We start from the raw sequence: 45,205 nt of genomic DNA, 5'->3' as shown, positions 1-45,205 counted from the left end.
GGGCGTTCGAAGGAAACCGCATCGCGGTCCGATTCCAGTACGAATGGCATGACGAATCCGGCCAGTGGTGGCGCAGTTACGGCAATGAGCAATGGGAGTTCACCCCGGAAGGCCTGATGTCGCGCCGCGAGGCCAGCATCAACGATGTCCGCATCGACGAATCCGACCGCCGCATCCCCGGCCCGCGCCCGGAAGGCGACGAATCCGTTCTGCCGCAGCAGTAAATCGTCGGTGCCGGGCACCCCGTTGCCGGACCGGGCGCCGCGTGTGCGGAGTGCCCGGTTGGTGTATGGGGTGCCCGGCCTTGCCTGATGATCGCGCCGGTGGGCCTCAGGCTGCGACGGTCTCCGGCTGGACGGGGGCATCGGCGACCTGACGCGGACGGTGGAGCAGCCCGAATGCGATCACTCCGAATACGATTCCGACTCCGGCCGCGACGCCGAATGCCGCATCCAAGCCATCCACGAAACGCGACAATGTCATCGGACGACTGTCATCGGCGACTTCGCGGAATACGGTGCCCAGCACCGCGACTCCGAGAGCGAGACCGAGCTGTCGTGCGGTATTCACCGCGCCTGCGGCGATCCCGCCCTGCTGCGGCGGCACCGCCGCCATCCCCACCGCGACCAGCGCGGGTGCGTTGACGCCGATGCCCGCACCGATCACTACGAATCCGGGAACCATTGCGGCCCAAGATGATTCGGCGTCAATGGTAGTGAGCAGTCCGGTACCGATACCGACCAGCACCAGACCGGCTCCGATCGTCCACTTCGGCGAAACATCGTGCAGCAGTTTGCCGAAGGCACCGGCGACCACGAACGCTGTCGCCGCCATCGGCAGCATGGCCAGTCCGGCGTGCATCGGTGACATATGCAACTGCTGCTGCAGCCAGAGCGAAATCAGGGGTGTGGCGGCGAAGGCGGCGAACGTCTGGCCGGATGCGGAGACAAGGGTGGCCCGGAAGTTGCGATTGCCGAGCAGTGCCAGCGGAAACATCGCTGCCGCGCTGCGGGATTCGACGAATACGAAGGCCAGCAGCGCGAGCGCGCCGAGCGCCAGGGCGAGCAGCGTAGGACCATCGGACCAGCCGTGTTCGCCGCCGCGGATGACACCGTAGGTGACCGCCGTCGCGGCGGTCGCGAAAGCGAGCATGCCGGGCACATCGATGGCCCGATCCGCCTGCCGTGGCGACGGCTGGAACACGACGGCGGTCAACACGATCGCCAGTACCGCGATCGGCAGGTTGACGAAGAAGATCCACCGCCACGACAGTGCCTCGGTGAGCACACCGCCGAGCACCACACCGATCCCGGCCGCCGCACCCGACACCGCACCCCAGACGCCGAAGGCGACACCCCGATCACGGCCGGTGTAGGTGGAGTGCAGCAGCGACAGGGTGGTCGCGAACATCGCGGCCCCGCCGATGCCTTGAAGTGCGCGCGCCGCAATGAGACTCGCCGAGGTATCGGCGATCCCGCAGATCAGCGATGCGATCGCGAAAATGACGAGTCCGGCGAGATAGGCGCGCTTCGCGCCGACCCGATCGGCCAGCGAACCGAGCACCAGCAGCAGCGCGGCCAGCGCGAGCGCGTATCCGTCCATCACCCACTGCAGTCCGGACAGACCGGTGCCGAGATCGGCGGCGATGTCGGGAAGCGCGACATTGACGATGGTGACGTCGATGAGCAGCATCAGCGTGCCCAGGCACGCGGCGAATAAGGGCAGCCATTTCCTCACGGGAGCCTCCGAGGCGATTCGAACGATATCGACACTCAGGGTGCGGCAGGCGTTGATATCCACATAGTCACGTGGCCATGTGCGTTAGATTCCTCCTATGCAGTCCGAAGACAGCACGGATTCCTCCGTACTCGATGTCCTCGAGAAGCAGATCCTGCACGCGCTGGTGACCGATGCGCGCATCCCGTTCGCCAAGCTCGGCGCCATCCTCGGGGTTTCGGAGCAGACGGTGGCGCGGCGCTACCGATCGCTGCGGCAGCGCGGCATCCTGCATGTGGCGGGGCAGGTCAACGTGGTGCCGCTCGGGCATGCGCGCTGGGTGATCCGGCTTCGGTCGACTCCGGACAAGGCGGTGCGGCTGGCCGAATCACTGGCGCGGTTTCCGGATCTGAGCTGGGTCACCTTGTCGGCCACCGGATCCGAGGTGACCTGCGTGAGCAGGCCGCGCTCGATCGAGCGGCGCGACAAGCTGTTGATGCAGATGTTGCCCCAGGCCAGTCAAGTGATCGGACTGACGGCCCATGAGGTGATCCACCGCTTCCCGCTCGACGAGGAGTGGCCGGATTTCCGGCACCTGTTCACGGCTGCGCAATTGCGCGACCTCGGCCCACGGCCGTCGTGGCGGGCCGATACGGGGCCGGAAGCGCCGGTGGAACTTTCGGCGCAGGATGAGGCGATGCTGGCGCTGCTCGGTCGCGACGGACGCGCGCCCTATGCCCAGATTGCCGCCGAAATCGGCTGGACCGCAACGAAAGTGGCGCGGCGCATGGCCGAACTCGTCGAATCGCGAGTGCTGTACTTCGATCTCGATTTCGCGGTCGAACGGATGGGATACGCCGTGCGGGCGGCGCTGTGGCTGCGCACGCGACCGGCGGATCTCGAGGCGGTGGGCACCGCGATGGCAACCCATCCGGAGATCGTCTTCATCGCCGCGACCACGGGGCCGACCAACCTGATGGCGTCGTTGATATGCCGCGATACCGCGCACCTCTATCGGTATCTCACGCAGCGGCTGGGTGCACTCGACGGGATCGCCGATGTGGAGGTGACCCCTGCGTTGCGGGTGTACAAGCAGGCGCAGACATTGCTGGACAGTGATCGGATCTCGCTGGTTCGGTGAGGTCGGGTGTTCGGCGTCCGGAAAGGGGCTGCGAGCGGCTGTAGCGCGGCGGTAGCCGTGTCCGGGAAGTTCGGGGCGCGTGTTGCCGGGCGCGTCGCTTGACTCGAACATCTGTTCGTCTAGGCTGGTCGCCAGAACTTGTCGGTGCCGCCCTCTAATGTGGGCGCCAACCAAGAACGAGACTTACCCGTCGAGAAGGGGATCAGGATATGGCACCACAGGCGTACGACCGTGATAAGGCGCTCGAGCTGGCGCTGGCTCAGGTCGAGAAGAGCTTCGGCAAGGGCGCGGTCATGCGTCTCGGCGAGGAGGCCCGCCAGCCCATCTCGGTGATCCCGACCGGATCCATCGCCCTGGACGTGGCGCTCGGCATCGGCGGTCTGCCGCGCGGCCGCATCATCGAGGTCTACGGTCCGGAGTCCTCGGGTAAGACGACCGTCGCACTGCACGCGGTGGCCAATGCCCAGGCCGCGGGCGGTGTCGCCGCCTTCATCGACGCCGAGCACGCGCTCGATCCCGACTACGCCCGCAAGCTGGGCGTCGACACCGACGCACTGCTCGTCTCCCAGCCCGACACCGGCGAGCAGGCGCTGGAAATCGCCGACATGCTGGTGCGTTCGGGCGCGATCGACATCATCGTCATCGACTCGGTGGCCGCGCTGGTGCCGCGCGCCGAAATCGAGGGCGAGATGGGTGACAGCCACGTCGGTCTGCAGGCGCGCCTGATGAGCCAGGCGCTGCGCAAGATGACCGGTGCGCTGAACAACTCCGGCACCACCGCGATCTTCATCAACCAGCTGCGCGAGAAGATCGGTGTGATGTTCGGTTCGCCCGAGACCACCACCGGTGGTAAGGCGCTGAAGTTCTACGCCTCGGTGCGCCTGGATGTGCGCCGCATCGAGACGCTCAAGGACGGCAGCGATGCGGTCGGCAACCGCACCCGCGTGAAGGTCGTGAAGAACAAGGTCTCGCCGCCGTTCAAGCAGGCCGAATTCGACATCCTCTACGGCCAGGGTATTTCCAAGGAGGGCTCGCTCATCGATATGGGTGTCGAGCAGGGCTTCATCCGCAAGTCCGGCTCCTGGTACACCTACGAGGGCGACCAGCTCGGCCAGGGCAAGGAGAACGCCCGCAAGTTCCTGCTGGAGAACACCGACGTCCGTGACGAGATCGAGAAGAAGATCAAGGAAAAGCTCGGCATCGGCGCCGACGTGACCGCAGAGGGCGCGGCCGCCGAGGTCCCCGCCGACTTCTGATCCGATGACCCCTCGGCGCCCACACCCCACCCGGCCCGCATCCGATACAACGCGGCCCGACCCTGTAACCGAGGTCCGCCACCGCCTGAACGAACTACTCTCCGCCTCAGGCCGCCCACCCATCCAGACCCCCGCCGGATCCGGTTCGGACGAGTCCGAACCGGGGCGGGTGCATTGGTCCGAGGGCGATGAGGGGGATTCGGAGGGATCGGGTTTTCGGGGGAGGGGGCAGGGGGATAAGCGGGTCCGGTTGGCCGAAGGTGGTTTGGCCGATTCGGACATCATGGGAACTCGGTCGAGCGCGCCCGATCCGCAGCGGGCGCGCTCGACTGGGTCCCGGCGCGGTCGCGGGCGCCGGAACGAGTTCCGGCGCAACGACTCCCACTCGGCTGACTTACAGAGTTCCGAAGGCCGATGGGCGGATCCGGTGGCGGCTGGATCCGAGGAGGGTGTGTCCTCGACGGGCACCGGTGCGAACCGGTCCCGTGCGGAGCACACTCCCCAAGGCGGGACGGTCGAGCAGGCGAAGGAGGCGTGTCTTCGCCTGCTCGCCGTCCGCGCCCGCAGCCGTGCCGAACTGGCGCAACGTCTCGCGGCCAAGGGCTTTACGCCCGAGATCACCGAACGTGCCCTCGACCGCTTCACCGAGGTCGGCCTGATCGACGACGCTGCCTTCGCCGAACAATGGGTCCAGTCCCGCCACACCTTCTCCGGCAAGGGCAAACAGGCTCTCGCCCAAGAACTCCGCCGCAAAGGCGTCTCCCAATCCGACGCCGCCTGCGCCCTCGACGCCATCACCGCCGACGACGAGGAACAACGCGCCACCGAACTGGTCCGCCGCAAACTACGCACCATGCCCGCAAACCTGGACCGTGACAAAACAATCCGCCGCCTCGTCTCTATGCTCGCCCGCCGCGGCTACAACCAATCCACCGCCTTCACCGTGGTGAAAGCCGAACTGGCACAGGCCCAGTTCGACGCACCGGACCTCGACTGAGCGTCTGCTGTGCCCGGCTGTCCGGCGGGTCGGCATGGTGCGGTATCGGCTACAGAAACCGCGCCGCGCGGCCTTTCTTTCCTCGCACCGCGCACGAATTCGCCGGGCGAAAACATGCGGCAGCAGCCTCAGTGAGGCCGGGCCGGGTTAGTTGCGGAGGGCGGGGGCGAGGACTTCTTCGCACCATTGGCGGAAGGTGGTCGGAGTCGTGGCTCGGGGAGTGCGGGGTTCGGCGTTGTCGAGGCCGTTCTCCTTTGCCTCCAGCATGTCGTACATGCCCTGGGCCATGGCCTCGGACATGCCGGATTCGAGCATGGTGGCTTTGTAGGCCGCGCTGGAGACTTGTTGGAACCTGATCGGGCGGCCGAGTACTTCGGACATGATTCGCGCCATGTCGTTGTTGGACAAGTCCTCTGGGCCGAGTACGGGAACGCTGTCGTATCCGTCCCACGAGTCGTCGAGCAGCAGTTCGGCGGCGACGGCGGCGATATCGCGGGTCGCGCAGGTGGGGCGTTTCAGGTCGGGAGACAGCGGTGCGAAGAACATGCCCTGGTTCTTGATCGCATCGACTTGGCGAAGCAGATTGTCCATGAACGAGGGCATAGTCAGCGCTCGGTAGTTCACGCCCGTGCTCGCTATCAGGTCGTCCATGGCCAGCGACGCTGTGACCAGTCCGGCGTTTCCGACCACCGCTGACCCGCGACCAATGGACGAGACGCCGACCACTCGCTCGACACCTTGACTCTTGAATGCCTCGCACGCGGGCCGTGTGAAACCCAGAACCGCGGCATCGAGGCTCGCTCCGCGATGAACCGGAGGCAGCAACCAGAACACGGCGTCGGCATCGGCGAACGCCTGGGTGACGACCTCAATATCGCTGTGCGATCCGGTCACGACTTCGACGTGCTCGCGGATGTGCACGGGCAGGCGTGCGGGATCACGCGCGATAACGCGGACCGGCGCGCCCCGATCGAGGAGATGCGGAAGAACCTGACGGCCGATGGTGCCGGTCGGGGCAGTAACAACGATCATGACAACCTCTGCTCGAGTGATTTGGCACTGGCAAGTCAAGTCGGCGCGGCACCGAACCTGAAGGACCGATCCGATAAGCGTTGATACCGTGGGGATATGAGTGATCTGGAGGTTCGCCAACTCCGATACTTCGTGGCCGTCGCGGAGGAACTGCATTTCGGACGCGCAGCCGACCGACTGGGGATGGCGCAACCACCCCTGTCGCGGGCGATCCGGGAACTGGAACGTCAACTGGGCGTTCAACTTTTCGAGCGCACCACCCGACACGTCGTGCTCACCCCGCCCGGCGAGACTTTGCTCCGCGACGCGCGGACCGCACTCGATGCCGTAGCGGCGGCTGCCGAGCGTGCCCGGCATGTCGGCAGGCCCGCACCGGGGATACGGCTCGCGCTCAAAGCCGACTACGACGCCGGACTACTGCCGAAGATCATCGAGACATACCGCCTCGAGGAAGCGGCTGTCCCGGTTGAGTTCGTGTTGGGTGGTCGGGGCGAGCAGGTCCCAGCATTGCGTCAGGGCCGTGCGGATGTCGCGCTCCTTGCGGCCCCGTTCGACGACCGCGGCCTGGACATCGAACCGCTGCTCACCGAACCCCGCCTGGTCGCACTGGCTGCTTCCGATCCGCTCGCCGCCCGGGCCACCCTGTGCCTGGCCGACCTGGCCGGTCGATTGCTCCCTGATGGAACGCACGCCGACCGCGACGGCCTCGTCCCGTTATCCGGAACTCCGCGTCCAGTGCGCGATCTTGCGCAGATCTTCAACCTGATCGAACTCGGCGACAGCATCTGGTTCCCGCCCGCCTCGGTCGCCCGCCGCCACCCCCGCCCCGGCATCGCCTATCGGCCCGTCACCGACCTGAAACCAGCCACCCTCGCGGTAGCGTGGCCGCAGAACTGCCATTCACCCTCGGTGGCCGCCTTCGTCCGCGCAGCCACTGCCGTGGCAGCAGCCACTTACCCACCCGAATCCGTCCCGCTCGCCGAACCTTTCACCTCCACGGTCCACCCCGAGACCGGAGAACTCCGCAGCAGCGTGCCGTCGTCCTGATCACTGCGGCCGAACACGGACGGGGTCGGAAACCAGGACCCCGGTGGGCTGCACGCCCGTACAGCGATAGTGCGGGCGCAAAGGCGATCGCGGAGGACACCGACGAAATCGACTGAGCCCGAAAATGGGTCTGAGCGTGCAATTTCCCACGAAATCCGGCAATTTCTACCGGATTCAGGCGAGAAGTGCACGCTCAGAGCCGCTGGCCTCACGGCTTCTGCGTGATATCCATTCCCGGAGTCGCATCGGCCAGAATCGAGTCGGCCGCCACGACGGCGGCACCCTTGGCCCGCTTGCGCGAGCGCAACCGCTGCTCCAGCTTATTGGCCACGATCGTCAACGTGCTGTTCAGCAGAATCATCACCACGGCGACGACCATCAGCGCGGGCACCGTATTGCGTTCGGCCGCACCGAGTTGCGAGCCCTGGCGCACGATCTCGAGGTAGGTGATCTGATAACCGAGCGCCGAATCCTTCAGCGCCACAACCATTTGCGAGATCAAGGCGGGCAGCATGGCGGTAATCGCCTGCGGCAGCAGGATCAACCGCATCAGCTGCCCCTTGCGCAGACCCAGCGCCACCGCGGCCTCGGTCTGCCCCTTCGGCAGCGATTTGATACCGGCGCGCACGATTTCGGCGATGACCGAACCGTTGTAGACCGTCAGCGCGATCACCACGGCCCACAGCGCGAGCTGATCGACCTTGAACACCTTGTAATCGGAGAAGATGTAGAACAGGAAGATCATCAGGATCAGCACCGGAATGGCCCGGGCGACCTCGACGATCGCCCCCGCCACCCAGCGCACCACCCGGTGCTCCGACAGACGCAGGATGCCGAAGACCATGCCGATCACCAGCGCGAACACAATCGACAGCAGCGCCGCGACCAGGGTGCCGCGCAGACCGGGCAGCAGATAGGTCTTCCAGACGTCCGCCTCGATGAACGGCTTCCACTTCTCCGCGGTGAACTGTCCCTTATCGGCGAAGCCGCGGTAGAACACCCAGCCCAGCGCGACTACCGCGACAACCGCGACGACCGAATAGATGGAGTTGCGAATGCGCGCGCGGGGCCCCGGCGCATCGAAAAGAACTGAAGCTCCCGAACTCATCGGGCCACCTCGAATCGCTTGGCCAGCCAGCCGAACAGCAGGCCGGTCGGCAGGGTCAGGATTACGAAGCCGAGTGCGAAGATGAAGCCGATGGTGATCAGTGCGGCCTCGTTCTCGTTCATCTTGGCCATCAGGGTCGCGGCCTCGGCGACGCCGATCGCCGAGGCGATCGTCGAGTTCTTGGTGAGTGCGATCAGCACGCTGCCGAGCGGGGCGATGACCGAGCGGAATGCCTGCGGCAGCACCACGATTCGCAGATTCTGCGTGAAGGTGAAGCCCAGTGAGCGGCCCGCCTCGGACTGGCCCATCGGCACGGTGTTGATGCCCGAGCGCAATGACTCGCACACGAATGCCGCTGTGTAGATGCTGAGTCCGAGTACGGCGTAACGGAAGTTGTTCTGCGCCAGCGAGTTCGGGCCCTCCGGTGCGAGCTTCCAGCCCATGGTGGAGTAGAGGCCCAGTGAGCAGAACACAATGATCAGCGTCAGCGGGGTATTGCGGAAGATGGTGACGTAGGCGGCGCCGAGAAAACGGGCGACCGGCACGGGGGACACGCGCATCGCGGCGACGAATGTGCCCAGGATCAGGGCGAGGACCGCCGACGACGCGGTCAGTTTGATGGTCACCCAGAAGGCGCCGAGGACGTCATACCTCGAGATCAGGTCGAACACGGTGCTCGCGTCCCTCCGATCGGATTGTGCGGCGGCCGGAGATCGTCCTTCCGCGCGCGATGTACAGGTTGCTCGTAGCCGGAAGATCGGGTGGCCCGTGCGGGCCACCCGATCACGAATCTCAGTACCGGTTCACCGTCGGCGGTGTCGGCGCCTGGTAGCCGGAGACGCCGACCGTGGAGTCGAACGCCTTCTTCCAGGACCCGTCGGCGATCATGGCCTCGATCGCGTCATTGACCTTGTCGCGCAGCTCTTTATCGCCCTTCTTCAGGCCGATGCCGTAGTTCTCCGTGGTGAACGGCTTGCCGACGACCTTGAACGTGCCCGCGCTCTGCGCGGCGTAACCGGCCAGGATGATGTCATCGGTGGTCACCGCGTCGTACGAACCGGCCTGCAGGCCCTCGAGGCACAGCGAGTAGGTGTCGTTGGTCTGCAGCTGCGTGGCGGGGTAGTTCTTCTCGATGTTCTGGGCCGGGGTGGAGCCCTTCACCGAGCAGACCTTCTTACCCTTCAGGTCATCGGGGCCGTTGATGCTCGAGTTGTCGGCCTTCACCAAAAGCGACTGGCCCGCAACGTAATACGGCCCGGCGAAGTCGACCTTCTGCTTACGCGCATCGTTGATCGAGTAGGTGGCGACGATGTAGTCGACCTGACCGTTCTCGATCAGCGTCTCGCGCTGACCGGACGGGGACTCCTTGAACGTGATGTTCTCCGGCTTCACCCCGAGCTTGCCCGCGACGTACTTGGCGACCTCGACGTCGAAGCCGCTGTAGGAGCCGTCCTTATTGCGCAGACCGAGGCCCGGCTGGTCGAATTTGATGCCGACGGTGAGCTTTCCGTCCTTGGCGTTGTCGAGTGCGGACTTGTCGCTTCCACCGCCACAGGCGGCGGTTGTTGCGGCCAGCGTCAGGGCGATCGCCCCGATGCCGAGTCGAAGCGAACGGTTGATCCTCATCGTGTTCCTTCTCCCTCTGGTGATTTCGGTGGCCGAGGTCTTTACGTTTGCGGTGATTGCCCGGTTCAGTGGCTCAGAATCTTGCCGAGGAAATCCTTGGCACGGTCGGACTTCGGCGCGGTGAAGAACACCTCGGGTGTGTCGTCCTCGACGATCGACCCGTCCGCCATGAACAGCACACGGTTGCCTGCCTTGCGCGCGAAGCCCATCTCATGGGTGACGACCAGCATCGTCATCCCCTCCTTGGCCAGCGACACCATGACGTCGAGCACCTCGTTGACCATCTCCGGGTCCAGCGCCGAAGTCGGCTCGTCGAACAACATCACCTTCGGGCTCATCGCCAGCGCGCGGGCGATCGCCACGCGCTGCTGCTGGCCGCCGGAGAGCTGCGCCGGATACTTATCGGCCTGATTGGCGATCCCGACGCGTTCGAGCAGTTCCATCGCGCGCTTGCGGGCGTCCTCCTTTTTCACCTTGCGAACCTTCAGCGGCGCGAGCATCACGTTCTCGACGATCGTCTTGTGCGCGAAGAGGTTGAACGATTGGAACACCATGCCGACATCGGCGCGCAGTGCGGCAAGCGCGCGGCCCTCGGCGGGCAGGGGCACGCCGTCGATGGCGATATCGCCGGAGTCGATCGGTTCCAGTCGGTTGATGGTGCGGCACAGCGTCGACTTCCCGGACCCCGAAGGGCCCAGAACGATAACAACCTGTCCCTTGGGGACCTCGAGGTTGATATCGCGCAGCACATGGAGGTCACCGAAGTGCTTTTCCACATTGCGCATCGAAATCATCGGCGCGCTCGTGGCGGTACTGCCCTCATCAGAACTAGCTGTCCCGGTTTTGGCCAACCCGATTGTGTCGGGTGCGGTGGCGTCGTCGGTCATGGTCCAAGACCTTAAGCGGAAAACGGCGATTTGCCCGGGTTTCGGCGACACACCGTTACGCCGCGCCGATACGACACAGCGCCGTAACCCTTCCGATGCGACCCGGCCAGGCCCCGGAGCCTGCGCCGATGCGCTGAAAACCCGCGTTGCGCACCCCCGTACCCTGGACGGGTGGATTCGATCGGACAGGCAGTGTTGTCTCCCGCCCCTGCGGCCTCGGACGGCGCACGCAGTTACGAGGTCCGCACCTTCGGTTGCCAGATGAACGTGCACGATTCCGAACGCTTGTCGGGCCTGCTCGAGGATGCGGGTTATGTGAAGGCCGCGCCGGGAGCGACGGCCGACCTCGTCGTCTTCAATACCTGCGCGGTGCGCGAGAACGCCGACAACAAGCTCTACGGAACCCTCGGCCACCTCGCCCCGATCAAGGCCGACCGGCCGGGCATGCAGATCGCCGTCGGCGGCTGCCTGGCGCAGAAGGACCGCGACACCGTCGTGCGCAAGGCGCCGTGGGTGGACGTGGTGTTCGGCACACACAACATCGGATCGCTGCCGGTGCTGCTGGAACGCGCGCGGCACAATGCCGAGGCGCAGGTGGAGATTCTGGAATCGCTGGAGGCGTTCCCTTCGAGCCTGCCCGCCAAGCGTGAATCCGCCTATGCCGGTTGGGTTTCGATCTCGGTCGGCTGCAATAACACCTGCACGTTCTGCATCGTGCCGTCGCTGCGCGGCAAGGAGGTCGACCGCCGTCCGGGCGATGTGCTCGCCGAGGTGCAGGCGCTGGTCGATCAGGGCGTCCTGGAAGTCACGCTGCTCGGGCAGAACGTGAACTCCTACGGTGCGTCCTTCGCCGATCCCGACGAGGCGCGCGATCGCGGTGCCTTCGCCAAACTGCTGCGCGCGGCCGGGCGCATCGATGGGCTCGAGCGGGTGCGCTTCACTTCGCCGCATCCGGCCGAATTCACCGATGACGTGATCGAGGCGATGGCCGAGACGCCGAATGTCTGCCCGCAGCTGCATATGCCGCTGCAGTCCGGATCGGATCGGGTGCTGAAGGCGATGCGCCGGTCCTACCGCAAGGCGCGCTACCTCGGCATCATCGAGAAGGTTCGGGCCGCGATGCCGCATGCCGCGATCACCACCGACATCATCGTCGGCTTTCCAGGCGAGACCGAGGAGGACTTCCAGGAGACCCTGGATGTGGTCCGGCAGGCGCGGTTCACCAGCGCCTACACCTTCCAGTACTCCAAGCGTCCTGGCACACCCGCCGCGGATATGCCCGACCAGCTGCCCAAGGCGGTGGTGCAGGAGCGCTACGAGCGGCTGATCGCGCTGCAGGAGCAGATCTCCCTCGACGCGAACAAGGCGCTCGTCGGCACCGAGGTCGAATTGCTCGTCGCTGAGGGCGCGGGCAAGAAGAACGCCGCGACCGCCCGTATGAGCGGCCGTGCCCGCGACGGTCGGCTCGTGCACTTCCGCCCCGAAGGCACTGCGGAAAAGATCCGTCCCGGCGACATCATCACCGTCGACATCACCGACGCGGCCCCGCACCACCTGATCGCCGACGCCAACATCAAAACCCACCGCCGCACCCGCGCAGGCGACGCCCACGAACGCGGAATCACCCCCAAAACCGACCCCATCGGCGTCGGTCTCGGCCTCCCCCGCATCGGCGCCCCCACCCCCGAACCCGTCGCCTCAGGCTGCTCGACCGGCTGCGGCGCATGAGCACCCGGTCGGGTGACGAGGAACTGACGCGTCGGGGAGCGGATCCCGCACCGGATGCATCCGAGTCGGATTCGCATGATGCGCAGGCTGATCGCGGGGAGCGTGCAGTTGAGAGTGCCGCGCTGAACGGTGAGCGTCGTGAGGTCGCGTCGAACTCACCCGAGGTGAATTCGCTCGGAGCCGGTCGGGCAGGTGCGGGCGATCCCACAGATGTCTCGAATGCGGGCGAATACGGCGTGGGCTCGCGGTCAGGTGAGGACTCGGGGCAGCGCGTAGGTGCTGCGGACTCGCGTGGACGCAAGGCTGACGTGGATTCGGGATCGGGCGGGGGTGGCGCGGTATCGCGTGCGGGTGACCCCCACGGTGTCTCGAATGCGGGCGAAAGCAGCGCGAATTCGGGTGTCGGGGAGGGACCGGGCGAGGACGCTTCGGACTCGCGTGGACGCAAGGGAGGCCTGGATTCAGGATCCGGCGAGGATGGCGCGAATTCGCGTGCGGGTGAGGATGACGTGGATTCGGGATCGGGCGTGGGCGGCACGGGTTCGCGGGGACGCGAGGGCGGCGCGGCGGATTCGGGACCCGGCCAGGGTGGCGCGGACGCGCGATCGGGTGCGGGGAATGTGAGTACTACCGGACGTAGTGGGGTGACTGCGGGGGATGGGGGCGGTGATGGCACAGTGGATGCGGGTAAGGCAGCGGAGCAGGGATCAGCCGAAGGAAACGAGGGCGCAGTGAACTCGGTCGAGAGCAGTAATGGCTTCGAGCAGTTCAAGGACGATCTCGATGCCGTCGAGCGACGCATCGCGGGCGAGATCGACCCCGGGGTGCGCGCGATGGTGGTCGCGGGCGCGGTCTTCCTGCTGCTGTTTTCGCTCGTGTTGTCGCATGCGGGTGGTGCCCGTGGGTTCGATGTTCTGCTCGGCACCGATGCCGCGCGCGCTGAGCACATCGGTCTGCCGTCGCGGATCTTCGTCTGGTTCGCCGTCCTCTTCGGCATCGGATTCTCACTGCTCGCGCTGATGACCCGCCGCTGGGTGCTCGCCTGGATCGCGGTCGCCGGGTCCGCGATCGGCAGCGTTTTCGGCGTCTTCTCGATCTGGCACCGCCAGACCCCCGGCCTCGGCAACTACCACGGCGCAGGCCCAGGCATCGGCCTCATCCTCGGCACCATCGCCATCATCGTGCTGACCTTCCACTGGATCCGCGTCGTCTGGAGCCGCACCGCCCTGCAACTCGCCGCAGAAGAACAGCGCCGCAACGCCGCAGCCGCCGCCGAGGAACGCGACCGCCGCCGCCTCACCGGCGACTCCTGACCCACCCGGCGCACCCCGGATGCCGGACCTACGCTGAGCCACGCCACTATCGCGCGACCGAGAAGGCCGAGTTCGTGCGAGCGCATGCTCAGACCCATCCAGCGACCGGGCGCTGCCGGTCGGTATCGCTACCCCGGCCGCACAGTCAGCGCGGCCGCACGGCCAGTGCGGAAATCGCCGACTACCAGATCCGTTGCCTGCTTGGATGGTTTCGTGGTTCAGCCTCGAGGTTGACGGAGTCCGCGCTTGCGGTGCTCGAGCCGTCGCGGCATGGATGGTGCCGCTGCGTCAGTGTCCTGCAGCGTTGCCTGTCGGCACGTCTATCCCGGCGCCGCAGATGGCGTGCCAGACGGTCCAGAGCGCGCCGTTGCCGCAGATGGCGCGGTCAGACGGCCCAGAGCGGGCCGTTGCCGATGACCAGATCCGTTGCCTGCTTGGATGGTTTCGAGGTGCCCAGCCTCGAGGCTGACGGGTCCGCGCTTGCGGTACTCGAGCCGTCGCGGCATGGACGGTGCCGCTGCGTCAGTCCTGCAGCGTTGCCTGTCAGCGTGGCTATCCTGGGCCGCGCAGTCGGCGCGGCCGCGCGGTCCGGAGCTCGAGTCCGCCCGCTGGGGACGATGCCACTGGATCGTTGCTGCTCCGGCGCCTGGCTTCCCGTGCACAAGTGTCGGTACGGCTATCGAGGCCCCGCGGTAAGCAGGCTCTCAGCGTGAGCACCCTTCCCGCCCCACTGTCGGTCCGGCCGTATCGGGGTTCCGGTAGTTATCGCGCGAAAAACAACACATATGGCTGGACCAGCAGCGATGGCGGATTGTCGGTACTGCTGCGACGCTTTGGCGAAAGCCGGTGTCCTCTTGAGCTCCCCGCAGAAACTCGCTCCGCTGTGGTGAGGGCTTGGAGTTCGGACTATGTCCGCGGCGTGGTCCCGCTGACGATGAGATGGATGGTGGAGCGACCGACGCTGTACTCCTCGGCTAGGTCGGCCAGGCTCGCGTCATCGTCGGGGTCGTGGTAACGGCGGTGGATCGTTTTGCGTGCTGCGAGAGGCAGTTTCGGCTGTTTTCCCTTGAGCCGGCCTTTGGCGCGGGCCTCGGCCATGCCTTCGCGGGTGCGCAGGTGGTTGAGGTTGGCCTCGAACTCGGCGACCATGGCCAAGGTTTGGAGGAACAGCTTGCCGAATGGGTCGTGCCAGTCGTAGATCGAACTGCCTAGACCGAACAGCACATCGCGTTTACGCAGGTCGGTGAGGATATCCCCGGCCTCGGCCATGTTGCGGGCGAACCGGTCGAACTTGGTCGTGGTCAAGACGACCTGGCGTTGGGTGACGGCCGCGGCGGCGGAGGTGACCGCGGCGAGCGCGTTGTCGAGGCCAGTGCGGTTGCGTCGGGTGGTCCCGGAAAAGCCGGTGTCGATGAAGATCCGTTCGCACGGGACACCGAGTGCGAGAAGTTGATCGGTTTGGATCTCGACGTCCTGTTCGTCGGTGGAGCAGCGGCAGTATCCGACGCGGAACGACTCACCCATGCCTTGGATTGTTCCGGATAGCGGGGGTTGAGCGGGAGGGTTCGTGGAACACCTCTACGGAACACCGGTGACCTGGGGCGGGATTCGCGCGCCGTGGTGTTCCGGTGGCGGATCGGCTTACGGAACACCCCGAGACGTTCACTGAGCACTGGGGTGGTTGTCGCTCATCGGGGTTTGTCGGTTCTTACCGGCTGATCTGGCGTGGAACCGCGACAGTGGCGAGTTTGTCGGGGTTGCGGATGGCGTAGATGTTGGTGATCTTGCCGTCGAGGATCTCGATCAGGAAGACGCCTTCCAGATGGTCGCCGTTGTAGGCGACCATCGCTGGCGTGTTGTTGAAGGTGACCGTCTCGATCCGCGTGTCCGAGGTGCGCCGCCTGGTGTGGAAGATGTTCGCCAGGGCGGCGGCCACCTTCTCGGCGCCCACGACCGGTCGGCGCGCCGCGGTGACCTTGCCGCCGCTGTCGGCGGTCCAGGTGGCGTCGGGAGCCAGCAGCGACAGCAGGCCCTGCACGTCGCCGGTGGTCGCGGCTGTCATGAACTGCTGGGTGATTTGCGTGATCTCGGCTGTGTCGACCGGTTCGAAACGTTTGCGGCGTGCGTCAACGTGCGAGCGGGCACGGTGGGCCACCTGACGCACTGTCATGATGGATTTGCCTACCGCTGCGGCGATTTCGTCGTAGTCGAAGCCGAATACCTCCCGCAGCACGAAGACCGCACGCTCGTCGGGACTCAGTGTTTCCAGCAGCACGAGCATCGCCATCGACACCGATTCGGCGAGCACCAGATCCGCCGCGGCGTCGGTGTCCTCGACGAGCAGCGGTTCGGGCAGCCACGGGCCGATGTAGTCCTCGCGACGGCGCGCGCTGGCCCGCACCGCGTTGAGCGCCTGGCGGGTCACCAGCCGCGCCAGATACGACCTGGTGTCGCGTACGCTTGCCAGGTCCACCTGGGCCCACCGCAGGTAGCTGTCCTGCAGCACGTCGTCGGATTCTGTTGCCGAGCCGAGGATTTCGTAGGCGATGGTGAACAGCAGCGGCCGCAACAGGGTGAATCGTTCGGCGTGCTCGTCGGTCGTCATGCGGACGTTACCGCCGGTGCGGCGGAGTCGGGCTGTGCGGGTCGCGGGCCGCCCTTGGGCCAGAACAGCGAGCCCGGCTTGCGGGCCTCGCGGCGAATCTTCCCGACCCCGACCTTGCAGGTCAATTCCTTGATCCTGGCGCCCGCGCGGCCGCCGATATAGAGGTTCACCGCGATGTCGTCCTTGCGGGCGAGCTGCCGGATGCCGACGTGACGGCCGAGGCTGATGCACGTCCCAGTGAGGGCCAGGTCGATCACGGCGGGTTCGGTGCCCGCGATGTGGCTCAGCACCGTGTTGGCGGCCTGCGCCCCGAGCGGCCCGGCGCCCTGCCCACTCATTCGCAGCGGTTGGCCCGAGGGTGCGGCGGCGTCGCCGGTGGCGACGATGCGGTCGTCGTCGATGCTGGTCAGCGTCTCGTCGGTGAGCAGCCTGCCGAGTGTGTCGGTGCGCAGCCCGCTCGCGGCGGCCAGCCCGGGTACGCTGAAACCCGCGGTCCAGATGGTGAGTGCGCTCGCACGCACCACACCGCCGGTCAACACGACCGCCTCCGGCCGGACCTCGCTCACCCGATCGGTTTCGAGCACGGCGACACCGTGCCGGGACAGCCACTTGGCAACGTATCGGCGACCCCGCGGGCTCAGTGACGGATTCAGGGTTCCGCCGCACACCAGCGTCACCGCGCGTTTCTGTTCGGCCAGTTCGGCGGCCGTCTCGAGGCCGGTCGGCCCGCCGCCGACCACCGTGATCGGAGCATCGAGGGGCAGCTCGTCCAGCCGGGCGCGCAGCCGTTGCGCGGACTCGAACTCGGCGATGGGGAAAGCGAACTCGGCCGCGCCGGGCACCGCCGGTAGTGCCGCGGTGCTGCCGACCGCGTAGATGAGGTGGTCGTAGTCCAGCACACGACCCGACGCCAGGCGCACTGTACGGGCGGCGGTGTCGATGCGCGTGGCGCTGTCGACCACCAGCCGGATGCCCTCGCCGAGCAGCGTGCTGTAGTCGATCGTCGCGTCGCCGGTTCCGGCGACGAACTGATGCAGCCGGACTCGGTCGACGAACTCCGAGCGGGGATTGACCAGCGTGATGTCGGTATCGGTGCGCATCCGCAGGTGGTTGGCCGCGAGTGTTCCGGCGTAACCGCCGCCGATGACAACGACCTTGTAGAGGGTGCCTTGTTGTGTCATGCCCTCAAGACACCACCGACCGCCGGAACATGACACCATCGTGTGTGATGTGTACCACTGCACCCGGGAGTGCGGGATCCCGCTCGATCGCACCTGTGCCCTCGATTCTCAGAACAGGGTGTCGCGGACTCGTAGCGGCCGGTAGCCGGTGGGCCCGAGCGCCGCGAGTTCGGCCTCTATGTCGACCTCGATCGCGCCGAAGAAGTTGATGTTGGCGCTCTGCGCCGGGCTGATGTGGCCCAGCACATCGGCGTCGATGCGGCGGCCCTGACGGCGCATCTGGTCCACAGCTAGACCGTAATACTCTGTGGTCCAGGCGATAACCGCGTTGGTGACCAGGGTCAGGCACCATGCTTGCTCGGTTTGGGCTTCCAGGTGACGGGCACGGAAAGCGCCTTCGTGGGCGTAGATGAGGCCGCGTTTGAGGGCGTGGATGGATTCGCCCTTGTTGAGTTGCCGGGAGATCTTGCGCCGGTAGTCCGGATCGGTGAGGTACCGGCAGGCGTAGATGGTGCGCCGCATCGCGCCGTATTCCTTGAGCGCCGCGGCGAGGGCGTTCTGCCGCCGAGGCCGACAGTTTGCCGACCAGCAGGGACGCGGTGGCGTGCCCGAACTTCAGCGACCCGGCCAACCTGAGCAGGTCGTCGTAGTGCTCGGCGATCAGGTCCAGGTTCAGCTTGCGGGTCAGCAGCGGGCCCGCGATCGGGAACCGCGCCTCGGCGTCGGCGCGAGGTACGGGCCGGTACAGGGTGATCTTGCCCAGGTCGCGGATGCGTGGGGACAGCTGCATCCCGAGCAGGTCGAACAGCGCGAAGTTCACCAGAGTGACCCCGTGGGTATCGGTGGCGTGCTCGGTGATGGGCAGATCCGTTGCGTTGCCCAGGATTTCGTCGAGCACGTAGTGGGCTTCGCGGCGCGTGGTGACGATTACCTTGGTGCCGTAGGTGGTGTGCTGATCGGTGACGTGGGTATAGGTCGACAGGCCCTCCTCAGCGAAGAAGTGATTCACCGCGCGGGCGGTGGTGGACTTGCCGCGAGTGGGGAACCGCTGCCCGTCCGACGAGGACAGGGTGCCGGTGCCGAACACCATGGTCAGTGGCAGTCGTTGGTGGTAGCCGATGATCGCCAGGTTCGCCGCGCGTAGCGTCTCCTCTCGCACATACCACTCCGCGGTCCAGTCCAGGATGTCGTAGGAGATCCCCGACGCGGCAGCCATATTGGTCAGTCCGAGGTTGGTCGAATAGGCCAGCAGGACCGCGATCAGATTGCGTTTCAGCTCCGGGCTTCGGGCCTGCTTGCCGCCCGCGTGGGTGAAGCAGTCCAGGTAGCCGGTGCGTTTGTCCAGCTCGATCAGCAGTGACACGATCGGCGCGAACGGCAGCATCTCGGTCAGCTCGACCTTCAACTCGATGGCCTCGGTCGGGATGTCCTCGGCGGTCAGCGGGGAGATCACCAGATCACCGGCCTCGTCCAGGCGCACTGGCCTGTCCCCGGCGGCCAGCAGCTGCTCCAGCTCGCCGACCGCCGTATGCCATTCGTCGGTGAGCGCGGCCAGCGCGGCAGCCCGGTCGGCTGGTTTGCCGACCAGGCGGCAGAATTCGGTGCGCTGGGGCTCCCACTGCGCGGGGGTGAGCAGGTAGGCGGCCGGATCGGCGTAGCGGCGCGACCCAGGCACGAACACATCCCCGGTGCGCAGCCCGTCCCGCAGCCCGAGCAGCACGCACAGCTCCCAATAGTGCCGGTAGGCCACGGTGTTGCCGCTCGTGCGCGCCTGTTCGAGATAGCCGCGCCACTTGACCGGGACGAATCCCGTCGGTGCGTCGTCGAACACCTTGCGGCGACCGGTCGCGTTCAGCTCGCGCAGCATGTTCACCGCGATCAGCAACTCCGTCGCCGAGGTACCGCCGGCGAACCGGACTGCCGACAACACCGCCGGAGTGAACTTCCGCAGATACGAATACGAGCTGTCGAGCGCGGCCAGATGCCCGTGATCACGCGGCAGCCGTGGTTGGGCTTGAGCGATCGCGGCCCGCAACCGCTCCAACCCGATACCTTCACCCCGGATCAATCCGCCCACATCCTCGTCGGGGATCTGCGGGTCGATCAGGATAGAAAGTAGGTCGTCCAGCAGCGCTTGGCGGTCTTCGCCGGTCTTGGCGCGGTCGGCCAACTGCTCACGCATCCGATTCTCAGCGGCACTGAACTTCCCCGACAATGCTTGATCGAACAGCGCCACCACCTCGTCGAGCACATCGGTGCCCGACTGCGCCAGCACCGTCAACAAAATCGGGTACCGGCGCTCCGGGTCGCGCCGTTCGAGGGCCTGCGGAGTCAGACGGCGGCCCAGCGTGGCCAGGAACCGGCGACGCTCCGCGGGAAGCACCGACAGATCGAGGGTGTCCGCACCCAAGCCCCGCACGAACCCCAGCTTCTCGACCTCGTTGCGCACCGCGGACGCGGATGCCTCCACCGGACCGGTCGACAACCACCGCAACCGTGCCATCCGAATCGAGGAATCGGTGACCAGCAGCGCGTCCAACTCCGCGCAGCGCTGCGGTGTGAACTCGCGCGCGAGCCGATCATAGGTCTCGCGTTGTGCCTGTTCACGCACGCGCACGACGCGGCGAACCACGGTGTCGGGGCTGGGCCGGATCACCCGCGCCGAGATCAGATACTCACACCCCAACCGGAACAACAGCGTCGGCGAATCATGTTCCATCGCCCGCGCCAACAGGAACTCGTCCAGCTCCTTCAACTCCATCGCACCCGCAGTCCGCCAGCTCAGATACTGAGCCACCAACCGCAGATGCTTGGTGCGGGTCTGCGCCCGACGACCGTACGAACGGATCTGCGACGCATCGACTTTCAACTGATCGGCCAACCGGGCCACCGCCACCGGCGGCGCGGCCGCCACCTTGTCCGGCACGAACCCCAACCACGGCAGCGTGCACAACGCCACCGCAAGGCCGAGCTGATCCTCCGGGCCACGCCCCCGCCCTGGTGCGACGAACGCGGTATCAGCGGGGGTCAGCGTGAAGAACCGGAACAGCTCCTCGCGGCTGATCTCCGGAAACTCCCGCAGACGCGCCAACTCCTCAGCCGCGAACACCTGCGTCGCCACGAAACCCGACCTCCACCACGCCGATCAACACCATCGACAGCCAAGCCGAGCACCTACCGCACCCGCCCGCAGCCCGAACCGATCACAACGCCATCGCCGCTGGTCCAGCCATATGTGTTGTTTTTCGCGCGAAAACTACCGGAACCCCGTATCGCATCGACAATCGCAGATCCGATGCCCGATCCGCTCCGGCGGGCTGGCGCTACCGAGGATCTCACTTGTCTCTGCGGTGAATCCGTTCCGCACAGAGATTTCGTGATCGGTGTCTCCGGAGACAGATCGAATTCCACGCGAGTCCGAGACCGAGCCGTGCGGAAGACACGCAGCACTGGCCTCGCGCGTGCCTGGATGGCACTCGTCTCGCCTCCGAGGGGCCGCATCGACGGCCGGGTGCCGATCGCACCGAGTTCGTCTACCGGTCGCGCGACCGTGCGATCGGCGCCACCGCATGGCGGTACAGGGTCAGCGGTTGCTGACTGCGCCCTCTGCGGCCTCGGCCCACTCGCGCCACTGTTTGGCTTGCTCGAGTGCCTTCTCCGCGTCGCGCTTGTTGCCTGCGGCGGTTGCCTTGGCGGCCTGTTCCTCGAATTGGGCGACACGTTCGCGGAATTGGGCGGCCCGGGCCATGGCCTCGGGATCGGTGCGGCGCCATTGGGCGTCGGCCGCGTCGCGGACGCGCTTTTCGATGGTGCGGAGTTTGCCCTCGAGTTCCTGTATGCGTTCGCGCGGGACCTTGCCGATCGTGTCCCATTTGTCCTGGAGTTCGCGCAGGGCGGCGCGGGCGGCGTCCAGACCGGTCGAGGGATCGATGTGTGCGTAGGCGTGCAGCAGTTCTTCCTTGGCGGCGGCGTTCTGCTCGAATTCGGCGTCGCGCTCGGAGACGGCGGCATTGCGCGCGGCGAAGAAGACGTCCTGGGCGCTCTTGAAACGCCGCCACAGTGCCTCGTCGGCCTCGCGCGGCGCACGGCCCGCGGCCTTCCATTCGGCGAGTAGATCGCGGAAAACACCGGCCGTGCCGACCCAGTCGGTGGAACCGGAAAGTTCCTCGGCGCGCACGCAGAGTTCTTCCTTGCGCGACTTCGCGGCCGCGCGTTCGCGGTCGAGTTCGGCGAAGTGCGCGCCACGGCGGCGGTTGAACGCCTCACGCGCCTTGGAGTAGCGCTTCCACAGTGCATCGTCGACCTTGCGGTCCACACCGCGGATGGACTTCCACTCGTCCAGGATTTCGCGCAGCCGATCGCCCGCGGCCTTCCACTGGGTGGATTCGGTGGCGATCTTCTCGGCCTCGGCGCACAGCGCTTCCTTGCGCTCGGTGTGCTCGTGCCTGGCCTTTTCCTTCTCCTCCTTGGCGTGCGCCGCCGCCTCTTCGGAGTGTTCGGCAATGGCCTGCAGTCGCTGGGCGAGCCCCTCGACATCGCCGATGACCGCCGCGGTGGGCAGCGATTCGGCGATGGTGACCGCGGCCGCCTTGGTCTTGCGGGCGTCCGCGCCAGCGGCCAGTCGCGCCTCGAGCAGCGCCACCTCGGTGGCCAGATCGTCGAACCTACGGCCGAAGTGCGCCAGGCCCTCGGCGGCGTCACCGGCCTGCCAGGATCCGACGACGCGCTCGCCCTCGGCGGTCTTCACCCACGCGGTGCCGTCGTCGTCGACGCGACCCCACGCACTCGGATCGCTGACGGTCGGCACGACGACCGGATGCGGATGCTGCTGTGCGGCCGGCCCCGGGGCCGGTTTGACCGCATGCGGCTTGGGATGGGCCGCCGACCCGCCCGGTTTGGGGGCCGGGGCTGGTTTCGGGGCGGCGGAAGGTTTAGGCACGGCGGCCTTCGGGGAATCCGAGGGGCGCGACGTGCTGCCGGGGGTCGCTTTCGCCGTTCCGTTGCTCTCGCTCATTGCTCCTCGTCCCTGCCGCGCGTCACGGCTGCCTGGTTACGCCCTAGCTCACTCCATTGAACCCGGTTTGAGCCCTGTAAACCATCGATCAATGCCCTCCGACTGATGATTCCCAGGGAAATCAACCCGTGATGACCTGGGTTGTAGCACCTCGAACACTATCAATCTCGGCCGAGTTTGCGGCAGAGACACTCGAACCCGGAGGTTGCGGACGCCGCAGCGGTGCTGTGGATCGCGGATTCGGCGAACGACTACGGTTACGGCGTGTTCTCCATTGCGGCCCTGGTCCCGTCGCCGCCGATCCTGGTGCCCGAGCTCTGCGGCGGTCTCGAGCACGCGGCCGGGTCGGATTCCGATGACGCGCCCGCGGTGTTGCGCGCGGCCGCCCTCGCCGCGGTCGACGCGTTGGCCGCGACGACTCGGCACTGGACCGTCGTGGGTGTGGGCGCGGCCGCGCAGGTCGTCGGACCGGACGCGGTCGGCACTTTTCGCGGTTTCGGTGCGGACGTGCACGTCGGGCTTTCGGCGGACGCGCTGTCGCGATCGCGGCGAACATCCGGCGCGGCGGATCCGCAGCAGCCGCTGCCCGCCCTGATCGCCGGGTGGTTGCGTGGTCAGGTCGCACCGGATGCGGTGGCCGCGACGACCCTCGTCGCCGTCGACACACCCGCCGACGAATGCGCCCGGATCGGTGCACAGTTGCGTACCGCCCTGGACGATTCGCCCGAGCAGGCGGGCGTTCTTATCGTCGCGGACGGTGCGGCGACCCTGACCCTCGAGGCGCCGGGCTACCTCGACGAGCGCGCCGCCGACGTGCAGCGCGAACTGGACCGTGCCCTGGCCGACGGCGATACCGCCGCACTGCTCGCCATGGATCCGGCGTTGTGCGCCGAACTCGTGCTATCCGGCCGCGCGGCCTATCAGGTGCTCGCCGGACTTTTCGCCGCCGATTCGGTCGCCCCATCCGTCGAAACCCTGTACAGCGGTGCCCCGTTCGGCGTCGGCTATCAGGTGAGCGTCTGGCGCACATCGGGAGGTGATCGGTGACGACGCCGATCGCCGTCGTCGGGCCCACCGCCACCGGCAAATCCGACCTCGGCCTCGACCTCGCCGAACGACTCGGCGGCGAAATCGTGAACATCGACGCGATGCAGCTCTATCGCGGCATGGATGTCGGCACCGCGAAACTCCTGCCCACCGAACGCCGGGACATCCCGCATCACCAACTCGATGTCCTCGAGGTCACCGAAACCGCGACCGTCGCCGCCTATCAGGCCGCGGCCAGCGTCGACGTGCGCGAGATCATGGCGCGCGGCCGTACGCCGATCATCGTCGGCGGCTCGATGATGTATGTCCAAGCGCTGCTGGATGATTGGGAATTTCCGGCCACCGATCCGACGGTGCGCGCACGCTGGGAAACACTGCTGGCCGAGCGCGGTGTCGTCGCGGTGCACGAGGCGTTGAAAGCGGCCGATCCGGCGGCCGCGGCGACCATCCTGCCCACCGACGGCCGCCGCATGGTGCGTGCGCTCGAGGTCGTCGAACTCACCGGGCGCCCCTTCGCGGCCTCGGCGCCGGTCATCGGAAAACCGCGTTGGGACACCGTGATCATCGGAGTGGACCGCGACACCGCCGAACTCGACGAGCGCATCGAGCGGCGCACCGCGCTGATGTTCGAAGCCGGTCTCGTCGACGAGGTCCGCGGACTGATCGATAAAGGTCTGCGGGACGGCGTCACGGCGCGCCGGGCGATCGGCTACGCACAAGTCCTGTCGTACCTGGACAACGAATACGACCTGATCCACGCGCAGGAACGCACCCTGATCGGTACCCGGCGCTATGTCCGGCGGCAGCGCTCGTGGTTCCGCCGCGATCCCAGGGTGCGGTGGGTGGACGGCGCCGATCCCGATCTGGTCGCGGTCGCGTTGTCCCTGCTCGAGAAAGAACGGACCCCGCAGTGACACGTCGTGTGAGTACCCGAAATGCCTCGGTCCAGGTGTGGCAGGCGTATCTGAACAACCGGACCAAGCGCCACCGCGACGGCCGCTTCCTGGTGCAGGGCGTGCGCCCGATCACGCAAGCGATCGCCAACGACTGGCCGCTGGAGACGATGCTCTACCGCCTCGGCGCGCCGGATCTGTCGAGCTGGGCACGCGAACTATTGGAGACCAGCGGCGTGCCGCAGGTCGGCCTGGTTCCGGAGTTGATGGCCGAACTCGGCGAAAAGTCCACCGGCATACCGGAATTGGTGGCCGTCGCGATATCGAGGCAGCCCGAGCTCGACACCTTCGAGCCCGGCGAACCCGGTGACGCCGCGCCACCTGTCGTGGTGGTTTTCGATCGCCCCAATTCGCCGGGCAATCTCGGCACGCTGATCCGCTCGGCCGACGCATTCGGTGCCAGCGGCATCATCGTGACCGGGCACGGCGCCGACCAATACGATCCGCAGGCGGTCCGCGCATCCACCGGTTCGCTGTTCGCCATGCCGATCCTGCGCGTCGCCGGGCCCGCGCAGGTGCTCGAATTCCGTGACCGGCAGATCCAGCGCGGCATCCCGACCCGCATTATCGGCACCGATGAGCACGGTGCGGACGCGGTTTTCGACTACGACTTCACCGAGGCGACGATCCTTGTCGTGGGCAATGAGACCAGCGGCATGAGCGCGGCCTGGCAGCAGGCCTGTGACGATATGGTCTATATCCCGATGGGCGGCACGGCTAGCTCGCTCGGTGCTCCCTCGGCCGCCGCGGTCGCGCTGTACGAAATTTCGCGGCAGCGCCGTACGTTGGTTCGAGGACGATAAGCAGGGAGAATGCGCGACGTGTCGAATATCGAGTTCACCAAGGGCCACGGCACCGAGAACGATTTCGTGGTGCTGCCCGATCCGGAGGTCCGGCTGGACCTGACGCCGGACCGGGTCGCCGCGCTGTGCGACCGTCGCCGCGGACTCGGCGCGGACGGTGTGCTGCGGGTGGCGCGCGCGGGCACGCTGCGCGACGCCGGTGTGCTCGCCGAGATTCCCGAGGGCATCGCCGATACCGACTGGTTCATGGACTACCGCAATGCCGACGGCTCGATCGCCGAGATGTGCGGCAACGGGGTGCGGGTTTTCGCGCACTACCTGGCGGCGAAGGGACTGGAATCGCGTACGGAGTATGTCGTGGGAAGTCGCGCGGGGGCGCGTCCGGTCAACGTGCATTCCGGTGGGCCTGCCGATGGTGAGGTGACCGTCGGGATGGGGGTCGTACGCGAGCTCGGTTCCTCGAACGCGACCATCGGTGGTTGGGCGCTGCCCGGCATCGGCATCGACGTCGGCAATCCGCACCTGGCCTGCGTCGATGCGAGCCTGTCCGTGGACGCGCTTGCCAAACTCGATCTCACCGTCGCACCCGGCTTCGACCCGGACCTGTTCCCGCAGGGCGTGAATGTCGAGATCCTGACCGCATTGGTCGACGGCGCGGTCGATATGCGCGTGTACGAACGCGGTGTCGGCGAAACCCGTTCCTGCGGAACCGGAACCGTCGCCGCCGCGGCGGCCGCTCTGGCCGCCGACGGTTTCCGCATCGCCACCGACACCGGCGAGGTGCGCGTGCGGGTGCTCGGTGGTGCGGTCACCGTCCGCCTCGCCGAGGGCGCGGCCTGGTTGCGCGGACCGTCTGTGCTGGTGGCGACAGGTCGGATTGCCGAAGACTGGTGGTCGTCGCATTCGCCGAGCTGAGCTCGCTGATACCCCTCGCCTGCGCAAAGGCGGGGACCGACCTCGGGCGTGTCCAGGGATAACCGAATGCGCATCGGTCAGCACTCGTGGCAGCATGGATGTTGTATGACGAAATCGAAGACTTTTGAATTCACTCCGGCCGCCGACGACAACGACCACGTCGAGGCCGTCGAGGACACGACGGAAGACACCGGCGATGTAGTCGCCGAGCACGCCGCGCGGATGCGGCGGTCCGGGTGGACCGCAGACCCGACGGCCGACCCGACCGTCGGCGAGATGCAGCTCGACGAGCGCTCCTCGCTGCGGCGTGTCGCGGGTCTGTCGACCGAGCTCACCGATATCACCGAGGTCGAATACCGGCAGCTGCGACTGGAGCGGGTCGTGCTGGTCGGGGTCTGGACCACGGGCACCGCCACGCAGGCCGAGGCGAGCATGGCCGAGTTGGCCGCACTCGCCGAAACCGCGGGTTCGGAGGTGCTCGAAGGACTGATCCAGCGTCGCGACAAGCCGGATCCGGCCACCTATATCGGTTCCGGCAAGGCCGACGAACTGCGCGCCGTGGTGCTCGAAACCGGCGCGGATACCGTGATCTGCGACGGTGAACTGACCCCGGCGCAGCTGACCGCGCTGGAGAAGGTCGTCAAGGTCAAGGTGATCGACCGGACCGCACTGATCCTGGACATCTTCGCCCAGCACGCCACCTCCAGCGAAGGTAAGGCGCAGGTATCGCTGGCCCAGATGGAATACATGCTGCCGCGACTGCGCGGTTGGGGTGAGTCCATGTCCCGGCAGGCCGGTGGTCGCGCGGGCGGCAACGGCGGTGGTGTGGGTCTGCGTGGTCCCGGTGAGACCAAGATCGAAACCGACCGTCGCCGCATTCGCGAGCGAATGGCCAAGTTGCGCCGCGAGATTCGCGAAATGAAGACCGCACGCGATACCAAGCGGGCCCGTCGCACCTCGAGTGGCATCCCGTCGGTCGCCATCGTCGGCTACACCAATGCGGGCAAATCCAGCCTGATGAACGCGCTGACGGGCGCGGGCCTGCTGGTCCAGGACGCACTGTTCGCGACCCTGGATCCGACCACCCGTCGTGCCGAACTGGATGACGGTCGCGAGGTCGTCTTCACCGATACCGTCGGATTCGTGCGGCATCTGCCGACCCAGTTGGTCGAGGCGTTCCGGTCCACCCTGGAGGAGGTCACCGGCGCGGATCTGCTGCTGCACGTCGTCGACGGTTCCGACCCGTTGCCCGCCGAGCAGATCAAGGCGGTTCGCGAGGTGATCACCGATGTGATCAAGCAGTCGGGGTCACCGGCGCCGCCGGAGCTGTTGGTGGTCAACAAGATCGATGCGGTCGACCCGGTCGAACTCACTCGGCTGCGCGCGATGCTGCCCGACGCGTCCTACGTCTCGGCGCACAAGGGGACCGGCATCACCGAGCTGCGTGAGCGCCTCGCCGAGGTGCTCGGCGGCCTCGACGTCGAAATCAGTGTGCTGCTGCCCTACACCCGGGGCGATCTGCTCGCCCGTATCCACGCGGACGGTCGCATCACCACCTCCGTGCACGAGGAGGGCGGCACCCGGGTGCGCGCCCGGGTCCCGCACGCACTGGCGGCGGCGCTGTCGCAATACGCGCACGCGGGTGGATCGTCCGAGACGAACGGCACGGCGTCGTCCGAAGCAAATGGTTCCGCGCACTGAGTCGCTGAATGAGGGCGGAGTCGGCCGGGTTCGCTTGCGAACCGGCCGGTCGGTAGCGAATGCTCGGCACATCCGGTGCGACACAGGCGAATTCGTTGCGCTATCGTCATCGAATCGACATCAGGAGGGTTAAATGTCGCATGACCACTCCGGTGCGGCCGATTCGGGTGATCGGCGCTCCGGTGATTCGTCGCTCGCCGCCCCGGTGCTGAGTGACGGTGCGCCACTGTCGGTTTCGCTCACCGATACCGACATGCGGGTGCTCGACACGCTGCTCGCGCCGCTGCGCGCGTGGACGAGTCCGCGGTTCTACGGCCTGGAGAACATTCCTGCCGAGGGGCCGGTGCTGCTGGTCGGCAACCATAATCTGATGGGCGGCATCGATGCGCCGCTATTGCTGCCCGAGGTGCTACGCAGGCGCGGTCGACTGATCCGCGGGTTGGCCGAGAATGTGCTCATCAGTGTGCCCGGCATCCGTCAGCTGCTGCACCACTTCGGCACGGTGCGCGGCAACCGTCGCAACTGCCTGGCGTTGCTGGCCCGCGGCGAGGCCGTCATCGTGTTTCCGGGCGGTGGTCGCGAAGCGGTGCGCCGTAAGAACGAGAAGTATGTCCTCAAGTGGGAGGGCCGCTCCGGCTTCGCGCATATGGCGATCGAGGCGGGCGCGCCGATCGTGCCGGTGGCGATGATCGGTGTCGACGATGCCTACGACATCGTTTTCGACGGTGACCATCCGGTCATGCGACCGCTGCGCTGGGCCGTAGAGGCGCTCGGCTTGAACCGGGACCTGACCCCGCCGCTGATCCGCGGCGTCGGACCGACCGGCATCCCACGTCCCGAGCGGTTCTACTTCTCCGCCGGTGCGCCGATCGACCCGGCGCCGTGGCGTGACGCGCCGGATAAGCATGCCGCCGCGGTGGAACTGCGTGATGTGGTGCGCAAGGAGCTGGAGGAGGAACTGAAGTTCCTGTTCAGCGAGCGCGATCGTGATCCAGGTCGCACCCTGTTCGGGCGACTGCGCAGTCTGTTCTGAGTCTGCTCTCAGTTATTTGTCAGTAACTCTCCATATTTTGGCCGAATGGCTGGAACGAGAGTACGTATGGCGGCGGTAGCGGGTGTAGCGGCAGTTCTGGTGGGATTTCCAGCTGCATCGGGTGGCTTTTTCGCGTCCGCGGCCACAGGGGCCGATCCGGTCGTCGCATCCGGCAAAATGCTCACCTCGTCGCGCTCGTCCGATGGATCGTATGTCGCTGACGTCGCGGTCGAGGACAACCGCAATCTGACGCTGCAGGTGTACTCGGCCGCCATGGGCAAGAACATCGAGATCCAGGTGCAGCGCCCCGCGGACACGTCCGTACCCCGACCAACCCTGTATCTGCTCAATGGCGCGGGCGGCGGCGAGGATTCGGCGACCTGGCAGGCGCGGACCGATGCCGCGCAGTTCTTCGACGACAAGGATGTGAATGTCGTCACACCGGTCGGCGGCCATTGGAGCTACTACACCGACTGGCGCACCCCCGATCCAGAGCTCGGCGTGAACATGTGGAAGACCTTCCTCACCGAGGAACTGCCCCCGCTCATCGATAGCGGGCTCGGCGCCAACGGCATCAATGCCATTGCGGGCCTATCGATGTCGGGTACTTCGGTACTGCAACTCCCCATCGCCGCACCGGGCCTCTACAAGTCCGTGGCCGCCTACAGCGGTTGCGCGCAGATTTCCGACCCGGTCGGCTACAACTTCGTCAACTCCGTGGTCGCCGTCGGCGGTGGTGATTCGGCGAATATGTATGGGCCGCAAGGTGATCCGATGTGGGCCGCCAATGATCCATACGTGCACGCCGACCAACTGCGCGGCCTGAACCTGTTCATCTCCGACGGCTCCGGCATCCCCGGCCAATGGGACACCCTCAACGGCGAGCATGCCCTGTCCGGCATGGGCGGTCTCGCGAACCAGGTCGCCCTCGGCGGCGCACTCGAAGCCGCCACCAACTACTGCTCACACAACCTGCAGTCCCGCCTGAACCAACTCGGCATCCCCGCCACCTACGACTTCCAGTCCACCGGCACCCACTCCTGGGGCTACTGGGAAGACGCCCTGAAGGCCTCCTGGCCCGTCCTCGCCCAGGGGCTCGGCCTGCCCGCCTGACTGGACGAACGGTCGCCGTGCGACGGTGCGGGCAACCTCGAGCGAATCCCCATGAGCGCATTCTCGCCGCAGCGGGCAGCTGGGGTGGCAGGTGAGGGTGGGATTTCAGGGTGGGAAGTGAACGGGGGTTCTTGTTGCGGGTAACGTATGGGGGAACGACGGGTCGGTGTGGACCGGCCGTGGGGTCACTAGGAGGTTGGCGTGGAGCGCACACTGTTCGAACCCGAACACGAGCTGTTCCGGGAGTCGTTCCGCAAGTTTCTCGATCAGCACGTCGCGCCGAATCACGCGAAGTGGGAAGAGCAGGGCATTGTCGACCGTGAGGTCTGGCTCCAGGCCGGTAAACAGGGATTCCTCGGCATGGCCATGCCGGAGGAGTACGGCGGCGGCGGGGTCAAGGATTTCCGCTACAACGCGATCGTCGCCGAGGAGTCGGTGCGCGGCCAGTACTCCGGCCTCGGCTTCGCCCTGCACAACGATGTGATCGCGCCTTATCTGCTCGAACTCGCCAACGATGAGCAGAAGCAGCGCTGGCTGCCCGGCTTCTGTTCCGGCGAGATCATCACCGCCATCGCGATGACCGAACCGGGCACCGGCTCCGACCTCCAGGGCATCAAGACCCGCGCGGTGCGCGACGGCGACGACTGGATCCTCAACGGCGCCAAAACCTTTATCACCAACGGCATCAACTCCGATATCGTCATCGTGGTCGCCCAGACCGATCCGGACAAGGGCGCGATGGGCTTCAGCCTGCTCGTCGTGGAACGCGGCACACCCGGTTTCGAACGCGGCCGCAACCTCGACAAGCTCGGTCTCAAGGCGCAGGACACCGCGGAGCTGAGCTTCACCGATGTCCGCGTTCCGGGTAAGAACCTGCTCGGCACCGAGGGCATGGGGTTCATCCACCTGATGAACAATCTGCCGCAGGAACGCCTGTCGATCGCTGTCATGGCGGCCGCGGCCATGGAAGCCTGCCTGGAGATGACGATCCAGTACGTGCGCGACCGCAAGGCCTTCGGTAAGCCGATCGGCGCCCTGCAGAACACCCGCTTCGTGCTGGCCGAACTGGCCACCAAGACCACCGCCGTCCGCGTCCTGGTCGACCGCTTCATCGAGGACCTCAACGCGGGCAAGCTGTCGGTCGAGGACGCCGCCATGGCCAAGTGGTGGAGCACCGAGGAGCAGCTCTACCTCATCGACCGCTGCCTGCAGCTGCACGGCGGGTACGGCTACATGAAGGAATACCCGATCGCCAAGGCCTACATGGACGCTCGCGTCCAGACCATCTACGGCGGCACTACCGAAATCATGAAGGAAATCATCGGTCGGTCCCTGAAACTGAGCTGATACCAACCGATTTCGCGTTCCAGCCGCAGGCTCCGGTCTGCGGCTGGGTGATCGAGCCTGTTGCGCCACCGGCCGAAGTTGTCTAGTCCTGTTATCGGGCCACCGCGGTTCGAAGGGCGAGGGAGAAGGTAGGTTGGGCACAGTGACGGAGCAGGCCCTCGGGCACGAGCACACATTCGGTACGAGCGCATTCGCGACCACATCCGATGGCCGTCGACTGCACTACATGGTGCGCGGAACCGGTGCTCCGACCGTGGTTTTCGAATCGGGTATGGGCTTTTCGCGGTCGATCTGGGGGTTGGTGCAGCCGGTGGTGGCCGAGCGCGTACGCGCCGTTGTCTACGACCGCGCCGGGAGCGGTCGCAGCGATGACGATCCGAACCCACGCACCCTCACCCGGATGGCCGACGACCTCGCCGTGGTGCTGGCGGAACTGGGGGAGGGTCCCTTCATTCTCGTCGGACACAGCTGGGGCGGCCCCATCGTCCGGGTCGCCGCGACCGCGGATCCGACCCGCATCCAGGGAATCGTGCTGGTCGATCAGAGCGACGAGAACTGCGAACTGTATTTCCTCCCCTCGGCGGAGAAGCGGTACGCGATGACCAGGGTCCTGCTGCCCAAACTCGCCCGCTCCGGCCTCTACCGCCTGCTCGGCAGCCGGATCGGCAGTAAACAGCCCGCCGATATCGCCGCCGATCACCGCGCCGAGGATTTCACCCCGCGCGCCGCGCGCACCATGCTCGCCGAACAGGACCAATTCAGCGCAGGCCTGCGAAACCTCCGCGACCAACCGCACGAACTCGGCGCGGTGCATGTCAGCGTCATCACCGGCACGAAACTTCCGAGAACCGACAAGACCACCCGAATCGCCCTGACCGCCGCCCACCGCCGCACCGCCGCCGCCCTCCGCAACGGCCGGCTGGTCGAGGCCGAGCGCTCGGGTCACCTCATCATGTTCACCGAACCCGACCTGATCGTCGACGAAATCCTCCGCATCGCGGACCGCGCCTAGGACCGGGTCCCAAGGGCAGCAACGGAATATGGGGCAGGGTCGGTAGTAGTCAATACAAGGTCCCTACGGCCCTTCCGGCTTCGCGCGCGAAAACCCTATGGTCAGAGCGTGGTAGGAGGGTGGGCCGGGGGGCTCGATCCCGCGGAAATTCGAACTCGCGAAGAATTCGCCGCTGCGCTGTCGGCCTTGCGCGTCGCGGCGGAGCTGACTGTCCGTCAGACCGTGGAACTTTCGGGATGTCCGCAGGGCACACTCAGCGGATGGTTTGCGGGACAACATGTTCCGACCGACGGCAATGAGAAGATGTTTCGCGCGGTGCTCGCCGTCTGCGGTATCGGCACGCGGGCGGAGCAGGAGCCCTGGCTGACCGCGGTCCGTCGGGTGCGCGGTACCACCGGGCGTCGCCGCCGCGATGACGAGAGTCCGTATCGAGGGCTGGAGCCGTTCCGATTCGATGATGCCGGTTGGTTTTTCGGACGCGCCGAACTCACCGCGGAATTGGTGGGCAAGGTCGATGTCCTGCTGCGCGCGCGGGGACGACCGCGCATTCTGTTCGTCATCGGAGCGTCGGGATCCGGCAAATCCTCCTTGTTGTCGGCGGGTCTGCTGCCCGCGCTGCAGGAGGAGGGACTCACCGCCGGTGTCGCGCTGCCGGGCACACATCCGCTGGACGCACTGCGCGAACTCGAAGAGACCGAGGTCGTCGTACTCGATCAGTTCGAGGAGACCTGGACCCAGTGCGAGGACGAGGTGCAGCGGGCGGCATTCCTGGAGGCGATCGCCGACCACCAGAGCACCCGAACGGTTTTCGTGCTCGGCCTGCGCGCGGACTTCTACCGGCACGCCGCGGAGGAATCGGTACTGCACGATGCGCTGGCCGCGAATACGGTGCTGGTCCGGCCGCTGAGCAGTGACGGCGTGCGCGAGGTCATCGTCGAACCGGCGCGCAAAGCGGGCTGGACCGTGGACGAGGACCTGGTGCAATTGCTGCTGCTCGAACTCGCACCGCACGGCTCCCGCGCAGCACACGATGCGGGTGCCCTGCCGCTGCTTTCGCACGCCCTGCTGCAGACCTGGCAGCGTGGTACCCGGCGGCGGATGACCGTCTTCGACTACAACGCGGTTGGGCGGATCGGGGGAGCGATCCAGCGCAGCGCCGACGCCGTCTATTCCGATCTCACCACCGCGCAACGTCAGATCGCGCGCCGCACCTTCCTGCGGTTGGTGACCATCGACGAAGAGAGCGTGACCCGGCGGCGGGTGCATCGTTCGGAACTGTTCTTCGACGACGACACCGCCGCCGACGTCAATGCCGTGATCGATCGCTTCTGCGCCCAGCGCCTGCTCACCTGTGAGGAGGAGACCGTCGAGATCACCCACGAGGCGATCATCGGCGCGTGGAACCGATTGTCGGACTGGGTGGACAGTGATCGCGGCGGCCTCATCGTGCACCGCAGACTCACCCACGCCGCCCAGGTCTGGCACGACAGTGGTTGCGATCCGGGCGAATTGCTCGGCCCGGCAAGGCTGCCGCTGGTGCAGGAATGGGCGAGCACCGGCGGTCACCACCGCGACCTGAATCAGCGCGAACGCGACTATCTCGCCGCCAGCTCAGCGAAACAGCAAGCCGCGATCCTCGCCCAGCGCCGCCGCACCCGCATCCTGCAGCGGCTGGTCGCGGCATTGGCGATGGCTTCGGTGGTTGCCCTCGTGCTTGCGCTGGCGGCCTACACCCAGCAGCAGAGTGCCGCGCAGGCGCGCGATGACGCGATGTCCCGGCAGATCGCACTGCAGGCAGTTCGATTGCGGGACAAGGACCCCGCGCTGTCGGCGCAACTGGCCTTGGCCGCCTATCGGGTCGAGCCGACATTGGAAGCGCGTTCGGCGCTATTGGATTCGAGCGCCGTGCACACGCCGGTGCGGTTCGTCGGGGAACACGCGGGGCGCACGGTCGTCGCCACGGATTCTCGTGGCACGCTGCTGGCCCTCGGTGCCGTGGATGCGACGGTCGGCCTCTACCAGGTGAGTGGGGGCACTACCCCGGCGAGCGAGGTCGGTCGGATCCCGGCACCCGCGGGACCGCCTGGGCCGCAGCCGATGGTGTTGGAGATCGGTCCGGGTGACGATGTCCTCGTCCGGATCACCGCCGGTCGGATCGAGCTGTGGAATGTCGTGGATCCGCGTGCACCGCATCTGCTTTCGACCGTGCACAGTCCCGGGGTCACCCACACCGGTGTGGCATTCAGCCCGGACCGACGCCAACTCGTCGCTGGCACCACCGATACCGGGCTGGCCAGATGGGATATCGCCGATCCCGCCCACCCGGTCGCCTTGCCCATGCTCGTCCTGCCCGCCGGTTCCCCGGTTGTGGCGTTCAGCCTGGACGGCACAATGCTGGCCGCGGCGGGACCCGAAGCGTCGGTGCGAATCTGGCGTCTGAGCGGAACCAACGCAGAGCAGGTCTTCGACCACGCTCGAGACGGTTCCACCGCGCAGGCGTTGGCGTTGCGGTTCAGCCCCGACAGCAAAACCCTTGTCGCGGGCGGCCGATCGCGCGAAGTGCTGCGCTGGCGCCTCGACGATCCGGGCGCACCGACCGAGTTGCCGAGACTGCGCGGATTCGACAGCTACATCAACGATCTGATCTTCAGCCCCGACGGATCCCGACTCGCCGCGGGCAGTTCCGATCACAGCACCCGCATCTGGAACACCACCACCGAATCGACCGAGCCCGAGCTGATCCTGCCGAATCTCGCGATCGTTGTCTCGGTGCGCTACGCGCTCGGTGGACGCATGATCATCACCGGTGACGAGACCGGCGTGGCACACCTGTGGCCACTGCCCGGCCCGGTGTTGCGCGGTGCGCAAAGCACCATCTATCAGACACCGATCGAGCGCACCGGCACCCGATTCCTCACCGGAACCGGCGCGGGCGACAGTCGTCCTCGCATCTGGGATATCACCGACCCGGCCACTCCGATCGACTACCCGGCGCTCGGGGTGGCCGATGACGAAAAGACCTGTGGTGCCGTCGCGTTCTCTGCCGACGGCACCCGCGCCGCCATCGGCACCCGCACCGGCCATATCTATCTCTGGGAGGTCCATGATCCCCGTCAGCCGCATCGGCTCGGGCAACCGATCGAAGCCGTCGAGGGCATCGTGGCCGCGATCGCCTTCAGCCCCGACGGATCCGTACTCGCGGTCGTCGGACAGGACAATCCGATCGCCACGATATGGAACCTCACGGACCCGAACACACCACAGCCCATCGCCGCCCTCGATCTGAAAGAGGCGTTGCCGAATCTGGTCGCCATCGACTCGACCGGCACCCTGCTCGCCATAGCCACCACCGATGACGTCGTGCGAGTATGGGACATCCGCGAGCGCGGCCGACCGCCTCGAGAACTGCCGTCGCTCAAAGGTTTCGACAACGACGTGGCCTCGGTGGCCTTCAGCCCGCAAGGCCGGACGATCGTCGCGGGCAGCACCGATCACACCGCCCGACTCTACGACCTGTCCGATCCCGAAGATCCGCGCGACCTCGGCACGCTCGACGGACCACCCGACCCGATCATCACGGTGAACTTCAGCCCCGACGGCCGCTACGTCGTCGGTGGCGGTGAGGGCAGCGATATCTGGATCTGGGATGTCATGGATCCGGATCGGCCACGCCGCGTCGCCGTGCTGACCGCATACACCGGCCGGGTCAACGACGCGGGCTACGCACTGGGCGGCCAACTGCTCATCGGCGCCGGTCCCGATAAAGTCGTGCGGCTGTGGGCGACCGATCCGGACCGCGTCGCCGATGCGCTGTGCGATAGCGGCAGCACCGGACTGAGCGCGGCCGAATGGCAGCGCTACCTGCCCGGCGTGCCGTCCCGACCGCTCTGTTCGACACGCTGACCCGCCGCGCAGCGCCTGTATGGACCTTGTATGGACTGTTCCGCATGGCGTTATCGCAGGTCGGACGATTGCGGAGCACTACTTCCGACTCAGGGACAACTATCATGTCGATACCTCTGCCAACCGTGAAACCGGACCCGGCACCGGGATTCCAACGTGCGCTCGGTGTTTTCCACCGTGCTGCTCGGCAGGTGCCCGCCTACGCGGACTTCCTCGCCGCGCACGGCGTCTACCCCGCCGATATCCACACCCTTGCCGATTTCGCCAATGTCCCCGCCATGACGAAAGAGAACTATCTGCACCGATATCCGCTCGACGCGCTGGTCTGGCGCGGCGATATCACCAGAGCCGGAACGTGGTCCACGAGTTCCGGTTCCACCGGACACCCGACCTATTGGCCGCGCGATATCGCCTCCCTCGACGAGAGTACCGAACTTTACGCGCGGATCTTCCAGCAGTGCTTCGGATCCCAGCGCCGTTCGACGCTGCTGGTGATCGGCTTTGCCATGGGCAACTGGATCGGCGGCACCTACACCTACACCGGTGCGCTGATGCTGCGCCGCCGCGGCCATCGACTCTCGGTCATCGCCCCTGGCATCGACGCCGAAACGATCCTGGACAATATCGCGACGCTCGGCCCGCGCTATGACCAAGTGGTGCTCGCGGGCTATCCGCCGTTCATCAAGGATGTGCTGGACCGCGCGTCCGAAGCGGTGCTGAGTCAGGATCTGCGAATCCTGTTGGCGGGGGAGGCGATCAGTGAGAACTGGCGTGACTGGGTGCTGCGGCGGATCGGCAAATCCGGTGACCCCACCGCAACCTGTCTGATGTACGGCACCGCTGATGCGGGCATCATGGGACACGAGACCGCGACCACCATCGCCGTGCGCCGACTGGCCGCGCGACAGCGCGTCGTCGGCACGGCACTGTTCGGTGCGGACGAAATCCAGCCCACCCTGGTCGAATACGATGCCGACTACCGCTTTGCCGAACTCGATGCCGAGCAGCGCTTCCTGTTCACCGTCGATACCGCGATCCCGTTGGTGCGCTACCGCATAAACGATCGGGGTGCGCTGTTCTCGGCCCCCGAGCTCGCGGATCTGGTCGGCGACAACAATATTCCGATTACCGCCTCGACCGCTTCGTGCGGATTCCTGGCGCTGCACCGGCGCACCGATATCGCCGCGTCCTTCTACGCGCTGAAGATCTACCCGGACAGCGTGCGAATGGCCTTGGAACATCCGGACATAGCCCCGACGGTGACCGGAAAGTTCGTACTCGCCACCAGCACCGGCAGGCAGTTCGAGCAGACCCTCACCCTGCGGGTCGAATTGCGCGCGGGCACGCACCCGATCGAGGGGTTCGCGGTGCGGCTGCGGCGGGCGGTCGTGGACGCGCTGGAACATACCAACACCGAATACCGCCGCCTGCACCGGACGCTGGGCGCGGCCGCCGAGCCCGAGATCAGCCTGCGGCCCTTCGCATCGGCCGGATTCGAAGCCGATATCAAACATCGCTGGACGGAGCGTGCGGCATGATCGAGATACTGCACCCTGAAAACGATTCCGCGCGGATCGCGGAATTGCTCGCACCCGGCTCCGGATTCCGCTACGTCGATGCGTGGGACGGCTGCCTACCCGAACTGGCCGCCCTCGACCATCCCCGGCTCGTTGCCGCCACACCGCAGGCACGAGCGGATATGGCGAATCACATCGCGTCGCTGCGCCGTAGCGGACCGGCCGCTCGCTTTATCGTCTTTCCTTGGCGTCGAACCGTGGTGAAACTGCCCGATGCCGAACACTTCTGGCGACTGCGCACGGCCCGCAACCGATTCCTGATCGCAACCCACGAGCAGCGAACCTGGTCGGAGGCTTTGATCGGCATCGCCGGGCTGAGCGTCGGCGCGGCGGCGCTCTCGGTCTGCTCGCTGACCGGCGCGCGACGCTTCCGCCTCGCCGAACGCGACACCCTCGGCACGACGAATCTCAACCGCTTGGCCGCCTCGGTCTGCGATCTGGGGGAGTCGAAACTGACACTCGCGCAACGCCGCACGCTGGAGGTCGACCCCTACACCCGGATCGATGCCTTCCCGCACGGCTATGTGCCCGAGTTCGCGGATGACTTCCTCGGCGGGCATGGCACCGAGCAGTTGGCGGTGCTGCTCGAGGAAATGGACGATCTGCCGATGAAATTCGATATTCGACGACGCGCGAAGGCAGCCGGAATTCCGGTCGTCATGGTCACCGACAACGGCGACAATGTGCTTCTCGATATCGAACGTTACGACCTCGACCCGGCCTATCCGATCCTGCACGGGCGTGTCGAATTCGCGGCGCACTGGTCGCTCGCCGAACTCGGCGATCCGGACCAACGGTCGCGGCTGGTCGGTGCCATAGTCGGCGGCGGACTCACCTCGCGGCTGCGCTATTCGCTCACCCAGGTGGGCCATACGCTGCCGAGCTGGCCGCAGCTCGGCACCGCGGCGACCATGGCCGGCGCCGTCGGCGCACTGGCCGCGCGTTTGATCGCGTGCGGTGACAGGCTGCGCTCCGGGCGCTATCGGGTGGATCTCGACGAACTGCTGCTCGGTGTGTCAGCCGTGAGTACGTCGTCGTGACCGTTGCGGCGGCACCAGCTGAGCAGGTAATGCGCGTGCACGCCGCACCACCGGTAGATCGCATTGGCGGTCAGCGGTAAGTCGGGATCGTGCTCGCCGCGTTCGAGCACGATCGGCCCGATATAGACGCTGGCCACCTTATTGGCGGTATTGAGACCGACCCGGGCGGCCTTGGCCAGTGAAACGGCATCGGTGGCGCGACCCGCGGCAATGGCTCCGGCCAGCCGCGCGGCCGTCTCACCGCGCTGCCCCTGGAACAGCCGATACAGCGGGGGCGGCGTGGCCGGCGGCGGCTCGAGATGTGGCCGCCGTCCGGTCGCCGCCGGGGGAATCGCCTCCAACAATGCCGGGACGCCAGAGGATTTCGAATAGAAGCCAGCCAATTCCGAAGACCTGAGCAGTGCTTCGTCCAGATGGTCGCGCTCCATGCTGTGCCCCTGCGCCGCCATCAGCACCGCGGCCTGGCGTTGCGCCGAACCCAGCATATCCAGCACGTCCAAGCCGTCGAAGCCGTATTCCAGCGCCGGATCGTTCCAGATCAGATCGGTGATCACCACATCGAAGCGGACCTGGTGCACGACCTCGCGCCGCACGGCCTGCCGGTCCAGCGCCACCGCGACGGTCGAACCAGCGAATGCTTGTTTCAGTACCGGCTCGATGACCCGACCCAGCGGCGAGGCCACCAGTATTCGCAGGTGCCCCATATCCCGTTCGAGCAACATATTGCCCGCACCCAGGCTCATCGGGTGATTCTTACACCCGTCGTGATCGGGTGCAGGCGAATTGCGGTACAGCACAGTGAATTTCCAGGAACTGATCCCGGTGAAATGTTTGGCTACCGGTGTGCAATGCCCAGAGTGTGCCCATGCGAACCCGAAGACTACGCGTCCTGCGGGAACTGTGGGGCGCCCTCGCGCCGAGTGGATCCTGTGGAGGGGAGGACACAGCCGACCGGTCCCGGTTCGCTGCGTCGTGACGAGGCCACCCGGTATCATTGCGCGGCCGTCCATTTGGACAGTGTGCTCGCCACCGAGGTGGTCGAGAAGGTGTTGGAAGAACCGCTGCGATCGGTCGCTCGTTCACCCGGGGTGGATCTGGTCGCGGTGGCCGAACACGCGGTGGCCGCCCGGACTCGCCATCCGATCCGTGATCTGGCGCTGTGCACTGTGCACTGTGCACTGTGCTACGTGCGAAGGCGCCGGAAGCTGGCGCGTCAGCAGAACGAGATCAGCCAGGTCTTCACCTTCGATCACGGTGCGCTGCTGAGTATTCGGGAGGCGGCTAGTGAAAGGACAGCCCGAACCGGCATCTGCTCGTCGGAGTCTTGTATGCCGTCGCCAGGGCGGTGGTCGGCATCGGCTCGGTGGCCGGGTGGTGACGGCCCTGGAGGCCGCCGCCACCTCGATCCTCGGCGGCTGAGCGACGACGGTGTCCGGCGGTTCTCATGGCGACATGCTGGTCGTTCGGGACGGCGCGATCGTCTCCGCATCCATTCGCGTGGCCTGACGCAGCAGGGCGGCGATGGTCGCGGCGGTCCAGCCGAGTTCCGCGCCGGGGCGGGTGGCGATGTACCCGGCGATCTCTTCGACTGTCCAGGCGTGGGATTCGGTCAGGCCAGCGGCGAGGTGGCGGATGTATGCGGCCGACGGTGGGTTGCCGGGCAGGTCGGTGTAGCGCCAAGGCGCGGTGATGGTGAGGACCGGATTCCCTTCGAAAGTGCCGGTGCAGACCAGGGTTTCGTAGCGACCGGGACCGAGTGTCACGCGGCCGTGGGTGATCGCTTCGCGCAGGTCCAGGTCGGTTCCGGGGGTTCGGTACATCTCCTGGGCGGCGATATCGCAGAACTGGTCGATGGTGACCAGATGGGCGCGGGCGGCGGTTTCACCGGACGCGTCGGGATCGTAGAAGGCTCGGCCGCCGGTCCAGGTCAGGGATTCGGTGGCGAAATATTGCAGGCCGGGCAGCGTCAGCGGTACCGATCGCAGCGGTTCGGCCCCGTGGCGGCAGCCGGGCAGCGTGATCGCGCCGCCGTCGGGTGTCCCGCCGACGAGGTAGCAGCGGAGGCGGCTCAGATGCATATTCGAGCCGTACGACGCGTACCACACGGTCTCGGTCATGGCGCTGATTCGGGCATCGCACCCGCCTTCGGGTCGGAAATCGCCTATGACACGAGCATGCCACGGGTGGCGGTATCAGCGCATTGCGACCGTGAGCACGTCCGGTACCAGCGAGTGCGGCAGTGGGCGACGCACCGGCCGCTGTTCGACAACGGTGAATCCGGCCGCCTGGACCAGCGAACGCATCTCCTCCGGCGGCGGAAAGTAGGCGAGCCCCCGCACCGCAGGCGGCTGTAGCGCCATTGCCCACCGGCTACGCGGATTATTGATCACGATCGCGAGCAACCCGCCGGGCGCCAGCACCCGATGGAACTCCGCGAGTGCCGCCGCATGATCGAAGAAATGGAAGGCGTGCGTGGACACCACCGCCTCCACCGCACCGTCGGGCAGGCCGAGATCCTCGGCTCGGCGATTGCGCCAGTTCACCCGATCCGATCGTGACCGCGCCCGCCTCAACATCCCCACCGACGCATCGCAGCCGTACACCACATCCGGGTGCAGTTCGCGTTCGATGCGGGCGGCGAGAATGCCGGTGCCGCAGCCGATATCGGCGATCCGCCGCGCCCCGCCGATCCGCAATTGCGCGATGATCTCGTCCTGTGGTGGGCGATAGGCCACCCGTTGCAGCATCGGGAAGTTGTAGAGCTGCGCGGCTCGGTTCCAGCCGTGGGTCACCAGCCCGTTGAGTGCGCGTGTTGGCGATTCCGATATCGCAGACATCGCTGTCCCTTCGAAGACGTCACCACAGCCTAAGTTGTCTGGGACGGAATCGGAACTCTGGTCCGTGCTGTGCTGGCGGCGTGGCTGACTCGTGGGGATATAGATTTCCGCAAAGAGTGATGTGTCAGTCCGCTGAGCGTTGCTGTCTCAGGAGGTTATTTGACGGTGATCTGGAAGTTCAGTGTGCCATCGGTGCTGGTGGTATTGAGCGCCTGCGTGATGAGACCGCCGATATCCAAGGGCTGCACGGCATTTGCCGCCAGCGCGGCCACGGGCCGCACGAGCGGGATCATGGCCGCCAGATCCGGTCCGATCTGGTCGAGCCGCACGGAAAGTTGCCGCAGCAACGGCACGAGCCCGACCGTCTCGTTGGTATCGGTCAGGTAGTCGGCGGGCACATCGCCCTTGCGGATCACCCGCGCGATCGAGGCCGCCACTTCACCCACTCGCGGTCCGAACGCGGCCCACGGTCCGGAGGCATCGTGCAACGCGGGCCCGGACCACGACATATCGGTGGCCTCGGTCTGGAAGGCGAGCAGCATGTCGCGGATGACATCCGAACGGGCGAGCAGCATGGCCGCGAGCAGATCCGTGGACCGGGACAGCTGCGGGACGACCGCCTCGGTCCCCGCCAGTCCATGGCTGAAGGTTTCGATAATGGCGCCCATTGCCTGCGGATCGAGCTGGTTCAGGATGCGGGTCGCCGTTTGGGCAACTTCCGGGATGGAGATCGGCATGACGATCTTGTCCGCGGCCACCGTCTGCCCGTCGCGCAGATACGGGCCCGCACCGCCGCCGCGCGGGCGGAAGTCCAGATAGGACTCGCCGAGTCCGGACAGACTCTCGATCCGCGCAATGCTCGAGGTCGGGATGTGGTACTTGTCATCGACGCGGAAGCGCACGGAAACCTTTGTACCGGTATGCGATACCGAGGTGACCTGGCCGACCTCGATGCCGGACAGCAGCACCTTGGACCGAGGCAGCAGACCGCCGGAGTCGGTGAGCACCATGGTGGCCTCGGTGTACTCCTCGAGCCAGCCGACCTTTATCACACCGAAACTCGAGTAGCTGCTGCCGATCACCAGGATCGCCGCGATGGCGGCCAGCGAGACGGCCGAACTCGGTTTGACGGCAGGGGATTTCATCGCACCATGCCGATCATGCGCAGGCTCGCGATAATGCGATCGACCTGGTCATCGGTGGATACGGCCGAGTCCTCGACGCCGATTCGGGTCAGATCAACTCTCGGGCCTCGCTGCACGAATGGGATGACTTTGTCGCGCAACAGCGCAACCAGCCGGTTGAGGTTGGACGGCGCGGACAGGTCGAGCGGGTCGGCCGCCAACAGCATGGGCACGAACGCCTTGGCGGCGGCATCTCCGGCCTGCAGCAACGGGCCGAGCCAGGCGATGGCGTGGCCGATGACGCCGAGCGCGCCGACGACACCCAGGGTGTACACCAGCGAATTCGCGAAGGCCGGAATATCGCGCGCGCCGCGCTCGGAGAGCAACGCATCCAACTCCTCCCGGTTTTCCAGCACCGCCCCGACGTCGTGCTGTATCGCGTCGAGCAGGCGGCCGACCGAGTCCAGATTGTCGGCCACATCCTGGGCGTCGTGGCCGAGGGTGTCGAAGATCCGTGCGGTCTCGGTCGGCTGGGCGGGCAGGACGGCATTGGCGCGATCGACGATCTCCTGCATGCTGTGCAGCGCACCGCCGCCGATGAAGGTCGACATGGCCGCCATCAGATCCTCGATCTGCAGCGCGGGTCTGGTCTGTTGCAGCGGAATGGTACCGCCCGGTGCGATGGTGGTGGCGAAATCGGTTGGGGGAGTGGTAAGTCCGATGTAGATATCGACGATGGCGTCGATCCGGCCGCTGTCCCGGGCGGATGGATCGACCACCGTGACGCTGCGCAGGCTGCCGATCCGGGCGCCATTGGCCACCACCTTGGCCTGCTTCGGCAGATTCAGCGCATTCGCGAATTCGATCCGCACCTGATAGGTCGGACCCGTCACCGACGCACCCGGCACCGGCACCGATGACGGATCGAAACCGCAACCGCCGAGCAGCATCACCGCCGCCGCGCACCCGGATCCGACCCGTCGCAGCAGAACCGACTTTCTCATCGCGCACCTACCGGAGCGAACACGAGCGCGGCCAGATCGACGTCATCGAGCCCGTTCGCCACGCTGCGGCACCGCCCAGGCGGCACCGCATTCACCGCGGCACAGATCTGTTCGGCATTCTGCTGTGGCAGTGCGACTTTCGGCGGGGCATAGGTGAGCTTCACCCGCCCGGTCCGCGGGTCGATCGCCCGCTGGATCGCTCCGACGCCGGGATCATATCCACGATCTGTTGCAGCTTCCCGACATTGGCGCTCAACAAGCGCAGGTACGGCGCGAGATCGTCGAGTCCGCGCAGCATCTCGCGGCCGTACTTGCGTGAGATGTCATTGAACATCGGCAGGTCGACGAGCAGCGAATCGACCAATTGCACCACCTTCTGCCAGATCTCGTTGACGAAGGCGATGCCCGCCCCGGCATTCACCAGCGCGGTTTTGATATCCGCCCAGTTGGTCGAGATGCTGGCCGACAGCTGCCCGAGCGCGTCGATGAGCGCCCCGATATGTCCGATGGCGGCATCGGGGGCGCGTAGCGCGGTGCCGAGATCCTTGATCAGGGCATTGATGGCGGGAAGCTTTTCCTGGAATGCGGTGAACACATCGGACAGCTCACGCAGCAGCGTCACCAGATGTGGTGAGCGGCCGCCGATCTGGGCGGAGATCGATTCCAGATTGCCGACAAGGTGGCGAGTACGGCCTGCCGGTCCGATACATACGAGCTGAGCCGCCCGATCACATCGAGCGCGGGCCCGATCCCGGCACCATTGCCCTCGTTCACCGCGAGCACGCTCTCGGTGAACTGGTTCAGCGCGCCGGGGGAGAATTCCTGCAGCACCGGCTGTAAACCATTGAAGAGCTGGGTGATTTCGAACGATGGGATGGTGTGATCGGTCCCGATGGTGCTACCGTCGGCCAGATTCGGCGTCGGATGCTCGGGCTGGCGGAGATGGATATAGCGTTGTCCGGTCAGCGACTGGTAGTGAATGGCGAACACGCTGGCGTCGTAGACAGGCCGATCCCGCTGCACCGTCAATTCGACAGCGGCACGGCCATTTTCGAGAGAAATGTCCTGCACCTTGCCGACCGCGACACCGTACATGCGCACGTCGTCACCGGTCTTCAGGCCATTGGCGTCGGTGAATTCCGTAC

37 protein-coding genes and 1 pseudogene are annotated in these 45,205 nt (G+C 66.4%); 19 read left to right on the top strand and 19 right to left on the bottom strand.

Annotated elements, in window-relative coordinates; genetic code table 11:
- Positions 1-224: DUF1348 family protein (locus NP3_RS05705; protein ID WP_157124135.1), on the top strand; the 224-nt coding region annotated here is incomplete at its 5' end.
- A gap of 106 nt (positions 225-330) precedes the next feature.
- On the opposite strand, the gene NP3_RS05700 is transcribed toward NP3_RS05705, so the two are convergent.
- Positions 331-1,737 carry an MFS transporter gene (locus NP3_RS05700; RefSeq protein ID WP_245720829.1) on the bottom strand — a complete coding sequence of 469 codons (1,407 nt, stop codon included), beginning with the start codon at positions 1,735-1,737 and terminating at the stop codon, positions 331-333.
- A gap of 97 nt (positions 1,738-1,834) precedes the next feature.
- Here NP3_RS05700 and NP3_RS05695 point away from each other — a divergent pair, with 97 nt between their 5' ends.
- From NP3_RS05695 to recX, 3 genes are all read left to right on the top strand, one after another.
- Entirely contained in the window at positions 1,835-2,857 is a 1,023-nt protein-coding gene (locus tag NP3_RS05695) for an Lrp/AsnC family transcriptional regulator (protein ID WP_063038477.1), read from the top strand.
- Positions 2,858-3,066: 209 nt separating this feature from the next.
- A complete protein-coding gene (gene recA / locus NP3_RS05690; protein WP_063038472.1) occupies positions 3,067-4,113 on the top strand; it encodes a recombinase RecA in 1,047 nt (348 codons plus the stop codon).
- Positions 4,114-4,564: 451 nt separating this feature from the next.
- Positions 4,565-5,110 (top strand): recombination regulator RecX, encoded by a 546-nt coding sequence (recX, locus tag NP3_RS05685; RefSeq protein ID WP_063038497.1) that lies wholly within the window; start codon positions 4,565-4,567, stop codon positions 5,108-5,110.
- A gap of 147 nt (positions 5,111-5,257) precedes the next feature.
- On the opposite strand, the gene NP3_RS05680 is transcribed toward recX, so the two are convergent.
- Positions 5,258-6,142 carry an NAD(P)H-binding protein gene (locus NP3_RS05680; protein ID WP_063038470.1) on the bottom strand — a complete coding sequence of 295 codons (885 nt, stop codon included), beginning with the start codon at positions 6,140-6,142 and terminating at the stop codon, positions 5,258-5,260.
- A gap of 96 nt (positions 6,143-6,238) precedes the next feature.
- Here NP3_RS05680 and NP3_RS05675 point away from each other — a divergent pair, with 96 nt between their 5' ends.
- On the top strand, positions 6,239-7,189 hold the full coding sequence (locus NP3_RS05675) for a LysR family transcriptional regulator (RefSeq protein WP_063038468.1): 951 nt from the start codon (positions 6,239-6,241) through the stop codon (positions 7,187-7,189).
- A gap of 208 nt (positions 7,190-7,397) precedes the next feature.
- On the opposite strand, the gene NP3_RS05670 is transcribed toward NP3_RS05675, so the two are convergent.
- The 4 genes from NP3_RS05670 to NP3_RS05655 all read right to left on the bottom strand — a co-directional run bounded on the left by NP3_RS05670 (position 7,398) and on the right by NP3_RS05655 (position 10,717).
- Positions 7,398-8,297: an amino acid ABC transporter permease gene (locus NP3_RS05670; RefSeq protein ID WP_063038466.1), complete on the bottom strand. Its 900-nt coding sequence runs from the start codon at positions 8,295-8,297 to the stop codon at positions 7,398-7,400.
- Positions 8,294-8,968 carry an amino acid ABC transporter permease gene (locus tag NP3_RS05665; RefSeq protein WP_062985899.1) on the bottom strand — a complete coding sequence of 225 codons (675 nt, stop codon included), beginning with the start codon at positions 8,966-8,968 and terminating at the stop codon, positions 8,294-8,296. The genes NP3_RS05670 and NP3_RS05665 overlap by 4 nt, the downstream gene beginning before the upstream one ends.
- Positions 8,969-9,089: 121 nt before the next feature.
- Positions 9,090-9,923, bottom strand: coding sequence for a glutamate ABC transporter substrate-binding protein (locus tag NP3_RS05660; RefSeq protein WP_063038464.1), 834 nt, complete (start codon positions 9,921-9,923; stop codon positions 9,090-9,092).
- Between the two features lie 65 nt (positions 9,924-9,988).
- Complete coding sequence (locus NP3_RS05655; protein ID WP_063038495.1) at positions 9,989-10,717, bottom strand: amino acid ABC transporter ATP-binding protein; 729 nt, start codon at positions 10,715-10,717, stop codon at positions 9,989-9,991.
- 264 nt (positions 10,718-10,981) lie between these two features.
- On the opposite strand from NP3_RS05655, the gene miaB reads away from it, so the two are divergent.
- Both miaB and NP3_RS05645 read left to right on the top strand, forming a co-directional pair.
- Positions 10,982-12,538 carry a tRNA (N6-isopentenyl adenosine(37)-C2)-methylthiotransferase MiaB gene (gene miaB / locus NP3_RS05650; RefSeq protein WP_174566172.1) on the top strand — a complete coding sequence of 519 codons (1,557 nt, stop codon included), beginning with the start codon at positions 10,982-10,984 and terminating at the stop codon, positions 12,536-12,538.
- A gap of 731 nt (positions 12,539-13,269) precedes the next feature.
- Positions 13,270-13,851, top strand: coding sequence for an Rv2732c family membrane protein (locus NP3_RS05645; RefSeq protein ID WP_063038491.1), 582 nt, complete (start codon positions 13,270-13,272; stop codon positions 13,849-13,851).
- Between the two features lie 906 nt (positions 13,852-14,757).
- On the opposite strand, the gene NP3_RS05640 is transcribed toward NP3_RS05645, so the two are convergent.
- From NP3_RS05640 to NP3_RS05620, 5 genes and pseudogenes are all read right to left on the bottom strand, one after another.
- A complete protein-coding gene (locus NP3_RS05640) occupies positions 14,758-15,375 on the bottom strand; it encodes a recombinase family protein (protein WP_063038462.1) in 618 nt (205 codons plus the stop codon).
- A gap of 184 nt (positions 15,376-15,559) precedes the next feature.
- Entirely contained in the window at positions 15,560-16,456 is an 897-nt protein-coding gene (locus NP3_RS05635) for an RNA polymerase sigma-70 factor (protein ID WP_063038460.1), read from the bottom strand.
- Positions 16,453-17,637: an NAD(P)/FAD-dependent oxidoreductase gene (locus NP3_RS05630; RefSeq protein WP_063038458.1), complete on the bottom strand. Its 1,185-nt coding sequence runs from the start codon at positions 17,635-17,637 to the stop codon at positions 16,453-16,455. The genes NP3_RS05635 and NP3_RS05630 overlap by 4 nt, the downstream gene beginning before the upstream one ends.
- 108 nt (positions 17,638-17,745) lie before the next feature.
- A pseudogene (locus NP3_RS05625) lies at positions 17,746-20,758 on the bottom strand (Tn3 family transposase).
- Between the two features lie 462 nt (positions 20,759-21,220).
- Positions 21,221-22,651: a DUF349 domain-containing protein gene (locus NP3_RS05620; RefSeq protein ID WP_063038456.1), complete on the bottom strand. Its 1,431-nt coding sequence runs from the start codon at positions 22,649-22,651 to the stop codon at positions 21,221-21,223.
- A gap of 177 nt (positions 22,652-22,828) precedes the next feature.
- On the opposite strand from NP3_RS05620, the gene NP3_RS05615 reads away from it, so the two are divergent.
- The 12 genes from NP3_RS05615 (at position 22,829) to NP3_RS05560 (ending at position 39,095) form a co-directional block, all read left to right on the top strand.
- Positions 22,829-23,698, top strand: coding sequence for a class III extradiol ring-cleavage dioxygenase family protein (locus NP3_RS05615; RefSeq protein WP_444980778.1), 870 nt, complete (start codon positions 22,829-22,831; stop codon positions 23,696-23,698).
- The gene (gene miaA / locus NP3_RS05610; protein ID WP_063038454.1) at positions 23,695-24,612 is read left to right on the top strand and encodes a tRNA (adenosine(37)-N6)-dimethylallyltransferase MiaA; all 918 of its coding nucleotides are present in this window, start codon (positions 23,695-23,697) and stop codon (positions 24,610-24,612) included. Before NP3_RS05615 ends, miaA begins: the two co-directional genes overlap by 4 nt.
- The gene (locus NP3_RS05605; protein WP_063038452.1) at positions 24,609-25,454 is read left to right on the top strand and encodes a TrmH family RNA methyltransferase; all 846 of its coding nucleotides are present in this window, start codon (positions 24,609-24,611) and stop codon (positions 25,452-25,454) included. The genes miaA and NP3_RS05605 overlap by 4 nt, the downstream gene beginning before the upstream one ends.
- 27 nt (positions 25,455-25,481) lie before the next feature.
- The gene (gene dapF / locus NP3_RS05600; RefSeq protein WP_063038487.1) at positions 25,482-26,369 is read left to right on the top strand and encodes a diaminopimelate epimerase; all 888 of its coding nucleotides are present in this window, start codon (positions 25,482-25,484) and stop codon (positions 26,367-26,369) included.
- 222 nt (positions 26,370-26,591) lie between these two features.
- Positions 26,592-28,070, top strand: a complete 1,479-nt coding sequence (gene hflX / locus NP3_RS05595; RefSeq protein WP_063038485.1) for a GTPase HflX — start codon at positions 26,592-26,594, stop codon at positions 28,068-28,070.
- A gap of 133 nt (positions 28,071-28,203) precedes the next feature.
- Positions 28,204-29,103 carry a lysophospholipid acyltransferase family protein gene (locus NP3_RS05590; RefSeq protein ID WP_063038451.1) on the top strand — a complete coding sequence of 300 codons (900 nt, stop codon included), beginning with the start codon at positions 28,204-28,206 and terminating at the stop codon, positions 29,101-29,103.
- 66 nt (positions 29,104-29,169) lie between these two features.
- Positions 29,170-30,216 carry an alpha/beta hydrolase gene (locus NP3_RS05585; protein WP_157124133.1) on the top strand — a complete coding sequence of 349 codons (1,047 nt, stop codon included), beginning with the start codon at positions 29,170-29,172 and terminating at the stop codon, positions 30,214-30,216.
- 201 nt (positions 30,217-30,417) lie between these two features.
- Positions 30,418-31,563 (top strand): acyl-CoA dehydrogenase family protein, encoded by a 1,146-nt coding sequence (locus tag NP3_RS05580; protein ID WP_063038449.1) that lies wholly within the window; start codon positions 30,418-30,420, stop codon positions 31,561-31,563.
- 226 nt (positions 31,564-31,789) lie between these two features.
- Positions 31,790-32,575 carry an alpha/beta fold hydrolase gene (locus NP3_RS05575; protein ID WP_063038481.1) on the top strand — a complete coding sequence of 262 codons (786 nt, stop codon included), beginning with the start codon at positions 31,790-31,792 and terminating at the stop codon, positions 32,573-32,575.
- Positions 32,576-32,683: 108 nt separating this feature from the next.
- Positions 32,684-36,478: a WD40 repeat domain-containing protein gene (locus NP3_RS05570; RefSeq protein ID WP_063038446.1), complete on the top strand. Its 3,795-nt coding sequence runs from the start codon at positions 32,684-32,686 to the stop codon at positions 36,476-36,478.
- Positions 36,479-36,582: 104 nt separating this feature from the next.
- Positions 36,583-38,016, top strand: coding sequence for a phenylacetate--CoA ligase family protein (locus tag NP3_RS05565; protein ID WP_063038444.1), 1,434 nt, complete (start codon positions 36,583-36,585; stop codon positions 38,014-38,016).
- Entirely contained in the window at positions 38,013-39,095 is a 1,083-nt protein-coding gene (locus NP3_RS05560; RefSeq protein WP_063038442.1) for a ThiF family adenylyltransferase, read from the top strand. Before NP3_RS05565 ends, NP3_RS05560 begins: the two co-directional genes overlap by 4 nt.
- On the opposite strand, the gene NP3_RS05555 is transcribed toward NP3_RS05560, so the two are convergent.
- The 8 genes from NP3_RS05555 to NP3_RS05525 form a co-directional block, all read right to left on the bottom strand.
- Entirely contained in the window at positions 39,035-39,838 is an 804-nt protein-coding gene (locus tag NP3_RS05555) for an MSMEG_1198 family transcriptional regulator (RefSeq protein ID WP_245720827.1), read from the bottom strand. The two genes, NP3_RS05560 and NP3_RS05555, sit on opposite strands and share 61 nt — an antisense overlap.
- 699 nt (positions 39,839-40,537) lie before the next feature.
- Entirely contained in the window at positions 40,538-41,212 is a 675-nt protein-coding gene (locus NP3_RS05550; protein WP_063038440.1) for a hypothetical protein, read from the bottom strand.
- Positions 41,213-41,287: 75 nt separating this feature from the next.
- On the bottom strand, positions 41,288-41,923 hold the full coding sequence (locus tag NP3_RS05545; RefSeq protein ID WP_373864731.1) for a class I SAM-dependent methyltransferase: 636 nt from the start codon (positions 41,921-41,923) through the stop codon (positions 41,288-41,290).
- 164 nt (positions 41,924-42,087) lie between these two features.
- Positions 42,088-43,077: an MlaD family protein gene (locus NP3_RS05540; protein ID WP_063038436.1), complete on the bottom strand. Its 990-nt coding sequence runs from the start codon at positions 43,075-43,077 to the stop codon at positions 42,088-42,090.
- The gene (locus NP3_RS05535) at positions 43,074-44,060 is read right to left on the bottom strand and encodes an Mce/MlaD family protein (protein WP_063038434.1); all 987 of its coding nucleotides are present in this window, start codon (positions 44,058-44,060) and stop codon (positions 43,074-43,076) included. Before NP3_RS05535 ends, NP3_RS05540 begins: the two co-directional genes overlap by 4 nt.
- Entirely contained in the window at positions 44,057-44,224 is a 168-nt protein-coding gene (locus NP3_RS47645; RefSeq protein WP_157124131.1) for a hypothetical protein, read from the bottom strand. The genes NP3_RS05535 and NP3_RS47645 overlap by 4 nt, the downstream gene beginning before the upstream one ends.
- Positions 44,221-44,682: a hypothetical protein gene (locus NP3_RS05530; RefSeq protein ID WP_063038432.1), complete on the bottom strand. Its 462-nt coding sequence runs from the start codon at positions 44,680-44,682 to the stop codon at positions 44,221-44,223. The genes NP3_RS47645 and NP3_RS05530 overlap by 4 nt, the downstream gene beginning before the upstream one ends.
- Positions 44,679-45,205: MlaD family protein (locus NP3_RS05525; protein WP_157124129.1), on the bottom strand; the 527-nt coding region annotated here is incomplete at its 5' end. The genes NP3_RS05525 and NP3_RS05530, both read right to left, overlap by 4 nt.

Origin of the sequence: Nocardia pseudovaccinii NBRC 100343 (assembly GCF_001613225.1) — a bacterium.
Taxonomy (GTDB): domain Bacteria; phylum Actinomycetota; class Actinomycetes; order Mycobacteriales; family Mycobacteriaceae; genus Nocardia; species Nocardia pseudovaccinii.
The sequence above is the reverse complement of the archived record's forward strand: the minus strand, read 5'-3'. Positions and strand labels throughout refer to the sequence as shown.

Bases quoted from the DNA above. Each gene is read 5' to 3' on its own strand.
- NP3_RS05695 (WP_063038477.1), top strand. From the start codon at position 1,835: ATGCAGTCCGAAGACAGCACGGATTCCTCCGTACTCGATGTCCTCGAG.
- recA (WP_063038472.1), top strand. From the start codon at position 3,067: ATGGCACCACAGGCGTACGACCGTGATAAGGCGCTCGAGCTGGCGCTG.
- NP3_RS05680 (WP_063038470.1), bottom strand. From the start codon at position 6,142: ATGATCGTTGTTACTGCCCCGACCGGCACCATCGGCCGTCAGGTTCTT.
- NP3_RS05675 (WP_063038468.1), top strand. From the start codon at position 6,239: ATGAGTGATCTGGAGGTTCGCCAACTCCGATACTTCGTGGCCGTCGCG.
- NP3_RS05670 (WP_063038466.1), bottom strand. From the start codon at position 8,297: ATGAGTTCGGGAGCTTCAGTTCTTTTCGATGCGCCGGGGCCCCGCGCG.
- NP3_RS05660 (WP_063038464.1), bottom strand. From the start codon at position 9,923: ATGAGGATCAACCGTTCGCTTCGACTCGGCATCGGGGCGATCGCCCTG.
- NP3_RS05655 (WP_063038495.1), bottom strand. From the start codon at position 10,717: ATGATTTCGATGCGCAATGTGGAAAAGCACTTCGGTGACCTCCATGTG.
- NP3_RS05640 (WP_063038462.1), bottom strand. From the start codon at position 15,375: ATGGGTGAGTCGTTCCGCGTCGGATACTGCCGCTGCTCCACCGACGAA.
- NP3_RS05635 (WP_063038460.1), bottom strand. From the start codon at position 16,456: ATGACGACCGACGAGCACGCCGAACGATTCACCCTGTTGCGGCCGCTG.
- NP3_RS05630 (WP_063038458.1), bottom strand. From the start codon at position 17,637: ATGACACAACAAGGCACCCTCTACAAGGTCGTTGTCATCGGCGGCGGT.
- NP3_RS05620 (WP_063038456.1), bottom strand. From the start codon at position 22,651: ATGAGCGAGAGCAACGGAACGGCGAAAGCGACCCCCGGCAGCACGTCG.
- hflX (WP_063038485.1), top strand. From the start codon at position 26,592: ATGCGGCGGTCCGGGTGGACCGCAGACCCGACGGCCGACCCGACCGTC.
- NP3_RS05590 (WP_063038451.1), top strand. From the start codon at position 28,204: ATGTCGCATGACCACTCCGGTGCGGCCGATTCGGGTGATCGGCGCTCC.
- NP3_RS05585 (WP_157124133.1), top strand. From the start codon at position 29,170: ATGGCGGCGGTAGCGGGTGTAGCGGCAGTTCTGGTGGGATTTCCAGCT.
- NP3_RS05575 (WP_063038481.1), top strand. From the start codon at position 31,790: ATGGTGCGCGGAACCGGTGCTCCGACCGTGGTTTTCGAATCGGGTATG.
- NP3_RS05565 (WP_063038444.1), top strand. From the start codon at position 36,583: ATGTCGATACCTCTGCCAACCGTGAAACCGGACCCGGCACCGGGATTC.
- NP3_RS05560 (WP_063038442.1), top strand. From the start codon at position 38,013: ATGATCGAGATACTGCACCCTGAAAACGATTCCGCGCGGATCGCGGAA.
- NP3_RS05555 (WP_245720827.1), bottom strand. From the start codon at position 39,838: ATGAGCCTGGGTGCGGGCAATATGTTGCTCGAACGGGATATGGGGCAC.
- NP3_RS05550 (WP_063038440.1), bottom strand. From the start codon at position 41,212: ATGACCGAGACCGTGTGGTACGCGTCGTACGGCTCGAATATGCATCTG.
- NP3_RS05540 (WP_063038436.1), bottom strand. From the start codon at position 43,077: ATGAAATCCCCTGCCGTCAAACCGAGTTCGGCCGTCTCGCTGGCCGCC.
- NP3_RS05535 (WP_063038434.1), bottom strand. From the start codon at position 44,060: ATGAGAAAGTCGGTTCTGCTGCGACGGGTCGGATCCGGGTGCGCGGCG.